Source organism: Streptomyces sp. CB02959 (genome assembly GCF_002803155.1).
Taxonomy (GTDB): Bacteria; Actinomycetota; Actinomycetes; order Streptomycetales; family Streptomycetaceae; genus Streptomyces.
In genome coordinates this window covers 1-57,671 of the sequence record NZ_NNBP01000003.1, presented here as the reverse complement: position 1 = coordinate 57,671, position 57,671 = coordinate 1, and the positions used below count along the sequence as shown (strand labels likewise).

Sequence of the window (57,671 nt, the reverse complement as noted above, 5' to 3'; positions counted from 1 at the left end):
CCTCTTCCTCTCCGCGGGCTTCGCCACCGGCGGCCTGGCCGCCTCTCTGATAGCCCAGTGGGCCCCGCACCCCATGGTCCTGGCCTACGTCCCGCACCTGGTCCTGGTCGCGGCCGCCGCGCTGAGCGCCGTCCGCGCCCCCGAAACCGTCCCGCCCCGGCCCCCGGACACCACGGCCCCGGAACCCGCCGTCCCCGCCTACCGGACCCCGTTCCGCCGCCTCGTCGTCCCGGTGGCCCCCTGGGTGTTCGCCGCCCCCGCGATCGCCTTCGCCGTCCTCCCGGGCCTCGTCGACACCGGCCTGCACGGCTGGCAGACCGTCTACGCGGGGGTCATCACCGCCGTCACCCCCGGCGCCGGCCTCCTCGTCGCCCCGCTCGCCCGCCGGCTGAGCGCCCGCCACCGCCTCGCCACCGCCGCCACCGGCCTGCTCGTCACCGCCGTCGGCCTGCTGACCGGAGCCCTCGCGGTGGCCCATGCGCAGCCCGCGGTGGCCCTGCTCGCCGCCGCCCTGCTCGGCACCGGCTACGGACTGTGCGTCGCCTACGGCCTGACCGAGGTCGCCGCCCTGGCGCTCCCGCACCATCTGGCCCGCCTCACCGCACGCTTCTGGGCCGTCTGCTACCTGGGCTTCTGCACCCCGTACGCGGTCACCCTGCTCGGCTGCGCGTTCACCCCGCCGACGATCCTCGCCGGGATCGCCGTCGTGGCCCTGCTCACCCTCGCCGCCCTGCTGCGTCCCGGAGCCAGATCCTCCGTTTGACCCTCCCGAGGAACGGTCCACCGCCCCCCGACGGCGACCCTGCGGCGGAGCCGCCACCGCGCGTACGGGAGAATCGCCAGGACTCCTGGATCAACCTACGCGGAGGCAGCGTGTCCGGATTCGTAGAAAAGCCCGAGCCCGTGCAGGTCCCGGGGCTCACCCACCTGCACACCGGCAAGGTGCGGGACCTCTACCAGAACGCCGACGGCAACCTGGTCATGGTCGCCAGCGACCGCATGTCCGCCTACGACTGGGTGCTCCCCACCGAGATCCCCGACAAGGGCCGGGTCCTGACCCAGCTGTCCCTCTGGTGGTTCGACCAGCTCTCGGACCTGGTCCCGCACCACGTCCTGTCCACCGAGGTCCCCGAGGGCGCCCCCGCCGACTGGGCCGGCCGCACCCTGGTCTGCCACTCGCTCGCCATGGTCCCGGTCGAGTGCGTCGCCCGCGGCTACCTCGCCGGCTCCGGCCTCGTCGAGTACCGGGAGTCCCGCACGGTCTGCGGGGTGGCGCTCCCCGAGGGCCTGACCGACGGCTCCGAGCTCCCCGCGCCGATCTTCACCCCGGCCACCAAGGCCGCCGTCGGCGACCACGACGAGAACGTCTCCTACGAGGAGGTCGCCCGCCAGGTCGGCGCCGAAACCGCCGCCCAGCTCCGCCAGCTGACCCTCGCGGTCTACGGCCGGGCCCGCGACATCGCCCGCGAGCGCGGCCTGCTCCTCGCCGACACCAAGTTCGAGTTCGGCTTCCACGAGGAGCGGCTCACCCTGGCCGACGAGGTCCTCACCCCCGACTCCTCGCGCTTCTGGCCCGCCGACCAGTGGCAGCCGGGCCACCCCCAGCCGTCCTTCGACAAGCAGTTCGTCCGCGACTGGCTGACCTCGCCCGCCGCGGCCTGGGACCGCACCGGCGAGCAGCCCCCGCCGGCCCTCCCCCAGGAGATCGTCGACCGCACCCGCGCCAAGTACCTGGAGGCGTACGAGCGCCTCACCGGCCGCGCCTGGGCCTGACGCTCCGGCCCGGTGCCGACCACCGGCACCGGGCCACGAAGAAGGCCCCGGTCGTGATGACCGGGGCCTTCTCTCTCTGAGCGGACGACGAGGCTCGAACTCGCGACCTCAACCTTGGCAAGGTTGCGCTCTACCAACTGAGCTACGTCCGCATGCTCCGTGCCGGGCGTCCGTTTTGGTCGCCGCTGCGCGGTGCGAGCCCCACTATAGCCAACTTCCCGGCGCCCGATGCACGTCTGTGCCCACCGGCCCCGCCGTCGCGCCGCGGACCCGCGGCCGCCGCCCGCACCGGCTCCACCGCGCTCCGCCCGGCCGGCTCCCGCCCCACCGGTCCAACTCCTTCCCCGGACCCGGGCATTCGACCTCCCTCTGGCCCGACCCAGTCGACCGGACTCCTGAGCCCGCCCCGCCCACCGTCCGCGGGCCCCGCCCCTCGGGCCCCGGCGATGTGTCCACCGCCACACGCGCTCCCCGGCCCGCCCGTCCACCGACTCCGCGCTTTTCCCCGGCGAAAGCCCCGCAGTGCGAACGCGGACCGCCCCGGGCGCCGCGGGCAAGATCCCCGGATCCCGGTGGGTTTTCGACCGGGAAAACGACAAAGGCCCCGGTCGTGATGACCGGGGCCTTTTCTCTGAGCGGACGACGAGGCTCGAACTCGCGACCTCAACCTTGGCAAGGTTGCGCTCTACCAACTGAGCTACGTCCGCAGGCATCCACTCGGCTTTCACCCAGTGGCGCGACAGCTACTCTACCTGATCCTTTGGACCGGAAGAACTGTCAGAGCGGGTGACAGGGATTGCACACTGCGCCTCCCCCTTGGAAAGGGGGCGCTCTACTACTGAGCTACACCCGCGTGACTCCTCGGGATCCGGCCTTTCGGCCTCGCCCCTCGGCGTGCTCCAGACTCTAGCTGATCAGTAGGGGTGCTGTGCAAGTCGGTGGTGTGCCGGCCCGCGGACGCCGACAAGTCGGTTAGTGATTGGCCGCGTTGAAGGCTTCGTAGACCTTCTTGGGGATCCGGCCGCGCGGCGGGACGTCCATCTGGTGGGAGCGGGCCCAGGCGCGCACGGCCGCCGGGTCGGGGTTCACGGCGGTCCGGTGGAAGGTCTTGCCGGACTTGGCCCGCTTGCGGCCGGCCTCCACGAACGGGGCGAGGGCGCCGCGCAGTTTCTTCGCATTGGCGGGATTGAGGTCGATCTCGTACGACTTCCCGTCCAAACCGAAGATGACCGTCTCTGCGGCTTCTCCTCCGTCGATGTCATCGGAGAGCGTTACTACTACGCGCTGCGCCACGGATATCGGTCCTTTCGTGGAGCGACCCCTTGTTGACGTGGGGTGATGCTCCGGATCCGGCTGATTGGGATCAATGCTTTTTCATTTGTACAGCGATGGGCATTGCATTGTGAAGCCCATTTAATTTCGTCAGCGTGTCTTGCCGCAATGTGGCCCCCCGTTCTTTTCGGAGATTTTTCCTGGCGTGCACTCCCGTCGATACCGGTCCGTGGTCGGGCGCTCTGGATATCTATGCGCGTAGATTTTCGAACACGGTACTGTGAGGGCACCGCCTTACGCACCACACCACCGGGAGTGCCAGTGGCACGCGTCGTAGTCGACGTCATGCTCAAGCCGGAGATCCTCGACCCGCAGGGGCAGGCGGTGCAGCGCGCACTGCCACGCCTGGGCTTCGAGGGGATCGCCGACGTCCGTCAGGGCAAGCGTTTCGAACTTGAGGTGGAGGGTCCGGTCGACGACGCCGCCCTCGCCCGCATCCATGAGATGGCCGAGACCTTCCTCGCCAACACCGTCATCGAGGACTTCACCGTCCGGGTCGACGAAGCCGTGCGAGCCGAGTCATGACAGCTCGCGTCGGAGTCATCACCTTTCCCGGCACGCTCGACGACCGCGACACCCAGCGCGCGGTCCGGGCGGCCGGGGCCGAGGCGGTGCCGCTCTGGCACCGCGACAAGGACCTCCACCAGGTCGACGCCGTGGTCCTGCCCGGCGGCTTCTCCTACGGGGATTACCTGCGGGCCGGAGCGATCTCCCGGTTCTCGCCGGTGATGGAGACCGTGATCGAACAGGCTCGGGCCGGGATGCCGGTCCTGGGCATCTGCAACGGCTTCCAGGTGCTCACCGAGACCCACCTGCTGCCCGGCGCGATGCTGCGCAACAACCACCTGCATTTCATCTGCCGCGACCAGAAGCTGCGGGTGGAGAACGCCACCACCTCCTGGACCGCCGACTACGCGCAGGGCCAGGAGATCAGCATTCCGCTGAAGAACATCGACGGCCGCTATGTCGCCGACGAGCGGACGCTGGACATGCTGGAGGCCGAGGGCCGGGTGGCCTTCCGCTACGCCACCGGCGGCCCGGCCGCCGACGGATACGGAAACCCCAACGGTTCGCTGCGCGACATCGCCGGCATCACCAATGAGGCGGGCAATGTCGTCGGCCTGATGCCGCACCCCGAGCACGCCGTCGAGCCGCTGATCGGCACCGGCCGCACCGACGGCCTCGGGTTCTTCACCTCGATCCTGAAGAAGCTGGTCAACGCATGAGCCTCGACACCGTCAAGCACGCAGCCGAGACGCCGGAAGCCGACCAGCCCTGGGCCGAACTCGGCCTCAAGGAGGACGAGTACGCGCGGATCCGGGAGATCCTCGACCGGCGCCCGACCGGCGCCGAGCTCGCCATGTACTCGGTGATGTGGTCCGAGCACTGCTCCTACAAGAGCAGCAAGGTCCACCTGAAGCAGTTCGGCGAGAAGGCCCCCGAGAACGACGCGCTGCTCGTCGGCATCGGGGAGAACGCCGGCGTCGTGGACGTCGGCCAGGGCTACGCGGTCACCTTCAAGGTCGAGTCGCACAACCACCCCTCGTACATCGAGCCCTACCAGGGCGCGGCCACCGGCGTCGGCGGCATCGTCCGCGACATCCTCGCCATGGGTGCCCGCCCGGTCGCGGTGATGGACCCGCTGCGGTTCGGCGCCGCCGACCACCCCGACACCAAGCGGGTGCTGCCCGGCGTGGTCGCGGGCATCGGCGGCTACGGCAACTGCCTGGGCCTGCCCAACATCGGCGGTGAGGTCGTCTTCGACCCCTGCTACCAGGGCAACCCGCTGGTCAACGCGCTCTGCGTCGGCGTGATGAAGCACGAGGACATCCACCTCGCCAAGGCGTCCGGTGCCGGCAACAAGGTCATCCTGTACGGGGCCCGGACCGGCGGCGACGGCATCGGCGGCGTGTCCGTGCTGGCCTCGGAGACGTTCGACGACAGCAAGCCGGCCAAGCGGCCCGCCGTCCAGGTCGGCGACCCGTTCCAGGAGAAGCTGCTCATCGAGTGCACCCTGGAGATCTTCCGGGAGAAGCTGGTCGCCGGTATCCAGGACCTCGGTGGCGCCGGGCTGTCCTGCGCCACCAGCGAGCTGGCCAGCGCCGGTTCCGGCGGTATGCGGGTCGAGCTGGACACCGTTCCGCTGCGCGACTCCTCGCTCTCGCCCGAGGAGATCCTCATGAGCGAGTCGCAGGAGCGGATGTGCGCGATCGTCGAGCCGGACAAGGTCGACCGCTTCCTGGAGATCTGCGAGAAGTGGGACGTCATCGCCACCGTCATCGGTGAGGTGACGGACGGCTCCCGCCTGGAGATCTTCTGGCACGGCGAGCAGATCGTGGACGTCCCGCCGCGCTCGGTCGCCCACGAGGGCCCGACCTACCACCGGCCGTACGCCCGCCCGGACTGGCAGGACGCCCTCCAGGCCGACGACGCGGCCAAGCTGCCCCGCCCCGCGGACGCCGCGGAACTCCGCTCCCAGGTGCTCCGGTTGGTCGGCTCGCCCAACCAGGCGTCCAAGGCGTGGATCACCGACCAGTACGACCGCTTCGTCCAGGGCAACACCGTGCTGGCGCAGCCCGAGGACTCCGGCATGGTCCGGATCGACGAGGACACCAACCTCGGTGTCGCGGTCGCCACCGACGGCAACGGCCGGTACGCCAAGCTCGACCCGTACGCGGGCGCGCAGCTGGCGCTGGCCGAGGCGTACCGCAACGTCGCCGCCACCGGCGCCCGGCCGCTGGCCATCTCCGACTGCCTGAACTTCGGCTCGCCCGAGGACCCGGCGGTGATGTGGCAGTTCGCCGAGGCCACCCGTGGTCTCGCGGACGGCTGCCAGGTGCTGGGCACGCCGGTCACCGGCGGCAACGTCTCGCTGTACAACCAGACCGGTGACGTCGCGATCCACCCGACCCCGGTGGTCGCGGTGCTCGGCGTCATCGACGACGTCACCCGCCGCACCCCGGTCGGTTTCGCGGAGGAGGGGCAGCTGCTCTACCTCCTCGGCGACACCCGCGAGGAGCTGGGCGGTTCGGCCTGGTCGCAGGTGGTCCACGACCACCTCGGCGGGCTGCCGCCGCAGGTCGACCTGGAGCGGGAGCGGCTGCTGGCGGAGATCCTGATCTCCGCCTCGCGGGACGGCATGGTCGACGCCGCGCACGACCTCTCCGACGGCGGCCTGGTCCAGGCGCTGGTGGAGTCGTGCCTGCACGGTGGCAAGGGCGCCCGCCTGGTCGTCCCGGACGACCTCGACCCGTTCGTCTTCCTCTTCTCCGAGTCGGCGGGCCGGGCGGTCGTCGTGGTACCGCGCAGCGAGGAGCTCCGCTTCACCGACATGTGCGGTGCGCGGGGGCTGCCGGCCACCCGGATCGGCGTCGTGGACGGCGACGCGCTCGCGGTCCAGGGGCAGTTCGACATCCCGCTGGACGAGCTCCGGACGGCCCACGAGGCCACCATCCCGGGGCTGATCGCCTAGCGCCGCGCCGACGGGGCCGGTTGCGCGCCCCGTCGTCCTTCCGGCCGGAACGGCCCGCCAGGAGTGCCTGGCGGGCCGTTCCGTCGTTTCCGGGGCGCTCGCCGCGGCCTTCCACCGTTCGTTAACGGCTTGCTCGTAATTACGTAATTGCGTAATCTCGTGCCGTGGATCTGGAACAGCGGGTGGCCGAGCTGGAGCGCCGCCTGGCCGAGCTGGAACGGGCGGCCGGGGAGACCGGTGCCGCCCCCGCGGCGCCGTCGCCGATCCGCCCGTCCCGGCGGGACCCCGGTGACGCGCTGTGGGCCCTGAACGGGTTGAAGGACCAGCTCGCCGGTCTCGGCGCGGTCAACGGGGGAGTGCTCTTCACCGGCGCCGTACGGACCCCGGCCGGTCTGCGCTACGAGTGGCAGTACGGGCTGCCCACCGACACCGTCATGGACGGTGACTGGGCGGCGGCCGCCGAGTCCTTCGCGGCGCTCGGCCAGCCTGTACGGCTGCGGCTGCTGCGCGAGATCCTCGGCGGTCGCTGCACCGCCGCCGAACTCACCGAGCTCGACGGCATGGGCACCACCGGCCAGATCTACCACCACCTGCGGCAGTTGACCGCTGCCGGCTGGTTGCACACGGCCGTACGCGGCCGTTACGAAGTGCCGGTTGAGCGGGTCGTCCCGCTGCTGGTGATGCTGACTGCCGCCGGGCGCTGACGCCCGGTCGACCTAGGGGAGGTCCACTTGTCCGAGAACCGTTCGCTCTGGCCCGCAGCCATAGCCCTCGCCGCACTGGGTGCCGCGCTGTTCACCTTCGCGGTGCAGCTCCACGCGGCCGACGAGGAGACCTACGTCGACGGGCTCTCCTACTTCGCCGGCACGGCGTGGGGCCTGGCGCTGGCCGTGGGGGCGTTCGCATGGCAGGGCCGCCGCCTCAGCAGCAGCTGACGGCCGACGCCGCCGGGCCGGGAGCCGGGCGGCACCGCTGACAGCCGGCCCGGGAATCCCCGGGCCGGCTGTCAGCGGTGCGGCCTAGGCTGGCTCCATGTCTCCCGCCACCCGTGGACCGCGCCCCCGCCGGTACGACCCGGCCAAGACCCGAGCCGCCGTGACGTCCCAGTACGCCCAGGTCTGCCGGGTCGTGGGCGAGCTGACGCCGGAGCAGTTCGCGCTGCCGACCAGGCTCGGCGACTGGACGGTGCGGGAGCTGGCGGCGCACCTGGCCATGGGGGTCGGCAGTGTGGCGCGCGCCCTGCGGCTGCCGGCCCCGGCCGAGCCGGAGTTCACCCTGCTCGACTGGCCCGCCGCCACCGCGCGGTACGCCGCCAGCGTGGACGAGCGCGTCCACGAACTGGCCGCCGGGAACGACCCGGTGGAGCTGCTGGAGCGCACCGCCGAGGAGCTCGCCGAGGTGCTGCCGACCGAGCCGGACGACCGGGTCATCGCGTGCCTGCCCGGCGCGATGCTGCTCGGCGACCACCTGGTCACCCGCTGCCTCGAACTCATCGTGCACGGTGACGATCTGGCCGTCGCCCTCGGCCGGGAGATCCCCTTCGACCGGCACGCCCTGGCCACCACCGCCCGGCTGCTGGCCGACGGGCTGGCCGTCAAGGCGCCCGGCGGATCCGTCGAGGTCCGGGTGCCGCCGTTCGCCGTGGTGCAGTGCGTGGCGGGCCCCCGGCACACCCGCGGCACCCCGCCCAACGTCGTCGAGACCGACCCGCTGACCTGGATACGCCTGGCCACCGGCCGGCTGGACTGGGCCGAGGCGGTGGACGCGGCGGCGGTCAGCGCCAGCGGCGAACGGGCCGACCTCGGCGGCCTGCTGCCCGTCATGAGCTGAGCCGGGCGCGGGGCGGGACCGTGCGCCCGGCGCCCGCTCCGCACCCGCCGGACCGGCGTCCTTCGGTCACCGCTTCGGATAGGGCAGCAGCGTGCGGTCCACCCCCTCCCAGGCCGTCCGCAGCCGGGCCAGCAGCTCCGGCTCGTGCCCCGCCCGGTCGGCTTGCTCCCGGGGGTCGGCGGTGAGGTGGAAGAGCTGGTCGTGGCCGCTCTTGCCGCGGTAGTACTTCCAGTCGCCGCGGCGCAGCGCCCGTTCGCCGCGCACCCGCCAGAACAGGTCCCGTTCGGCCGGGCGCTCCCCGCGCAGCAGATAGCCGGCCAGGCTCGTCCCGTCCAGGGGATACGCGCGGTCCGGGCGGGCGCCCGCGATCTCCAGCAGGGTGGCCGTCCAGTCCGGGCTGAACACCGGCTCGTGGCTGACCTGCCCGGCGTCGATCCGCGCCGGCCAGCGCACGATCGTCGGCACCCGGATCCCGCCCTCCTGGAGCGACGTCTTGTTGCCGGAGAGCGGCCAGTTGTACGACCAGCGCTCCCCGCCGTTGTCGCTGCCGAAGAAGACGAGGGTGTCCTCCTCCTGGCCGGAGCGCCGGAGCGCGGCGAGCACCTCGCCCACCGACCGGTCCAGGTCCTCGACCATCTCGCGGTACTTCTCCAGCGAACCGCCGTCCTCGTGGAACAGCGCGCTCCGGTCACCCGCCTTGATCCGGCGGACGATCTCGGCGCTCTCCTCGGTGTCGCCGTCCGCGATCCACGGCCAGTGCGGCGTCGTGTAGTTGAGGTTCAGCAGCCAGGGCCGGTCCGCGTCCCGCCCGCCGGAGCGCTTCGCGGCCGCGGTGACGTGGTCCACCGCCCGCTCGGTGAGGATCCGGGTGTAGTAGCGCAGGTCCCGGTATTCGGCGTCGCCCTCGTAGAGGTCGTACTCCCCGGCGAGCCCCAGCTTGGAGTAGTACTCCAGTGCCCCGCCGAAGTTCCCGAAGAAGGTGTCCCAGCCGGACTTGGTGGGGCTGTGGTCCGGCAGGTAGCCGCAGTGCCACTTGCCGATCAGCGCCGTGGCGTAGCCGGCGCCCCGCAGCAGCGAGGCGAGCGTGGGGTGCCCGGGCTCCAGCCCCACGCTGCGGTCGGCGATCGGCTCGGCGAGCCCGCCCTCGGTCCGGCCCGGATAGCGGCCGGTGTAGAGCGAGAAGCGGGTGGGCGAGCAGGTCGCCGACCCGGAGTACCCCTGGGTGAAGCGGACGCCCTGACGGGCCAGCCGGTCCAGGTGCGGCGTCCTGATGCCGGACGCGCCGTACGAGGAGAGGTCGGCCCAGCCCAGGTCGTCGCCGAGGATGAACAGGATGTTGGGCCGCCGCGAGCGCCGTCCGGGCGCGGCCCGGAACGGCCGCTCCGCGGGCTGCGGCGGCGCGGCGGCAGCGGCGGCCGGCGCGCCCGCCAGGGCACCCAGGCCGCCCACGGCGGTCGCGGCACCGGCGCCGGCGAGCCCGCCGAAGGCGCGCCGGGAGAGGCCGGGCGGCCGGGGGGCGCCGGACTCGTGGTCGGGGGTCTCGTGGGCAGGGTCGACGGAAGGCATCGGTGCGGCGCTCCAGGGAAGTCGTGACGGCCGTGACGGCGCGCGTCGGCCCCCGGGGACGGCGGGAGACGGGCGGGCGGGCGAGACGTCGCGCATCTCACACCGGCCATGCAAGGGACATCGCGGACATATGTCGCCAAGTGCGGGGCGAAGCCCCGGCGAGGAACCGGGGAGAAACGCGAAAGTGCAGCTCAGAGGGGGCGGCGCGGCTTCAGGCGCGGCGCGCGGCCACCGTTGTCACCCGCGGCGACAGATCGCGCTGGCCACGCGACCGAGGTCGACGTGGCGGCGCCGCACGAGGCGCGGCGCGAGGCGGGGCACCCGGTGACACGCCAGGCGCGCCAAGGGTTGCGGGGTCTGCATGGGCCGAAATCCTGGCCGTGCGGCCGTGGGCACGTCAAGCATGCTTAACGCCCCGTTCATGCACTCCTCCAGCTCGGCGGGCATCCCCGGTTCGGATGAATCCGCGACCTGCCCTAGACTCTGGAACGTGCCACGTGGTGACGGACGACTCAACCACGACCTGCTCCCCGGTGAGAAGGGCCCCCAGGACGCTTGCGGCGTCTTCGGAGTCTGGGCCCCGGGAGAAGAGGTCGCCAAACTCACCTACTTCGGGCTGTACGCGCTGCAGCACCGTGGACAGGAGTCCGCGGGCATCGCGGTGAGCAACGGCTCCCAAATCCTCGTCTTCAAGGACATGGGCCTGGTTTCCCAGGTCTTCGACGAGACTTCCCTCAGTTCCCTCCAGGGCCATATCGCCGTGGGCCATGCCCGCTACTCCACCACCGGTGCCTCGGTGTGGGAGAACGCGCAGCCGACGTTCCGCGCCACCGCGCACGGATCGATCGCACTCGGCCACAACGGCAATCTGGTCAACACCGCCGAACTGGCCGAGATGGTCGCCGCGCTGCCCCGCGAGGGCGGCCGGGCCACCCAGGTCGCGGCGACCAACGACACCGACCTGGTGACCGCGCTGCTGGCCGGCCAGGTCGACGAGGACGGCAAACCGCTGACCGTCGAGGAGGCCGCGCCGCGCGTCCTTCCGAAGGTCAAGGGCGCCTTCTCGCTGTGCTTCATGGACGAGCACACCCTCTACGCAGCCCGTGACCCGCAGGGCATCCGCCCGCTGGTCCTCGGTCGCCTGGAGCGTGGCTGGGTGGTGGCCTCCGAGACCGCCGCCCTGGACATCTGCGGTGCCAGCTTCATCCGGGAGATCGAGCCCGGCGAGATGATCGCCGTCGACGAGAACGGCCTGCGCAGCTCGCGCTTCGCCGAGGCCCGCCCCAAGGGCTGCGTCTTCGAGTACGTCTACCTCGCCCGGCCGGACACCGACATCGCCGGCCGCAACGTCTACCTCTCCCGGGTGGAGATGGGCCGCAAGCTGGCCGCCGAGGCACCCGCCGACGCGGACCTGGTGATAGCGACCCCGGAGTCCGGTACCCCGGCCGCCGTCGGGTACGCCGAGGCCAGCGGGATCCCCTACGGCTCGGGCCTGGTCAAGAACTCCTACGTCGGCCGGACCTTCATCCAGCCCTCGCAGACCATCCGCCAGCTCGGTATCCGCCTCAAGCTCAACCCGCTCAAGGAAGTCATCCGCGGCAAGCGCCTGGTGGTCGTCGACGACTCGATCGTCCGCGGCAACACCCAGCGCGCCCTCGTCCGGATGCTGCGCGAGGCCGGCGCGGCCGAGGTCCACATCCGGATCTCGTCCCCGCCGATCAAGTGGCCGTGCTTCTTCGGCATCGACTTCGCCACCCGCGCGGAGCTGATCGCCAACGGGCTGAGCGTCGAGGAGATCGGCAAGTCGCTGGGCGCCGATTCACTGGCGTACATCTCCACCGACGGCATGATCGAGGCGACCACGATCGCCAAGCCGAACCTGTGCCGCGCCTGCTTCGACGGCGAGTACCCGATGGAGCTGCCGGACCCGGAGCTGCTCGGCAAGCACCTCCTGGAGTCCGAGACCAAGGCCCCGACCGCGTCCGACGTGGACGGTGTCCGGACGCTCACCGCCGGGGTCGGCGGCGCCGACGCACTGCGTCGCCCGTAGAGCTCGTACCCACCCAAACGAAAGTTCTCAGCCATGTCCGCTGAATCCACCGGTGCCAGCTACGCGAGTGCGGGTGTCGACATCGAAGCCGGCGACCGCGCCGTGGACCTCATGAAGAAGTGGGTGGCGAAGGCCACCCGCCCGGAGGTCGTGGGCGGGCTCGGCGGCTTCGCCGGCCTCTTCGACGCCTCCGCGCTCAAGCGCTACGAGCGTCCGCTGCTGGCCTCGGCGACCGACGGCGTCGGCACCAAGGTCGACATCGCCCGCAAGATGGGCGTCTACGACACCATCGGCCACGACCTGGTCGCCATGGTCGTCGACGACCTGGTCGTCTGCGGCGCCGAGCCGCTGTTCATGACCGACTACATCTGCGTGGGCAAGGTCTACCCGGAGCGGGTCGCGGCGATCGTCAAGGGCATCGCCGAGGGCTGCGTACTGGCCGGCTGCGCACTGGTGGGCGGCGAGACCGCCGAGCACCCGGGCCTGCTGGGTCCGGACGAGTTCGACGTCGCCGGCGCCGGTACCGGCGTGGTCGAGGCCGACCGGGTGCTGGGTGCGGATCGCATCCGTACGGGCGACGTGGTGATTTCGATGGCGTCCTCCGGACTTCACTCGAACGGGTACTCCCTGGTCCGCCACGTCCTCTTCGACCGCGCGGGCATGTCCCTGGACCAGGAGGTCCCGGAGCTCGGCCGCACGCTCGGTGAGGAGCTGCTGGAGCCCACCAAGATCTACTCGCTGGACTGCCTGGCCCTGACCCGCACCTGCGAGGTGCACGCCTTCTCGCACATCACCGGCGGCGGTCTGGCCAGCAACCTGGCCCGGGTGATCCCGGACGGCCTGCACGCCACCGTGGACCGCGCCACGTGGGCCCCGGGCGCCGTCTTCGACCTGGTCGGCACCGCCGGCTCGGTGGAGCGCCTGGAGCTGGAGAAGACCCTGAACATGGGCGTCGGCATGATCGCCGTCGTCCCCCAGGAGTCGGTGGACGTCGCCCTGGCGACCCTCGCCGACCGCGGCGTGGACGCCTGGGTCAGCGGCGAGATCGCCGAGCGCGGCGATCACGCCGAGGCTGTGACCCTCACTGGTGACTACGCGAGCTGACGACGCCGTCGCGCGGGGCCGCCGGCCCGGTGGTCCCGCGCGCAGCACAGAACCCGGTCCGGGGCATTCCCTGGACCGGGTCCGTAATGATGTTATGAGTCCCGCGAGCGCGCAGAGTGTCAGGCGCGACGACGCTGGTTCGAGGAATGGCCCTCTTCCCCGTCGTCCTCGGTGTTGTACCGTTCTGCGTACCGCGCGTACGGGTCGTCGTCCTCGTCCTCGCCCTCGAACGGCTCTCGATTCGGAGGCTGCTGGTCCGACTGCGATGCAAGCTCGTCGGCCAGTCGTGAGAGATCCGTCCCACCGCTGCTGTACTTCAGCTGGCGGGCGACCTTTGTCTGCTTGGCCTTGGCCCGGCCGCGCCCCATGGGTCGACCCCCTCAGTGACGGGGCTCGTTGGCCCCAGAGTCTTGACACGCGTTCATGATTCAGAGCGGGCTCTCGATAGAGAGACCGGCTCGTAGGGCTTTAACGGTACCTGCTTCCGCGGCCATACGGTACGTCGCCCGCATCACCCACCGCTCGGCACGACCGGCACGGCGCCCCGTCCACGCTGGTCAACTGCGATTTTAACCTGTCCTGTACGGCGACCCGCCGACGGGTGGTGAGGGATGTCTCCCCAACCGCCCGTGGCGGGCCGCACAAGGGTGTGTTTCCGGCCACCTGGGCCGGGCGCGGTCAGGGCCGGCGGGCCTCCGCCATCCGCGCCTCGGCGAGCCGGTCGGCGGCCGCCGCCGGCGGAATGCCATCGGCCTTCGCATGAGCGAATATCGCCAGCGTGGTGTCGAAGATCTTCGCGGCCTTGGCCTTGCACCGGTCGAAGTCGAAGCCGTGCAGCTCGTCGGCCACCTGGATGACGCCGCCGGCGTTCACGACGTAGTCCGGGGCGTAGAGGATGCCGCGGTCCGACAGGTCCTTCTCCACGCCCGGGTGGGCGAGCTGGTTGTTGGCCGCGCCGCACACCACCTTCGCGGTCAGCACCGGCACCGTCACCTCGTCCAGCGCGCCGCCCAGCGCACACGGCGCGTAGACGTCCAGGCCCGCGGTGCGGATCAGCGCGTCGGTGTCGGCGACGGCGGTCACCTGGGGGTGCCGGGCGAGGATCCCGTCCACCGACTCGGCGCGGACGTCGGTGATCACGACCTCGGCGCCGTCCTTGAGCAGGTGCTCGACCAGGTGGCGGCCCACCTTGCCGACGCCCGCGATGCCGACCTTGCGGTCACGCAGGGAGGGGTCGCCCCACAGGTGCTGGGCCGAGGCGCGCATGCCCTGGAAGACGCCGTAGGCGGTCAGGACCGAGGAGTCGCCGGCGCCGCCGTTCTCGGGCGAACGGCCGGTGGTCCACTTGTTCGTCCGGGCGACCACGTCCATGTCGGCGACGTAGGTGCCGACATCGCACGCGGTGACGTAGCGGCCCCCCAGGGACGCCACGAACCGGCCGTAGGCGAGCAGCAGTTCATCGGTCTTGATCAGTTCGGGGTCGCCGATGATCACCGCCTTGCCGCCGCCGTGGTCCAGCCCGGCCAGCGCGTTCTTGTACGACATGCCGCGCGAGAGGTTCAGGGCGTCCAGGACGGCCTCCTCCTCGGAGGCGTACGCGTGGAAGCGGGTGCCACCGAGGGCGGGGCCCAGGGCGGTGTTGTGGAGGGCGATCACGGCCTTGAGGCCGCTGGCCCGGTCCTGGCAGAGAACGACTTGCTCGTGGCCGCCCTGCTCCGTGCGGAACAGGGTCTGCAGCACGTCGCCGGTGGCGCCTGCCGAGGCAGGACGTACGTCGGTCACGGTGGTGACTCCCATAGTCGCGGAGGACGCCCTCCTGCGTGTGGGGAGGGCCGGTTGGGACGAGAGTAAGCCTGGAGGGCGGGTTGATCGGTCAGGTCGGGGGGATCACCCTCTCCCGGGGGACGGGCATGGGACGATCTGCCGTATCCGGGCCGGGCGGGGGTAGGCAACTCCGGGCGGTGGACTTTCCTTTGAAGGAGCGGGCGTGGCCTTGGCGTCGTCGGTGCGGGTCCCGTATGTGGCGTACCTGCGGGTCTACGAGCCGCTGGCAGCGTTCCCCGAGCCGGAGCGCTCCTACTGGGCGCGCTACGCCACCCGCGACGCCACCCCCACGGCCGAGGACGAGCAGCGCCGGGCGCTGGCCGACCTGCTGCCGACCCCGCCGGTGGCGGTGCCGGTCCACGAGAGCGGTGACGCGTTCGTGGCCGTCGTGGAGGACGTGACCTGCGTCTGCCCCTGGCGGACCCGGCTGCGCGGCTGGCAGGCGCTGGAGTCCCTGGAGGAGCTGCTGCCGGCGTCGGTGCTGGACGCCGCGCTGCCCCCGGTGGTGCGCCGGCAGGCCGCCACCGACTACGAGCGGTGGCGCGAGCGCAACCCGGACGCCCGCCCCTGGATCCGCGCGGCCACCTGGCACGTCCCGGTGCGCTGGTTCGTCCTCTTCGACGACGCCGAGCGCGAGTACGCGAAGGGTGACCCCGCGCCTGCGCTCCGTTACCGGACGACGATGGCACAGGCGCGCCGGAGGGTCGCACGCGGACTGCGTACGCTTCGGGATGCCCTGGAAGAGGGGCCGCTGATCGACGGCCTGGTAGATGTGGGGCGCTGGCTCGAAGAATTCCACCCGCGTTCGCTCGTGGAGCTGGACTACGGAGGGCTGGTGCACGCGGTGCCCGAGGGGCAGCTCGTCGAGGACCGTTCCGCCGCGGAAGTGGCGGAGGGGATGGCGGCGCTGCGCGAGGGGGACGGCGAGCGGGCCGACGCCGCGTACGAGAAGCTCGCGCAGCGGTGGCGCATGGTGCGCGAACGCCAGTTCTCCAGCTGAACGCCGGGGGTTCGGGGCGGGGTTGCCGGGTGCGGGGTTCCTACTGATCGGACGTACGGGACGTAGGTCCTGATCCGGGCTATTGCCTCAAGCGTGACCTAAAGCACTGACTTCGGGTCTTGCTCCCAAGGTGCACCCTCGTGCCAAAATAGGACAAGGAGCCTGACTTGGGCTCCTTCCGTCCAACTAAGGGCGGATAGATCGGTATTGCGCTCCTTGAGGGGTCTCATGGCGGCTGGTCACGTTGTGACTGATCGTCACGGGGGTGTGACTGTCCGCTATGGCACGGTCCATCGGCATCCGCCAAGGTTGAACACCTGAGAGGGCAATTCCATCGGTTTGGCCGACGTGGCTGGACAGATGGTGTAGTTGTAGTGCCGAGGACAAGCCGTTCGTCCTATAACCGACTCGGCCCGCGTCCGCCATTTCGGGCAACGTGGGTCAAGGTGCAGAATTTAGAGGAAAGAACCGTGATGGTTCGGTTCTCCCGAGGAGGCCGCTCATGACCGCTCGCACCCCTGACGCCGAGCCGCTGCTTACCCCCGCCGAGGTCGCCACGATGTTCCGCGTGGACCCGAAGACGGTGACCCGCTGGGCCAAGGCAGGCAAGCTCACGTCCATCCGTACGCTCGGAGGACACCGGCGTTACCGCGAGGCTGAGGTCCGCGCACTGCTCGCGGGCATTCCGCAGCAGCGCAGCGAGTCCTGAATAACCGCATAACCAGGCTGTTTTCGGGCCCCCCAACCCGGAAACGCCCGTTTTTGTGCCACAGCTCCACCTGCTTCACCACGCTCCAACAGGGCTCTACACGACGCGGTGCCTGCCCCAACAGGCCCCACACCCACTCCATCCGGGTACGTCATTGATCGCGCTGGACTCCGCCGGGTCCGGCGCGATCGCTTTTTTGTGTGCGGCCGCTCCCGGGCCGCTCGCGGGCGTCGGGTCGCCCTGGCGCCAGCCGGCTCCGGAAGGGGCGCCACGCCCTCTTCAGGGGCTCCGAGGGGGCCCGTCAGACCGGACCTGGCGGTCTTCTTTGGAGGTATTGGAGGGGTGGTGCAATTGCACATATTAAATTGACTCGTTGCGGGTGGGTGGCAAGTTCCCCATCTCGCGAAACTTGTTCGGTGACTCCCGTCACATCGTGGGGTTCTTGAACGGTGAACGGGGGCTGCGGTATAGCGCCTCTTCGTCGTTCTCCCCGCAACAGCCTTTCACCGTGCGGCCGCCGGCGCAGGCGTCCTTGGTCACCCGGAGCCGGGACTTTCGTCCTCCGTCGTCGGCTCGCAGGCGGCCCCGGAGGGGGCCGGGGCGGTCGAGGGCGCACCGGGCCCGGAACGGGCGCCGTACGGCTCCATGGCGAGCTGCCGCAGCTGATGGCAGACGGGGCAGTGCCGGGTCAGATGGCGGTAGCCGTAGCGCAGCGCCGCCGACAGGTGGGCGCGCAGCAGCGCCCTGGTCTCGTGCCGTACCGCGGTCGTCATCACACGCCACCTCCCGGCCCCACGCCTTCTCAGAGAGTGAGTACCGGCGGCAGGTGCCGCCGTCAAGACGGCCGCCCGCCCGGCCCGCGCCCACCGGGGCCTTCGGGCCACATCGCGCCGGGCCCGCCGCCCCGCGCGCCCGCGGCCCGTCCCCGACGAGACGACGGCCCGCACCGGTGAGACCTGGTGCGGGCCGGACAACGCAACGGCCCGCACCGGAGAACGGTGCGGGCCGTGAAATGCGGTCCTGACGGGATTTGAACCCGCGGCCTCCACCTTGACAGGGTGGCGAGCACTCCAAGCTGCTCCACAGGACCTTGCTTTTCGCTTTCCGCTTGCGGCGGGCTGCGAAGCAAGACTGTACAGCAGGTCAGGGGGTGCGGTCGAACTCGGTCCCGGCTGCCGCCCCCGCGCTCGGTCCCGGCCTACGGAGCCGCGGCGTCCACCGCCTTCATGATCCGCTTGTCGGAGACCGGGTACGCGGTGCCCAGGGCGTGCGCGAAGTAGCTCACCCGCAGCTCCTCGATCATCCAGCGGATCTCCCGGGCCGCGGCCGGTACCGGGCGCCCCTGGGGGAACTGCTCCAGCAGCCAGGCGTATTCGTCCTGCATCTCCTTGACCTTCGCCATCCGGCTGCGGTCCCGCTCGGCGTTGGTGGGCAGCTGCGTCAGGCGGCGGTCGGCGGCGACCAGGTAGCGCATCAGGTCCGGCAGCCGCTTGGCGCCGTGCGCGGTCACGAAGCCCGGCTTGATCAGCTCCGCCAGCTGCTCCTTGACGTCCGCCAGCGACGGCAGCAGGGAGGGGAACGCGGTCGCCTTCAGCCGGCGCTCGCACGCCTGCCAGGCGGCCAGCACCTCCTGCGCCTGCTGGATGGTCTTCAGCGTCGCGTCGACCAGATCGGCCCGCACCGCGTCGAAGAGCTTGCGGAACGCCTCCTCGTCCCACGCCGGGCCGCCCCGGGCCGCGATCAGCCGGTCCGCGGCGGCGGTCACGCAGTCCTCGAAGAGCGCCGCGATGGAGCCGTGCGGATTGCGGGAGAGCGCCAGCTTCTGCTGGTTGCTCAGCTTGTCCTGGGCGAACTTGGCGGGGTTGGCGGGGATGTTGAGCAGGATGAGGCGGCGGGTGCCGGCCCACATGGCGGCCAGCTGCTCGGCCTCGGTGTCGTACAGGCGCACCGCGACAGTGCTGCCCTCGTCGACCAGCGCCGGGTACGCCTTCACGGGCTGGCCGGCGCGGCGGGTCTCGAAGGTGCGCGGCAGCGTGCCGATCGTCCAGGACGTCAGCCCGGTGCGCTGCTCCGGGCCGGCCGGCGGGGTCTCGCCCCGGCCGCCCTTGCCGGGCCGCTCGGCGGCCTGCTCGAAGGCCCGGGAGATGGCCGCCCGGGTCTTGGGCTTCAGCTGGAGCCGCAGCGCCTCCAGGTCCTTGGCCTCGGCGAGCTTGCGGCGGCGTTCGTCGACCACCCGGAAGGTGATCTTCAGGTGGTCCGGGACCTTGGCGACGTCGAAGTCCGCGGCGTCCACCGGCACCCCCACCATCCGCTGGAGGCCGGCGGCCAGCGAGGCCGTCAGGGCGCCCTGGAGGGGGACGGTGGTGTCCAGGAAGCGGGTGGCGAAGTTCGGCGCCGGTACGTAGTTGCGGCGGATCGGCTTGGGCAGCGAGCGGATCAGCTCGGTCACCAGCTGCTCGCGCAGGCCCGGGATCTGCCAGTCGAAGCCCTCGGAGGAGACCTGGTTGAGGACCTGGAGCGGGATGTGGACGGTGACGCCGTCCGCGTCCGCGCCGGGCTCGAACTGGTAGGTGACCTTGAACTTCAGCTTCCCCTGCCGCCAGGAGTCCGGATAGTCGTCCTTGGTGACCGCCTCGGCCGACTCGTTGATGAGCATCGAGTGCTCGAAGTTGAGCAGGTCCGGCTCTTCCCGGTGCTTCTTCTTCCACCAGGAGTCGAAGTGCGCCCCGGAGACCACGTCCGCCGGGATCCGCTGGTCGTAGAAGTCGAAGAGGGTCTCGTCGTCGACGAGGATGTCGCGGCGCCGGGCGCGGTGCTCCAACTCCTCGACCTCGCCGAGGAGTTTGCGGTTGTCATGGAAGAACTGGTGGTGGGTGCGCCAGTCGCCCTCCACCAGGGCGTTCCGGATGAACAGGTCGCGGGAGACCTCGGCGTCGATCCGTCCGTAGTTGACCTTGCGCTGGGCGACGATCGGGACGCCGTAGAGCGTCACCCGCTCGTACGCCATCACCGCGGCCATCTTCTGTTCCCAGTGGGGCTCGCTGTACGTCCGCTTCACGAGGTGCTGGGCCAGCGGCTCGATCCACTCCGGCTCGACGCGGGCGTTCACCCGCGCCCACAGCCGGGAGGTCTCGACCAGCTCCGCGGACATCACCCAGCGCGGCGGCTTCTTGAAGAGGGCGGAGCCGGGGAACACCGCGAATTTCGCACTGCGGGCGCCCAGGTACTCGTTCTTGGCGTCCGTGTCCTTGAGTCCGATGTGCGAAAGCAAACCAGAAAGCAGGGAGGTGTGGATGTGCTCCGGAGCCGCGTCCGTCTCGTTGAGGTGGACGCCCATGCCCTTGGCGACCGTCCGCAGTTGCGAATAGATGTCCTGCCACTCACGTATCCGCAGATAGTTCAGGAACTCCGAGCGGCACATCCGGCGGAACGCGGACGAGGAGAGCGCCTTCTGCTGCTCGCGGACGTAACTCCAGAGGTTGAGGAACGCCAGGAAGTCCGACGTCTCGTCCTTGAAGCGGGCGTGCTGCTGGTCGGCCTGCTGCTGCTTGTCCGAGGGCCGCTCCCGCGGGTCCTGGATGGACAGCGCCGCCGCGATCACCATGACCTCGCGGACACAGCCGTTGCGGTCCGCCTCCAGCACCATGCGGGCCAGCCGCGGGTCCACCGGAAGCTGGGAGAGCTGGCGGCCCAGCGGGGTCAGCTGCTGCCCCGCCTGCCCCTGCCGGGCGGACTTCTGCGCGGTGTCCAGCGCCCCCAGCTCGCGCAGCAGGTCGACGCCGTCCTTGATGTTGCGGCGGTCCGGCGGGTCGATGAACGGGAACTTCTCGATGTCGCCGAGGCCGGCCGCGGTCATCTGGAGGATGACGGAGGCGAGGTTGGTCCGCAGGATCTCCGCGTCGGTGAACTCCGGGCGGGTCAGGAAGTCGTCCTCGGAGTACAGCCGGATGCAGATGCCGTCGCTGGTCCGGCCGCAGCGGCCCTTGCGCTGGTTGGCGCTGGCCTGCGACACCGGCTCGATGGGCAGCCGCTGCACCTTCGTGCGGAAGCTGTAGCGGGAGATCCGGGCCATGCCGGGGTCGATCACGTACTTGATGCCGGGGACCGTCAGCGAGGTCTCGGCGACGTTGGTGGCCAGCACGATCCGGCGGCCGGTGTGGCGCTGGAAGACCCGGTGCTGCTCGGCGTGCGAGAGCCGGGCGTACAGCGGCAGCACCTCCGTGGCGGGGAGGTTCTTCTTGTTGAGCGCGTCCGCGGTGTCCCGGATCTCGCGCTCGCCGGAGAGGAAGACCAGGACGTCGCCGGGGCCCTCGGCCTGGAGCTCGTCCACCGCGTCGCAGATCGCCGTGATCTGGTCGCGGTCGGCGTCCCTGAAATCAGATGCAGTCTGGCCGCCCTCCTCCAGCAGGGGGCGGTACCGCACCTCCACCGGATACGTGCGCCCGGAGACCTCGACGATCGGCGCGTCCCCGAAGTGCCGGGAGAACCGCTCGGGGTCGATGGTCGCGGAGGTGATGACCACCTTCAGATCCGGGCGCTTGGGCAGCAGCTGCGCCAGGTAGCCCAGGATGAAGTCGATGTTGAGGCTGCGCTCGTGCGCCTCGTCGATGATGATCGTGTCGTACTGGCGCAGCTCCCGGTCCGTCTGGATCTCGGCGAGCAGGATGCCGTCCGTCATCAGCTTGACGAGGGTGTCGTCGCCGACCTGGTCGGTGAAGCGGACCTTCCAGCCGACCGCCTCGCCCAGCGGGGTCTTCAGCTCCTCGGCCACCCGCTCGGCGACCGTACGGGCCGCGATCCGGCGCGGCTGGGTGTGCCCGATCAGCCCCTGGACGCCGCGCCCGAGCTCCAGGCAGATCTTGGGGATCTGGGTGGTCTTCCCGGAACCGGTCTCGCCCGCGACGATCACCACCTGGTGGTCGCGGACGGCCGCCAGGATCTCGTCCTTCTTCTGGCTGACCGGGAGCTCCGCCGGATAGCTCACGGCCGGCGTCGCGGCGCGCCGCTGCGCCACGCGGAGCTCGGCCTCGTCGACGCCGGCGGCGATCTCGGTGAGCACCGCGGCCCGGGCCTCGGGCTTGCGGATCCGGCGCGCGCCGTCGAGCCGGCGCCCCAGCCGCTGCTGGTCGCGCAGCATCAGCTCGGGAAGTCGCTTCAGCAGGGAGGGCAGCGTGGAGGCGGCACCGTCGGACAGGGCGGAGGCAGGCTGACTGGACATACGCTCCCCAGGATCTCACCTCGCGGAAAAGACTGGCGAACGATTTGCCGGCGGCGCCCGGACCGGTGCCCCCACCAGGGCGGATCGTCGCCGACCGGGCCCGGCGTACTCCGGCGGAACGCCCCGGGCCGGACCCGGCGCCGTGCCCCGGACCCCTCACGAGGGGAATCCCCGGGCCGATCGGGAGGGGATTCGCCGGGCGGTATGCCCGACATCGGTGCCTTAGCGTGTTTCCTATGCGTGATCATGAAGATGACGCCGTTCCCCATGGCGCACACGGCCGGCCCCGGACCTGGCCGGAGCACTGGGCGGCCTTCAAGAGATCGCCGTTCCTCCCGGCGGTCGTCCTGATGTTCATCCTCGCCGCGGCGGCCGGCCTCTTCGCCGGCTCGTACACCTACGCCATGGCCAACCCGGCCCCGCGCCACATCCCCACGGCCGTGGTCACCACCCCCGCCGCCCCGCAGTACAAGACCTTCGTCGCCGGTATGGAGCAGGCCCTCGACGCCTCCCTGCGGCTGACCGGTTACGCCACCTACGCCGACGCCCGGAACGCCGTCGACGAGCAGCGCGAGTTCGCGGTGCTGCGCGCCCGCGGCCGCGGGGTGGCACTGGACGTGTCCGGCGCCTCCGGCGCGTCGGTGGCCCAACTGCTGTCCGAGGCCGCCGCCAAGGTCGGCCCGGCCACCGGCGTGCAGGTCACCGTCCGCGACATCAAGCCGCTGCAGCACGGCGATCCGCGCGGCCTGGCGCTCTTCTACATCTCCCTGGCGGCCGTGATCATCGGCTTCGTCGGCGCCATCCAGCTCAGCGTGCACGCCCGCGCCCTCAACCCGGTCGAGCGGGTCGCCTTCACCGTGGCCTACGCCCTGCTCGGCGGCTTCGCCATCGCCGCGGTGGCGGACTGGTGGCTGGGCGCGCTCCGGCTGCCGTTCGCCGAGTCCTGGATGATCCTCGCGCTGACCATGTTCACGTCCGGCATGGTCTTCACGATGTTCAACACCCTGATGGGCCGCTGGGCGATGATCCCCACCTGGGGGCTGATGGTCCTCCTCGGCAACCCCTCGTCCGGCGGCGCGGTCTCCTGGCCGCTGCTCCCGTCCGTCCTCGGCCAGATCGGCCGCTGGCTGCCGCCCGGCGCCTCGGTCAACGCCCAGCACACCGCGGTCTACTTCAGCGGCCACCAGCATGCCTTCCCGTTCCTGGTGCTGGCCGGCTGGTCGGCGCTCTCCTGCGCGGTCTTCTGGGGCTGGCGGCACCGTCACCCGGGCGGCCGCGAACCGGCCCCCGCGCCCGCGCACGCCGCCGACGCCTGAACCCCCGGCGCCGACGCCGGAAGACCCGGTATCCGCGCGGGCCGCCGGCGGGGCGGAATTCCCGACGAGAAAATTTCCGAAGTCCCGACGAGAGGCCGGCCAAGGACATCCGGACAAAGAAGAAGGTCCCGGTTCGAAAACGAACCGGGACCTTCTCCCAATGGGTGTGGCTGGGGCCGGGGTCGAACCGGCGACCTTCCGCTTTTCAGGCGGACGCTCGTACCAACTGAGCTACCCAGCCGCAGCGGTCCTGACGGGATTTGAACCCGCGGCCTCCACCTTGACAGGGTGGCGAGCACTCCAAACTGCTCCACAGGACCTTGCATTGTGCGAGGTGGCTTGCACCAGTCTCGCACACGGTGGTGCGTGCCCCCAACGGGATTCGAACCCGTGCTACCGCCTTGAAAGGGCGGCGTCCTGGGCCACTAGACGATGAGGGCTGATGGCCCGCCTTGGCGCCGCTACCGGCTCCGTCGGGGACGTGAGAAGCATATGGGATGGGAGGACCGTTCGCCAAAACGGTTTACCCGGCCGTGCCGGAAGCCGTCGCCGACGGGCTCGCTGACGGGGTGCCGCCCGGTGCCGCGGGCTGGTTCTCGCGGGGCAGATGACGGCTGACCTCGGCCCGCGTCAGGCCCAGTCCGCCCAGGGTGATCTCGTCCCACGCCTGGAGTCGTCTGGTGGTGCGGTCCAGGTAGAGCACCGAAGCCTGCACGGGCGCGGGCTGCTTGTTCTGGACGGCGCGCAGCCCGCCGCCGCCCGTGGAGCCCTCGACCATCAGCCGGGTGCCCCGGGGGAGCGTGCTGATCTCGCGGTGGTGGAGGTGACCCGCCAGGGCCAGCGGGACCAGTCCGTCCGCCTCGGCCGCCGCGGCGGGGTTGTGGGCCAGCGCGATGTCGACCGGGGTGCCGGCCAGCCGCTGGGTGCGCAGCGCGCCGGCGAGCCGGGTGCCGGCGGCGCGCTCGGCCGCGTCGCCGGCCGCCGCCACCGTGCGGTCCGGGGTGAACTGCGGGTCGCCGACGCCCGCGATGCGTACCCCGGCCACCTGGGTGACCTGTCCGTCGTCGAGGACGGTGACGTGCCTGCGGCCGGTCAGGTAGCGCTGGGTGCCGCGCGAGTCGTGGTTGCCGCGGACCCAGACGTACGGCGCGCCCAGGGTGGAGACGGGGTCCAGGAAGTGGTTCTCGGCGGCCGAGCCGTGGTCCATGGTGTCGCCGGTGTCGATGATCACGTCGATCCGGTACTGCTTCACCAGCGAGGCGACGAGGTGCCAGCCGGCCGGGTTGAGGTGGATGTCGGAGACGTGCAGGACGCGGAGGGTGGTCGGGTCCGGCTGGTAGGCGGGCAGCGTCGAGGCGGTGTCGTAGAGCTTGCTGACGTTGGTGACCAGGCGCGCCAACTCCTTTTGGTAGACGTCGAATTCGCTGACGATGTTGCGGGCGGTGCCGACCACGGACGGGGCGGACGAGAGCAGTCCGGAGAACCGCGGCTCCAGGACGGACTGCGGGTTCCAGGTGGCGTAGGCGGCGGCCCCGGAGGCGGTGAGCAGGGTGAGGGCGAGTCCGCCGGCGGCCAGGGCGCGGCGCGGGCGGCGGTAGACGACCAGGCCCAGCGCGGTGGCGCCGCTGACCACCGCGGCGCAGGAGGCCGCCGCCAGGCCGGCGGCGCCGCGGAGCACGTCGTGGGTGACCTGCTTCTGGAGGCCGGCGAACCGCTCCGGGTGGTCGACCAGCTCGGCGGAGCGGGCCGGGTCCAGCCGGTCCACGTCGACGTCGAGGCGGACGGGGGCGGTGTGGCTGTCCAGTTCCAGGTCGCCCAGGGGCGGGACGGTGATCCGGGTGCCGCCGGCCAGGGAGGGGCGCAGCGCCATGCTGGTGTCCATCGGGCCGACCGGGGCTCGGACGCCGCCGAGGACCAGCAGCCCCAGCCAGGCGCCGAGCGCGCTGACGGCCAGCAGGCCGAGGGCCCGGGCGTACGGGTGCGCGGGCGGCGCGAGGGTGCCGCCCGGGGCCGTACGGCGGGTGGCGGGCCGGTCCCGCCCGGTACCGGACCGGTCGGGTGCGGCCGGGTGCCTCCGGCGGCCGGGGAGGCGGGGACCGGGGAGGCGGAGACGCGGGCGGCCTGGCGGGTCGGGGTGCGGTGTCCGGGAGCGCGCGGCGCGGGCCATTGGTCCCCTATGCCCGCTGTGCCGTCCGTCATGCGGGACGGCGCGGCTCCGCTCGCGGGACCCGCCGGCGGGGAGCGGTGGCGGACAATGGTGGCGTGCTGGAAATGACGCGCGAGGAGTTCGAGGAACTGGTCGCCGAGTCGCTGGACCGGATCCCGCCGGAACTGACCCGGCTGATGGACAACGTGGCGGTCTTCGTCGAGGACGAACCGCCGGCCGACGACCCGGAGCTGCTCGGCCTGTACGAGGGGACGCCGCTGACCGACCGCGGCGAGTGGTACGCGGGTGTCCTGCCGGACCGGATCACCGTCTACCGCGGGCCGACGCTGCGCATGTGCGACACGAAGGAAGACGTGGTCGCGGAGACGGAAGTGACGGTCGTTCACGAGATCGCGCATCACTTCGGGATCGACGACGCGCGGCTGCACGCGCTCGGCTACGGCTGAGGGGCGCGGCGGGCGGCGGGGGCGCGCGTGCCGGCCCTGGCGTGTCCTCGGGCGGGGGACGGGAGTTGGGCAGGGCGTCCGACGCCGTCCCCGCGCTCCGGATCCGGAGGTCCCGCCCGTGTGCCCGATGCCCCCTCGCCCGCAGTCCGCCGTCGATCCGCCCCCCACCAGGGCCGCCGCGTCCGGGCCGGCCGGGCGCCCGATGGCGCGGGTCACGGCCGCCGCGGTGACCGTCTCCGCGCTGGCCGCCTCACTGGCCGGCTGTATGAACGTCAGCGATCCCGGACAGCCCGTGCCGTCGGGCAGCGCCACCCGGCACGGCGACGGGAAGGGGAAGGCCCACCGCCCCGGCGGGCTGACCGCCGACGGGCGGGGCGACGGTCCGCGGCGGATGGGCCGCGGCGGCCCCGCGCAGCCGGCGGGCGGGGACGCCGGGACGGACCGGGAGGGCGATGCGGGGGCGTCGCCGAGCGCCGAGCCGTCGTCGGTGCCGTCGGCGCCCCCGCAGCCGGCCAAGCCGTCCGGCCCGGAGCCGGGGCCGGCCCACGGCGGGACCGCCGGCCCGGTCGGCCCGTCGGGGCCCGCGCAGCCCTCGCCGTCCCGGCCCGCCCATCCGTCGTCCCCGCCCAGCGCGCCGGCCTCCGGCTCGCCGAGCGCCCGGCCGAGCGGGCCGTCGGGCGGTTCCCCGTCGCCGGCCGGTGGCGCCCAGGCGTCCGGTCCGTCGCCCTTGAGCCCGAGGTTCTCCCCGAAGTCGTCGGCGGCGGCGTCCCTGTCGTCCTCGTCGTCCCCGGCGCACTCGTCCGCGCCGGGGGACGGGTCATCGGCGCTGTCCTCGCAGCTGTCGCCCCAGGCGGAGTGGGACGTCTGAGAGGTGTGGTCCCGGGCCGGGGTGGGCGGGGTGGATCGGGGCGCATTTGCCTTGTGGGGGGAAGGGTGCGTATGGTGGTAGATCGTTTGATCCCATTTGCCCGGCGCCCTGAAAAAAGCGCGCCGTGTGGCGCGTTCTCTCCCTTGCCGTGGCTGACCGCATAGAGGCGGTCTTTGTGAAATCACACGGAGTTGTGGGCGCGTGCCGAGACTCCGGAAGGTTTCGCATTTCGCATGTCCATTTCCATTGATCAGTCCGCCCTGCCCGCACGCGACGAGCAGTCCGAGCAGTCGGCTCCCGAGACGGTCGAGACCGTCGAGACCGTCGAGGCCGTAGAGGCGACCCCGGCGGTCGACGCCGGCACCGAGGCCGAGGTTGCCGAGCCCGCCGTGGCCGAGGACGCCGCCGACGGCGCCGAGGACGCCGACGAGCCGACCGTGACCTTCGCCGACCTCGGGCTCCCCGAGGGCGTCGTCCGCAAGCTCGCGCAGAACGGTGTCACCACCCCGTTCCCGATCCAGGCCGCGACCATCCCGGACGCGCTGGCCGGCAAGGACATCCTGGGCCGCGGCCGCACCGGCTCCGGCAAGACCCTCTCCTTCGGTCTGCCGACCCTGGCCCGCCTGGCCGAGGGCCGCACCGAGAAGAAGAAGCCGCGTGCGGTCATCCTCACCCCGACCCGTGAGCTCGCAATGCAGGTCGCGGACGCCCTCCAGCCGTACGGCGACGTGCTCGGCCTGAAGATGAAGGTCGTCTGCGGCGGTACGTCCATGGGCAACCAGATCTACGCCCTGGAGCGCGGCGTCGACATCCTCGTCGCCACCCCGGGCCGACTGCGCGACATCATCAACCGCGGCGCCTGCTCCCTGGCGGACGTCCAGGTCGCCGTCCTCGACGAGGCCGACCAGATGTCCGACCTGGGCTTCCTGCCCGAGGTCACCGAGCTGCTGGACCAGGTGCCCGACGGCGGCCAGCGGATGCTGTTCTCGGCCACGATGGAGAACGAGATCTCCACGCTGGTCAAGCGCTACCTGACCAACCCGGTCAGCCACGAGGTCGACAGCGCCCAGGGCAACGTCACGACCATGACCCACCACGTCCTCGTCGTGAAGCCGAAGGACAAGGCGCCGGTCACCGCCGCGATCGCCGCCCGCAAGGGCCGCACCATCATCTTCGTCCGCACCCAGCTGGGCGCCGAGCGGGTCGCCGAGCAGCTGATCGAGGCGGGCGTGACGGCGGACGCGCTGCACGGCGGCATGACGCAGGGCGCCCGTACCCGGGTGCTCGCGGACTTCAAGGACGGCTACCTCAACGCGCTGGTCGCCACCGACGTCGCCGCCCGCGGTATCCACGTCGACGGCATCGACCTGGTCCTGAACGTCGACCCGGCCGGTGACCACAAGGACTACCTGCACCGCTCGGGCCGTACCGCCCGCGCCGGCCAGTCCGGCACCGTCGTCTCGCTGTCGCTGCCGCACCAGCGCCGGCAGATCTTCCGCCTGATGGAGGACGCGGGCGTGGACGCCTCGCGCCACATCGTCGGCGGCGCCGGTGCCTTCGACGAGGACCTGGCCCGGATCACCGGTGCGCGTTCGCTCACCGAGGTCCAGGCCGAGTCGGCGAACAACACCGCCAAGCAGGCGGAGCGCGAGGTCAGCGTCCTCGCCAAGGAACTGGAGCGGCTGCAGCGCCGCGCCACCGAGCTGCGCGAGGACGCCGACCGGCTGACCGCGCGGGCCGCCCGCGAGCGTGGCGAGGACCCGGCGGAGGCGCTGGCGGCGAACGCCCAGGCGACCGCGGAGGCGGCGGCCGAGGCGGCCCAGACCGCCGAGGCCGTGGTGCCGGCGCAGGCCGGGCCGAGCGACCGCCGTTCTTTCGAGCGTCGTGACGACCGCCGTGACGACCGGCGCGGTGAGCGTCGTGACGAGCGCGGGAACTTCGAGCGGCGGGACCGTCGCGAGGAGCGCGGTGGCCGTTCTTTCGAGCGCCGCGACGACCGTCGTGACGACCGTGGCGGCCGTTCCTTCGAGCGTCGTGACGAGCGCCGTGACGACCGCGGCGGCTTCGGCCGGGACCGTCGTGACGACCGTGGCGGCTTCGGCCGGGACCGGGACCGGGACCGTCGTGACGACCGTAGCGGCCGTACCTTCGAGCGTCGTGACGAGCGCCGCGACGACCGCGGCGGCTTCGGCCGGGACCGGGACCGGGACCGTCGTGACGACCGTGGCGGCCGTACCTTCGAGCGTCGTGACGACCGTGGCGGCTTCGGCCGGGACCGCGGTGACCGCCCGGCCCGTCCGTTCAACCGTGACGACCGTGGCGGGCGCCCCTCCGGTGGCTACCGTTCCGGCGGCGGCGACCGCCCGTTCAACCGTGACGACCGCTCCGCCGGCCGTCCGGCCTCCGGCTTCCGTGCCTCCGGCGACCGTCCCTACGGCCGGCGGGACGACCACCGCGGCTCCGGCAGCGCGTCCGGCTCCGGCAGCGCGTCCGGCTTCGGCCGCCGCGACGACAAGCCGCGCTGGAAGCGCAACGGCTGAGTCGATGACGGCCGACGGCGTGGCTGATACTCGCCGATAGGCCGCCCGACCTGCACAGGGCCCGTACCGCACTCAAGTGCCGTACGGGCCCTGTGCGTTGGGGCGTCGCGGGCGGGGCGGCGGGGTGCGCGCCGGTGCGTTGCGGGGCGGGTGCGCGCTCGGGGGCGTGGTGGCCGTGGGCGCCTCGCAGGGGCGCGGCGCACGGCCGTGGCCGGGGAATCGTGGCCGGTGGAGCACGGCTGCGGCACGCCGTAGATCGGCCAGATCCCTAATGCCTTCGGGGTGCGGCGCGTCCTCGGGCTATGCTGCTCGGTGCGGGCCATTAGCTCAATTGGCAGAGCAGTGGACTTTTAATCCATTGGTTCAGGGTTCGAGCCCCTGATGGCCCACCGTCAGCAGTGCCGGCGGTTCCCCCGCCGAACTGCACATGAGCGTCCCGTCCGGGCTTACCGGGCGGGACGCTCTGTCGTTCTTGCCCCTGTTTCCGCCCTCGTGCGGGCGCGAAGCGGGCCGGGTGGTGCGGTTCGCCGGTCGCGGGACGCGCCCTGCCGCCGGCCTTTTGGTGGAGCGGGCGGAGACCGCACGGACCCACTAGTGGTGGACCGCCGGGCAGTGGCCGGTCTTCTCGCCGATGGTGTTGATGTCGGCGTTGGACCGGGGGTCTCCGGCGTAGTTGATCTGGTCGGTGCAGCGCACTCCGGGCTTCTTCGGGGGGTTGGCGGGGGCGCCGGCCTTCTCGGGCGTGGGGCAGTGGCCGGTCTTCTCGCCGATGGTGTTGATGTCGGCGTTGGACCGGGGGTCCCCGGCGTAGTTGATCTGGTCCGTGCAACGCAGCCCGGACTTCTTGTGGTTGGCCGACGGCGCCTTGTCGGCGGAGCCTTGGGTGGTCTTGTCGGCGGAGCCCTGGGTGGTCTTGGCGGCGGCGGTGGCGGACTGCTGGGTGCCCGCCGAGGTGGAGGAGGGCGCGGCGCTGGTGCCGCCGCCCTGGCAGGCGGTGAGCCCGAACGCGGCGACGGTGATCACGACGGCGGCGGCGGCCTTGCGGGCGTGGTGGAGTGCGGTGCGGTGCGACATGGTGGTCCCCCGTTTTCTCGGAGTGGTGTGCCGGGTGCGTGAGAACAAGACTGTCGGCCGCTGCTGATGCTCCCTCGCCGTACGGCTAACGCCCCGCTAACGCCCGCTGCGGAGCGTCGAGCCGTCGGGGGAGGGCGGCCCGTGACGGGCGGTGCGGGCCGGGGCGGCGGCCGCTGATTCATGCGCGGTGCGTATGGGGTGGGCGGGGCGGCTATTTGTTCGGGCCGGATGCCGTACCTAGCGTCATCGGTGAATGACGGGGGAATGGCGTGGACCCTGTCCATCGGCCCGAGGGGGGAATCTTGACGACCGAGTGCGTGCATTCCGCTGAGTGTGCAAGTGGCGGGGGAGGGCGGTGCGTACGGCCCGCCATTGAAGGGACCGTGCGCGGGGACGGGGCGGGCCGCCGGTGGCGGGCATTCGCCGGGCTGGGCCTCATCAGTTTCCTCGGCTGTATCGACCTCACCATCGTCAATACCGCGGCGCCGGCCATTCAGCGGGATATGGGGGCCACGGTCACCGAACTCCAGCTGATCGTCAATGTCTTCATCGTCGCGCTGTCGATGTTCATGGTGACCATGGGGCGGCTCGCCGACCGGCACGGCCGGCGGCGGGTGCTGTACCTCGGGACCGCGGTCTTCGGCGCCGCCTCGCTGGCGGCCGGGTGCGCGCCGGACGTAGGGACGCTGGTCGTCTGCCGCTTCGTCCAGGGGGCCGCCTGCGCCGTGCTCTACACCAGCACCGGCGCCCTGGTCTCGGACACCTTCCCGCCGGCGCACCGCGGCAGGGCCATCGGGGCGCTCTACGGCGTCAACGGGCTCGGGCTGGCGCTCGGGCCGGTGCTGGGCGGACTGGTCGTCGGCGGGCTGAACTGGCGCTGGGTGTTCTGGCTGAACGTGCCGTTGACCGTTGTCGGGCTGGCGGTGTGCTTATCCGCGGTACGGGAATCGCGGGGCCCGGCCGCGGACGCCGGAAAGCCGGACTGGCCGGGGCTGGTATTGATCAGCCTCGCGCTGCCCGCGCTCGTTCTCGCTCTCACATTGGGGGATTCCTGGGGGTGGACGTCCGGTCGCATTGTGGGGCTGCTGGTCGCGGGAACGGTCGGTGTCGGGGTGTTCTGCGTAGTGGAGCGGAAGGTGGCGGCGCCCCTCGTCGATTTCCGGCTGTTCGGGAACCGCATTTTCCTCGGCGCGCTCACCGCCGATTTCTCCCTGGCGTTCTTCTACTGCCTGGCGTTCTTCCTGATGCCGCTGTACCTGGTGTCCGTGCGGCACTACGGGGCCACCGTGAGCGGACTGATGCTGCTGCCGTGCACGGCGGTGATGGCGGTGCTGTCGCCCGTGGTGGGGCGGCTGGCGGACCGGTTCCCGCCGCGGCTGCTGCTGTGCGGGGGCTTCGCGGCGTTCGCCCTGTCGGCGGCGTTGCAGGCGCAGTTCACCCGGGACCGCCCGGTCGCCTTCGTGGTGGCGGCGTTCGCGCTGATGGGGATCGGCTGGGCGTTCGTCCTGGGACCGGCCACCGTGGCCGCGCTGTCGGCCGTACCGGAGCGGCTGGCCGGGACGGCGGTCGGCGCGTCGTGGACCTTCCACAACCTGGGCGGGGCGATCGGGTTGGCGGTGGGGATGGCGGTCCACCGCCGGGCGGCGCGGGAGGCGCTGGACGCGGCGCTCGCCGCACGCGGTCTGCCGGGCGGGGAGTGGGTGCCGCGGGCGGTGGCCGATCCCGTGGCCGGGGCCGGGCTGCTGCGCGCGCACGCCGGGCTGGACGGGCGCGCCGCCGAGGCGCTGTCCGGGGAACTGTTCCTGCGGGGCAACCAGGCGGCGATGTGGCTGCTGTGCGGGGTGGCCGGGGCCGCGTTCCTGATGATCCGGGTGGGGATGCGGGTGCCGCGCGGGACGTCGGGTGGGCGGGGTGCTTAAGGAGGAGGGCGGGGCGCGGTGGACGCGTGAGGCGGTGGGGGCGGGTGCTCACCGGTCCCGGTGGGGCCGGCGCGGGGCCGCCTAGGATGCCGATCATGGCGACACCGGGCATCGAGCTGCATCACCTCCGCTGCTTCCTGGCCCTCGCCGAGGAACGTCACTTCACCCGGGCGGCCGACCGCCTCGGCCTCTCCCAGCCCACGGTCAGCCGCACCATCCGCCGCCTGGAGGAACTGCTCGGCTACCGCCTCCTGGAGCGCACCACCCGGCAGGTCACGCTCACCCCGGACGGCGAGCGGCTGTACGGCGAACTCCGGGGGCTGCTGCCCCGTTTGGAGGCGGCCCTCCTGCCGACGCCGGATGTGCCCCTCTTCCGCATCGGCTTCGCCTGGGGATTTCCGGCCACCTGGCCGCAGGCCGCCATCGAGCGGTTCGAGGCGGAGACCGGGGTCGGGGCGCGGGTCTTCCGGCGGGACGCGGCACTGGCGGGGGTGGACGGCGGCGAGGTCGATGTCGCGATCCTGCGCGGGAACACCGCCGTGCCGGGCCTGACGGCCGTGACGCTGCTGCACGAGCGGCGGGTCGCCGCCGTGTCGGTGCGGTCCCCGCTCGCCGCGCGGGACGAGGTCGGTTGGCGGGAACTGGCCCGTATGCCGTTGGTGCTGAACGAGGTCGGAGGGACGACGGACGAGTCGGACTGGCCGGCCGGGGAGCGGCCGGAAATCGCCGCCCGGTGCGGGAACTTCGACGAGTGGCTGGAGGCGGTGGCCGGGAACCGGGGCGTCGGGGTCGTACCGGAGTCCATCGGCCGGCAACGGGTGCACCCGTTCGTCTCCTTCGTGGCGATCCCCGACGCGCCCCTGATGCCGCTGCAGCTCGTCTTTCCGCGGCACCACGGGCATCCGCTGACCCGGCGCTTCCTCGCCCACGCGCGGGCCACCGTCCACCAGTGCGAGGGAGAGGGGCGGGGGGCGGTGCCGGAGCCCGGTGGGGGGAACCCGTAGGGGTCGGGGTGGCCCCAGCCTGCTCCTACCCCGTTCGGCGCAGGAGGAGTCGCCGAGCGGCGCCGTGGCGGCAAGCCTTGAACCGGCAGGGCTCGGGCACGGCGTGCGGTCACGGCGTACCGGGCCGGCACCGGTGCGTACCGGGCCGGCACGGGCATCGGGCAGGCACGGGCATCGGGCAGGCACGGGCATCGGGCAGGCACGGACATCGGGCAGGCACGGACACGTACCCGGTGGACGGGCCGACCCGGTGCCGGTGGACAGGCCGCCTCGGTGGCAGGCCGCCCCGGTGGGCATCCGCGGGCGCGTGGCACGCCGGCCACGTGCGGTGCGCCGGCCGGTGGCGCACGGCGGCCGGATGCGGCACGACGGACGCGACGGGGCCGGTGCGCCGGCGAGGACGGCCCGGCGGCCGGTGCCGGAACGGGCAGTGCGGGCGGAGCACGGCGGTGCCGGGACCCGTGCCGGGTGCCACCCGGACGGGCGGAGTGGGAAGAGGCCGGTGCGGATGGGTCGAGGCGGTGGGAACCGCACGCGCGAGGAGGAACGGCGGGCGCGCCGCGCCGCGATGCCCTCGCTCGGTCGCCGACTGGCGCGCTGGCTCCCCGGCGTCCTGATCGTCGTCGGGGCGGTCTTCGACCTCGTCACGCCGCCCCAGTACACCGCGGCGCCGTTCCTCTCCGCCGCCCCTCTGGTCGCGGCCCCGCTGTACTCCCTACGGGCCACCGCCGGTACGGCCGTGGCCGCCTCCGTCACCGAGATCCTGCTCGCCACGTATCACGGGGTCGAGGACTACTACCAGTCCGCCACCGAGTCGATCACGGTCATCGTGGTGTCCCTGCTGGCGCTCGGCATCAACCGGGTCGTCCGGCGCAGCGACGCCCGACTCGCCTCCGTACGGGACGTCTCGGAGGCCGCCCAACGGGCCGTGCTGCCGGCGCCGCCCCCCACCCTGGCCGGCCTCGCGGTCGCCGCGCGCTACGTGGGCGCCCGGGCCGGCGCCCGCATCGGCGGCGACCTGCACGCCATCCAGGACACCCCGCACGGCGTGCGGATGATCGTCGGCGATGTACGGGGCAAGGGGCTGGAGGCCGTGGAGGCCGCGGTCGTGGTGATCGGTGCCTTTCGGGAGGCGGCGGAGCAGGAGGCCACCCTGGAGGCGGTGGCGGGCCGGCTCGAACGGGCGATCAAACGGGAGGGCGGGCGCCGCGCGGGCCTCGACCAGCACGAGGGCTTCACCACGGCCGTCCTGGCGGAGATCCCCGCCGGGAACCAGTCCGTGCTCCGCCTCCTGAACCGGGGCCACCCGCCCCCGCTGCTGCTCACCCCGGACGGCGGCCTACGGGAGCTGGCCCCGTCCGTTGCCGCGCTGCCGCTGGGCCTGAGCGACGTGGCGGGCTGGCCGGACCGCGCGGACGAGACGTTCTTCCCGGCCGGGGCGCTGCTGCTGCTGTTCACCGACGGGGTGACCGAGGCCCGCGACCGGGCCGGGCGGTTCTACGACGCGGGCGCCCGGTTGCGCGGCAGCCGGTTCAGCGGGCCCGACGACCTGCTGGACGTGGTGGTCGAGGACGTCGCCCGGCACACCGGTGGGGGACCCGCGGACGACATGGCCCTGATGGCGGTCCAGCGGCCCTTCGAGGCGTAGCGCGGGGCCGGGCTTCAGGGAGGAGGTGCGGGCGGCCTTGAAGGGGACCGGCGGCCCGCAGTCCGCCGGCCCGCGGCCCGTAGGGACGGCAACCCGGTACGCGCCGCCCCGGTCGCTCCCCGGACCGGCCGGGGCGCGACCGGCGCCCGCTACGGCAGCGGCGGCCGCAGCCAGTGCAGGCTCTGGCCGTGCGGGCCCGTCAGGGCGACCGGGCGCTCGTCCACGGCGAGGGTCAGCAGCATCGAGTCCGCCGGCCCGAGGGACCGGTGCTCCGGCGCGGTGATCCACGGCAGCACGCTGTGGTGCTCCTGGGAGATCCAGTGCCCCCCGCCGTCCCGCTCGGCCAGCAGCGACCGGACGAGCCGGGCGAACTCCTCGCGCCGGGCCGGCGGAAGGTAGGTCAGCACCGCGCTGTGGAAGACGGCGAGCGTCGCCTCGGGCGGCGCCTGGGCGGCCAGCGCCGGCAGCTCGTCGATCAGGTCGCCGCGCACCAGAGTGGGGCGGGGCGACGTCCGCACCGCCTCGACGGCCGCCGAGAGCCGCGCCGCCCGGGCCTCGTCACCGGGCCACACGAGGGCGCGCAGCCAGCGGAGGTCGTCCGGCTCCCCGGCCGGGTCGAGCGGATTCAGGTCGATGCCGCCGCGCCAGACGATCCGGGGCAGCTCGCCGGGCAGCGCCGCCGAGCCGTCCTCGCCCCCGGGCGCGACGCCGGTGGTGCGGCAGGTGAAGGTGACCGGGCCGTCCGGGGCACCGCCCTCGACGGGCGCCGGGTGGCTTCCGGGGCCCCCTTGGTGCCCCTCCTGGACGTACCGGTAGCGGTACCGGTCCGGGTGCAGGCACAGCCCCGCCGACGTCCCGACCTCCAGGAGGGCCAGCGGCTGCGGCAGACGGGCCAGCAGCGGCAGCAACGCGGCGCAGCGGGCCGGTTCGTTGGTCTGGGTGGAGCGTCGCATGATCACCGCGCGGACCTCGTCCCAGTGCCGGATCGTCCACTCGCGCCACCGCCCGTACGCCGCCTCGCCGCTCGGCCCCAACTCCGCGTGCGGACCGTCGAGATAGCGGACCGCGGCGAGCAGCAGGTTCGGCTGCTGCTTGGTGCCGGCCGGCAGCGAACCCGCCAGCAGCTCGCAGAACTCGTCGTCCTGGCTGATCCGGGCGGACAGCTCCTCGTGCGCGTCGGACTGTCCCCGCGCCTGTTGCCAGGAGAACTCCCGGTACCGATCCGCCACTTCCCGTGGGGTGTTGACGGTGTTCCCGGCGTTTCCGGTGTTCGCGACGTTGACGACCATGAGGCGACGTTATCCTCCTCACGCTCCGTAATCGCGGGGCGTCCCTCCGCATAACGACTGACGCACAATCACCGCGAGATCGTTTGGCGGGGCGGTGCCAACTCGCCCTGTTTGCGGCCGGGCTGGGGGTAAAAGTCCATGCCAGGGCTTCCTTGGGGGGCTTGTGGAACCCCCGTGGATTCGTGGGAACGCTTGGATTTCCCGCGTCGTCTCTATTACTGTCCGATAACGGAGCGCGGTCGTCCCAGCCGTCGCCAATGGCGGCACCGTGCGCCGACGCCGAATCTCGTACGCGCTGTTCCCGCACGTCCAGAACGACCTTTGAGCCACCCTCCCGAGCCGGCTTTCCGCGCGGCGCGATCCGTGTCCTCGAACCGTGTCCTCGACCCGAGTCGAGCCGCCCGGATCGACCGGTTCCGAGGGGCCTGTCGGATCCGCCTGGAATTGCCGGGAATTGAGTCGAGGGAACCGGGGAACCACCCTCTTGGGGTGAATCGGGCGCCTCTTGCCAGGGGGCGCTCGTAGGAGACCTTCCTGCTCCGAACCCGTCAGCTAACCCGGTAGGCGAGAAGGAAGGAAAGGAGTGCGCCCCCGTGGCGTCCAACAGGCCCGCCCCTCATACTCCGTCCGCGTACGGCCTCGGCGGCCCCGCCGACTTCGGTGGCCCGGTCGGCTTCGGCGGCCCCACCGGGCTCGGTGGTCCCACCGGCCTCATTGTTCCCACCGCTTCCGGTGATCCCGCCGGTGTCGGCGCTCCCGTCGGCCCGGCCCATGTCCAGCCGTCCTACGGGGAGTCGCCCGATCAGCGGCCGCCCCAGGGCGCGTTCTCCCATGACCTGCTGGTCCCGGACCCGCTGCCCCAAGGGGCGCCGTCCCCGGGCGCGCCGGTGGCGGGCCCGCTGCCCGGTGGCGAGCCGTCGCCCGGCCCGGCAGGCGAGGACGCCGACGACGAGGGCTCCCCGGTGGACGAGTGGGGCGACGGCGACGCGTCGGCCCGCCCGGTCCGCGGCAAGCACCGGGTGGCCAAGCAGCGCGGCGGCGGCCTGGCGCGCGGCGGAACGGTGCTGGGCGTCGGCGTGATCGCGGCGGTCGGCGCGAGCGGGGTGGCCGCCGCCGAGGACCGGCCGCCGGTGCCGATATCGATGCCCGACCCCGGCGGGCAGGCCGATGACGCCGCGTCCCGCCCCGACACCACCCCCCTGACGGCCGACGGCGGTGCCACGCACGCCCCGGCGGCCGCCGTCGCGGACGCCACCGCGGCGGTCGCCGCCCCCTCCCGCGCCTCCGCGCCCCTCGCCCAGGCCGGTGCCGCCCCTGGGGACGGCGCGCAGGGCGCGGCCGAGGCGCTGCGCAACCGCATCCTCCAGCAGGCCGACGGCCGTCCGGGCGCTCCGGAGCAGACCGCCGTCCCCCGGACGGCCCACGACACGGCCGCCCGGCAGGAGGCCGTGGAGCGGGCCGCGACGCGCGACGAGGAGCCGGCGCAGCCGGCAGCGGAGGCGGAGACGGCGGCGGAGGCGGAGACGGCTGCGGAGCCGGCGCGGCCTTCGGTCGAACCGGCGGCCGAGCCTCCGGCAGGGGCGGCGGCCGAGCCCGGTACGGCGCCGGAAGCCCGTCCGGCGCCGCAGGCCGACCGGCCCGCCGACGCGGCGCGGCCCTTCGTCGCCCCGGTCTCCTCGTACACCCTCACCGCCGGCTTCGGTCAGGCCGGCGACCGCTGGGCCGCGGACCACACCGGACAGGACTTCACGGCCCCGACCGGCACGCTGGTCAAGGCGGTTCACGACGGGACCATCACCCAGGCGGGCTGGGCCGGCGGCTACGGCTACCGCATCGTCCTCACCCTCGACGACGGCACGGAGCTCTGGTTCTGCCACCTGTCCTCGATGGTCAAGACGACGGGCCGGGTCCACACCGGCGACGTCATCGGCCGCGTCGGCGCCACCGGGAACGCCACCGCCCCGCACCTCCACCTGGAGGTCCGCCCGGACGGCGGCGCCCCGGCGGATCCGCTGCCCTGGCTGCACGCCCACGGGATCACCGTCTGACGGAACCGGCCGGCTGCCCGCGCCCCGTGGGCAGCCGACGGGGCGCGCCGCCGGCCCGGCCGCGGGGAACAACTCCCCGCGCGCAGACGTTGTCACCCGACATGACCGTGACACACGCCCAGAGCTCCGCCCCCACTCCCAAGCCGCTCGGTTCGCTGTCCGTCTCCCCGCTCTGCCTCGGAGGCAACGTCTTCGGCTGGACCGCCGACGAGGCCGAGTCCTTCGCCGTGCTCGACGCCTACGTGGCCGGCGGCGGAAACTTCATCGACACCGCCGACGTCTACTCGGCCTGGGTGCCCGGCAACAAGGGCGGTGAGTCCGAGACCGTCATCGGCAACTGGCTGGCGGCCCGCGGCAACCGCGACGAGGTCGTGATCGCCACCAAGGTCGGCGCCCACCCCGACCACAAGGGCCTGTCCGCCGCCACCGTCAAGACCGCCGTCGACCTCTCCCTGAGCCGTCTCCGCACGGACTACATCGACCTCTACTACACCCACTACGACGACGAATCGGTCGAGGTGGGTGAGTTCCTGACCGCCCTCGACGACCTCGTCCGGGCGGGCAAGGTCCGCGAGATCGCCGCGTCCAACATCTCCGCGCAGCGCCTGCAGGAGTCGCTGGACTTCTCCGCCCGCGAGGGCGTGGCCCGCTACGTGGCCCTCCAGCCGCACTACAACCTGGTCTCCCGCGACACCTACGAGGGCGAACTCGCCGACGTGGCCGCCCGCAACGGCATCGCCGCGGTCCCGTACTACGCCCTCGCCTCCGGCTTCCTGACCGGCAAGTACCGCCCGGGCGGCAGCGTCGACAGCGCCCGCTCCGGGAAGGCCGCCGAGTACCTGGAGACCGACCGCGGCCGCCGCGTCCTTCAGGCCCTCGACACCGTCGCCGCGGCCCACGACGCCGAATTGCCCACCGTCGCCCTCGCCTGGCTCGCCGCCCAGCCCACCGTGGCGGCCCCCATCGCCAGCGCCCGCACTCTGGCCCAGCTCCCGTCCCTGCTGGCCGTCGCCGACCTCGCCCTCACCGACGTCGAACTGGCGCTCCTCACTCAGGCATCGGCCTGACACGGCACGGTGTGCGGGGCCCCTACGGTCCCCGCACACCGCAACGGCGTCAGGACGCCCCCCGGTGACCGGCCCGCGGGTCCGGCCTCATCCGCGCCGGTCCGCCACCGCCCACGAGGCCAGCGCGACGCCGCCCGCCACCGCGAACACCGCGGGCCACGCCCCGATCTTCTTGGCCAGCGGGTGCGACCCGGCGAACGCCGCCACATAGGCACCGCCCAGCGCCGCAGCCGCCTTCGTACCGGCCTTCTGCTGCCAGCCGCGAGCGGCCACCGCTCCGGCGGCCGCCAGCGCCACCCCGCCCAGCGGCCGCTTCTTGGTCCACCGGGCCACGCCGTAACCGCCCACCAGCCCCGTGGCGGCCACCACACTCGTCGGAATCCCAGCCATCGCAGAACCCTCCCTTTCACGGACAACTCCCAGGAGCCTACGCGCGGCCCGGGCGCCGTGCGGGAGCACGGTCCACCCGGGGCGCGGGTCATCCTGCCGGAGGCCGGGGGCGGCCGATCAGCGCCCGTCACAGTCGCGCGAACGGGCCCCGTGCGGCAGCTCCGAGGCGCGGCGGGGCGCCGCGGCGGCGGGACCCGGCGCCCCCTCCGGCGGGTTCGGGGTGCCCGCTCCGCACGCCCACGCCTGGAGCAGCGCCGGACCCGCCCACGGCCGGTACTGCCACAGCCGCTCCAGGAGTTCGCGCTCCCGGGCGGCGAAGTCCGGGGACGGGCCCGCCAGGTGGGCGCGGCGGCGGTGGAAGGAGAGGGCGGTGGCCAGGGTGGTGTAGGCGGTGACGGTGCGGGCGGCGGCCGGGCCGTGGGTGCGGCGGGCGATGTCCCGGGCCAGGGCGCGGGTCCTGAGCGAGGAGAGCGCGGTCGGCTCGGGCGCGGCGAACCAGCCGGCCGCGGCGTACGGGGCGAGGTACACCCGGACCGACAGCAGCTCCTGCCGGCGGGCCCACAGCGCCAGCCAGGTCAGGGTCAGCAGGACCGGCACCATGCACACGCCGTAGACGGTGAGGAAACCGGCGTCGCCGAGGCTGGAGGCGGCGTTCCACACGCCGTGCAGCAGGATCGCGGCGGCCAGGCCGAGGAGGACGAGCGCGGCGCGGGCGGTGCGGCGGCGCGGGTAGCGGGTGGCGGTTATCCCGAGCGCCAGGCCGGTGAGGATCGTGAAGAGCGGATGCGCGAACGGGGAGACCACGATCCGTACGAAGAAGGTGCCGGCGGTGACGGAGCTCAGACCGGTGTGCCCCATGGACTGGTCCTCGCCGAAGGCGCTGCCCAGATAGAGGATGTTCTCGGTGAAGGCGAAGCCGGTGGCGGTGATGCCGGCGATCACGATGCCGTCCGTGATGCCGTCGAAGTCGCGGCGGCGGAAGCGGTAGAGGAGCACGATGGCGGCGGCCTTCATCACCTCCTCGACGACCGGGGCGACGACCGTCGAACCCCATGCCGCGGCCTCGGTCGGTGACGCGGAGGCGATGTTGTTCGCCAGCCAGTCGGTCGCGAAGCCGTTGGCCAGGACCGCGACCAAGGTGGCGGCGCACGCCCCCCAGGCGAAGGCGAACGCCAGATTCCGCCAGGGCTCGGGCTCGATCCGGTCCAGCCAGCAGAACGCCGCGATCAGCAGCGGCACCGGGAACACGGCCAGCCCGAGGCCGACCAGCAGACCCTCGGTGCCCGTCTGCCGCCGGACGATGCCGAGGATGAGGACGCCGGAGAGCGCGAGCAGCGCGGCCAGCGCGACGGCCCGGACGGTCTTGCTGCGCCAGGGCGCGCTCCGGCGCCGGGGCGCGTCGTGGGCCTCGGTGGGTGTGTACGGCGGCGGGCCGGCTGAGTGCTCGGGGAGCGGCGGCGGTGACGGGTACACCCATCGACCCTAGCGAGCGTGCGGCGGTGCGGGCAGGTGGGTGGGGAGTGCCGGGGGAGGGGGCGGGCCGGCCCGCCGCCCCCGGAGGGCCGCGGCCCTCAGCCCCGGCGGCGGAACAGCAGGTCGTGCACGGTGTGCCCCTTGTCCAGGCCCTGTCCCTCGAACCTGGTCAGCGGCCGGAAGTCCGGCCGGGGCGCGTACCCGGAGTGCAGGTTCTCCAGCGTCGGCTCGGCGGAGAGGACCTCCAGCATCTGCTCGGCGTACGGCTCCCAGTCGGTCGCGCAGTGCACCAGGGCGCCCGGCGCGAGCCGGGTGGTCGCCAGCGCCACGAACTCCGGCTGGATCAGCCGGCGCTTGTGGTGGCGCTTCTTGGGCCAGGGGTCCGGGAAGTACACGCGCAGACCGGCGAGCGACCCCGGGGCGAGCATTTCGCGCAGCAGGATGATCGCGTCGCCGTTGGCCACCCGGATGTTGGACAGGCCGTTCCGCTCCGCGAGACCGAGCAGATGGCCCTGGCCGGGGGTGTGCACATCGCAGCCGAGGATGCCGGTGCCCGGGTCGGCGGCGGCCATCTGCGCGGTGGCCTCGCCCATCCCGAAGCCGATCTCCAGGACGACCGGCAACCCGCCGAAGAACTCGTCGAGGTCGAGGCGGGAGAGCCCGTCGATGTCCAGGCCCCACGTGGGCCAGAGGCGGCGCAGCGCATCGGCCTGGGACGAGGTGACGCGGCTGCGGCGGGGCTGGAAGGACCGGATCCGCCGCTCGTGGTGCGAGCCCGCGGGGTCGGCCGCCGGCCCCGTCCCGTCGGGGAACATCGGCTTCCCGCGGCGGGGCACGGCGGCCGACACGGCGGTGGCGCCGAGGGGGCGCGGGGCGGGCGGGACGGCGGTCACCGAGGCGTCCGCGCCCGTGGCGTCGGCAGCGACGGTGGCGGATTCGGGGGTGGCGGGGTTCTCGGACACAGTGTGTCGATTCTACGGATGGCGCCGCCGCGGACCGGACCGTCGCCGACGGCCCGCACCGGCCGGCGCCCCGCCGGCCAACGGAGCCGCAGGTCAGCGACGTGACGGGGGAGGTCCGGCAGATCCGGCAGGTCCGCAGATCCGACCGGACCCTGCCCGGACCCTGCCCGGACCGCGCCGCCGGGCTCACCCGCCGGCGCCCCTCAGCTCAGCCCGCGAGGCGCTCGTCCCCCACCTCCCGGGTCGGGATCCCCAGGAGCCGGGTCACCCGCCGGGCCACCTCCCGGCCGATCGGCAGGGAGGCGGTGGCGGCCGGGGACGGGGCGTTGAGGACGTGGATCATGCCGGGGGACTCGGCGAAGAGGAAGTCGTCGACGAGGGTGCCGTCGGGGAGGACGGCCTGCGCCCGGACACCGGCCGGGGAGGGCAGCAGGTCCTCCTCCCGGGCGTCGGGCAGCAGCCGGCGGACCGCGTCCGTGAAGGCGCGGCGGGACAGCGAGCGCTGGAGTTCGCCCGCGCCGTAGCGCCAGTGGCGGCGGGCTATCCGCCAGGAGCCGGGGAAGGCGAGCGTCCCGGCGAGCTCGGCGGGACGCACGGTGCGCCAGTCGTAGCCCTCGCGGGCCAGCGCGGGGACGGCGTTCGGCCCGATGTGGACGGAGCCGTCGATGCCGCGGGTGAGGTGGACGCCGAGGAACGGGAAGGCCGGGTCGGGGACCGGGTAGACCAGGCCGCGGACCAGGGCGGCGCGCTCCGGGGCGAGCGTGTAGTACTCGCCGCGAAACGGGACGATCCGCATGCCCGGGGCGTCGCCCGCCAGCCGCGCGATCCGGTCGCAGTGCAGCCCGGCGCAGTTGACCAGGGCGCGGGCGCGGTAGACCGTGCCGCCGGCCGTGCGGACCGCGACCCGGCCCGGACGGCGGGAGATCGTGGTGACCTCCTCGCCGAGGACCACCCGGGCGCCGTCCTCCTGGGCGAGCCGGGCCAGCTGCCGGGCCACCGCGCCGAAGTCGCAGATCCCGGTCGAGCCCACGTGGATGGCGGCCAGCCCGCGCACCTCGGGCTCGTACTCGGCGATCTGGGCGGGACCCAGCTCCCGCACCGGCAGGCCGTGCTCGCGGCCGCGCTGGATGAGGCCGTGCAGCCGGGGCAGCTCGCTGCGGTCGGTGGCGACGATCAGCTTGCCGGTGACCTCGTGCGGGATGTCGTGTGCGGTACAGAACCCGACCATCTCCGCCGACCCCTGGAGGGCGAAACGGGCCTTCAGCGAGCCCGGCGGGTAGTAGATGCCGCTGTGGATCACACCGCTGTTGCGCCCGGTCTGGTGGCGGGCCGCACCGGGCTCCTTCTCCAGCACCACGACGCGTATGCCGGGCGCGGCGCGGGTGAGGGCCCGGGCCGTGGAGAGCCCCACGATCCCGGCACCGATCACCAGCACGTCGCAGTCGTACGCCGCCACTGCACCTCCCCAACCGCATGACCGCCGACCCGCTCGTCGCCGCGGGCCCGCGCGTCATCGCCGACGACGTAGTCCATCATGACGCGCGGCACCGACAATCCGCAGTGACCTGTCTGACCTGCGGCGACGATCCGCCGGCGAGGTGCCCTCGACGGCCGGTCCGCCGGCCCGTCACCGCCCGCCCCGCTGCTCCGCCCGTGCCACCCGCCCTACGCCGGGGCCGCCAGCAACGGCCGGGCCCGCTCGCGGAGTTCGACCACGCGCGGCTCGTCCCCGTACGGCTCCAGGCGGTGCAGGAGATCGCGGACGTACTCGGTGGTGCGGGCGGAGGAGATCCGGCCCGCGACCTCGACGGCACGGGTGCCGGCGGCGCAGGCCGCGTCCAGATTGCCGGACTCCAGTTCGGCGACGGCCGACACCACGAGGCGCAGCCCGTGCGACCGGACGAACTCCTCCGTGGGCCGGGACAGCGCCTGCTCGGTGAAGCGGCGCACCTGGCGGGGCAGCCGCAGGTCCCGGTAGCACTCGGCGGCGTCGGCGGCGAAGCGCTCGTACGAGTAGAAGTCCAGCCAGGACGGGTCCGGATCGCCGCTGCGGGACCGCTCCAGCCAGCCCTCGGACGCCTTCAGCGCCACCTCGCAGGCGCGCGCCTCCCCGGCCTTGGCCTGGGCCCGCGCCTCCACCAGGCGGAAGAAGCTCATGGTGCGGGCGGTGGCCAGTCCGCGGTTGCGCTCCAGGGCGGCCTGGGCCAGGTCGACGCCCTCGTCGGCGAACCCGCGGTAGGTCGCCTGGAGGGACATCGACGCGAGCACGTACCCGCCCAGGGGGACGTCGGCGGCGGCCCGGGCCAGCCGCAGCGCCTGGATGTAGTACCGCTGGGCGGCCTCCTGCTGGCCGGTGTCGAAGGCCATCCAGCCCGCCAGGCGGGTGAGTTCGGACGTCGCCCCGAAGAGCGCGCGCCCCACCTCGTCGCTGTACGAGGCGAGCAGCAGCGGTGCCGCGTCCACCCGGAGGCACTCCGGCACCATGGACGAGCGCCAGTCGCCGCCGCCGTACTTGGAGTCCCAGCGCCGGGCGTCCTCGGCCGCCTCGCGCAGCTTGGTGACGTCGCTGTGGCCGACGTGCTGCGGCGCCCCCGCGTCACCGGCGGCCGCGGCGTCCTTGTCCCGCGCCTCGGCTGCCTCCCGCGCCACCGAACTGTCCGCCGGCGATATCAGCCAGCGGGAGGCGGGAGTCGCGTACGCGCTGACGGCGAAGGATCCGGCCAGACTCTGCCAGATGCCGCCGCCCCCGCCCCGCCGGCCGGCGAGATCGAGACGGTACAACTCGGTCGCCGAACGCACCGCCGCACCCACGTCGCGAGGGAAGGCGAGCCCCACTTCGGGCGCCGGATCCGCGTCGGCCAGCCCGATCTCGTGCAGCGGTACCGGCCGCCCGAGCTTGCTGCCGATCGCCGACGCGATCAGATGGGGCGCGGCGCCTTGGGGCACCATGCCCTTGGAGACCCAACGGGCCACGGACGTCTTGTCGTAGCGAAGCGTCAGGCCGCGTTGCGCACCGAGGTCGTTGACCCGGCGTGCCAGTCCGGCATTGCTGATCCCCGCGAGGGCGAGAACGGTGCCGAGCTTTTCGTTCGGCCCGCGTGTATCCCTGGACATGCGCACCCCTCGACACAGCGACAGCCGCCCCGTACCCCGGGGCATGCGTCCACCCAGAGTAGTTCGCCGGATCCCTACCGTTAAGGGTCGGTGTCCTGGATGGCGAGATTCGTGTTCAAACGGGGGTGCGGGAATTGGCATGTGCTCCGGGTACGTGTGCCCATGCGCCCGTGCGTGCGCGCTGGCTCCTCAACGGCCCCCACGCTTCGATGAGTTCTGCGTGGGTCGGCCCGCTGCACTGGATCCAGTGGGCTGGGGGACACCGCCACCTCATTCCCCGCGGGTGGCGGTCCGGTCCGGGAGGCGCAGCCCGCTTCCCGGACCGTCGCGGGGACCGGGCGACGTTCGGCCACCGCGCCGCAACGGCACCGCGTACGGGGCGACGTCCAGGCGTCAACTCGATTGCACGGTACGGACTTTGGCCGAAAAGCGACGGGTGATGCTTTCACGCCGTCGGCTGTCCCGGGGGCCACACGGGGGGTCACCCGGGGCCGTCGCCGCGCACCCCGTCCACCACCAAGGGCACCGCGCCGCCCCCGCGCCGCCTCCCCACGGTGGGCCGCCGCACCCGCCGCCCACCGATATCCGGGGCCTCCTCCAGCACCTCCCGCAGGCCACCGCCATGGCAGCATGGACCGCACGACAGCTGGGGAATCCGCTGTACGGGGCGGTCGCCGGCCACCCCGGCGGACGGGGATCGGGTGGAGGCGGCGATGCGCTGGCTGGTGGGGTGGAGCAGTGCCGCGACCGCCAACAGGGAGTGCCGGACGCTGCTGCCCGTGGGCGCCCAACTCCTGTGGGGCGACCCCGACCCCCTCTGGGCGGTGGGCGACTGGCGGCCCCATGAGGTGCGCGTCGTCGAGGCCGACCCGGAGACCCGGCTCGCCGTCTTCGGGGTCTGCGGTGCCACCGACGACCAACTCAAGGTGGGCCTGTTCGCCGCCCGCGGCGGCGCCCTGCGCCACCTCACCGCCTGGCCGGGCAGCTACACCGCCGTCGTCCAGGTGGGACGCCGGATCACCGTCACCGGAGACCTGGCCGGCGCCCGTCCCGTCTTCCACACCAAGTGGGCCGGCGGCACCGCGTACGCCACCGCCGCCCTGCCGCTCGCCGACCTCGTCGAGGCCGGCCTCGACGTCGGCCACCTGGCCGCGCTGCTGGCCTGTCCGGACGCCCCCGAGGCGCTGGGCGCCGGCACCCCGTACGACGGCGTCCGCCGGATCCCGCCCGGCCACGCCCTGGTGCTGCGCACCGGCAGCAGCGAGATCGCCTCCTACGAGCCGCCCACGTCCCTGGCCGTCGCCGCCCCCCAACTCGCCCCGGAACAAGCCGTGGACGGCGTCCGCGAGGCCCTGGTGGAGGCCGTCCGGGCCCGGCTGGCGGCCCCCCGCTTCGCCCCCGACCCGGACCGGCTCGACCGGCTCGACCCCGGCCCGGTGCCCGGCATGGGCCCCGCGGAGCGGCGCGCGGCGCGCGGCGGCCCGGCCCCCGGCATCGGCGCCGACCTCTCCGGAGGCAGCGCGTCCGGAACGCTCGCCCTCCTGGCCGCCGGCCTCCCCGGGCAGCCCGGACGGATCAACGGCCACGGCGAGCGCCTGCTGGCCGTCACCTTCAACGACCTCGCCACCCATGGCGGCCAGGCCCAGCACGAGGCGGAACTGGAGCGCGCCCGCGGGATCGCCGAGAACCCCCGGCTGCACCACGTCGTCGTCGCGGCCGGCGACGAGGCCCTCCCGTACACCGACCTGGACGCCCTCCCGCTCACGGACGAGCCCGGACCCGCGCTGACCGTCGCCGGCCGAAACCGCAGGCGGCTGCTGTCCGGCGGCGCCGACCACTTCGTCGGCAACGGCGCCCGCCAGGTCCTCGACGCCCACCCGGCCCGACTCGCCGACCTCCTCATGGACCGCCGCCGGCGCCACCTGCTGCGCCCGGTCACCGCGCTGGCCAGGGCCGACGGCCCGTCCGCACACTCCGTCCTGGTCCCGTTCACCGTCTACCGCGCCGCCCGGAAGCTCGCCCGCACCCCCTACGCCACCGGGATCGCCGAGGCCGCGCGCCGCCTGATGGAGCGGCAGTTCGCCGACGAGCCGGTGGCCGGCGGTGCGGTGGACGCCTCACTGGCCGCGCTCGCCTGGTGCCGCCCGGGGCCCGCGGCACGTTGGCTCACGGGTGAGGCGCTGGCCGAAGTATCGGTTCGCCTCGGGGACGCGGCGTTGCGCTCGCCCGCCGCCGGCCGCCCCGGCGAACGGCGGGCCCGCGCCGCCCTGGCCCGCCAGGCCGCCGACCACCGGGTCTTCGAGCAGGCCGCCGAGGTCCGCAACCAGCGGCTGCACGCCCCCTTCCTCGACAACCAGGTGGTGCTCGCCTGCCGCGCCCTGCCGGACACCCTCCGGGTGCAGCCCGGCGCCCGGGCGGCCGTCCTGCGCTCGGTCCTGGCCGGCGCGGGCGTACGGGACCTGCCGCCCGGCTGGGGCGCCGCCGCGCAGCACACCCACACCGCCGCGGTCCGCGCCGGCCTGCGCGCCGCGGTCGGCCGGCTGCTCCACCTCTTCGACGCGCCGCTGCTCGCCGACGCCGGCCTGATCGAGGCGCGGGTGGTCCGCACGGCGCTCCGCGCGGCGGCCGAGGGCGCCCCGCTGCCCCTGGACGGCCTGGCCGAACTGGTCTCCACGGAGCTGTGGTTGCGCCGTCTGCTGGCCCGCCGCGGCTCGTGCTGGACGGGCGCGGAGGCCCCGCGGCAACGGGCGCTCGCCGGGGGCGTGGTGCCCCGCGCACGGCTCTCCTGAGGCGTCGGGGGCCGAGCGTCGCCGGGCCCGACGGCGGACGGTCCCGCCGCCGCTTCCCCGCCGCGGGGCGGCCGTTCGGCGCACGGCCGCCGCCCGGTGCGCCCGGCAGAACGGCGCGACCCACGGCGCACCGGAACCCCCGCACGCCGGAGGAACGTGGCGCACGCGGGCGTCCATGCGGACATCCCACCGAGGCGGCCCCACGCAGCGGGAAAGCGCGTCCGGCGAAGCCAGTTCCCGAGAAAGCCACCACCCGAAGAACCCGGGCCGGAAGAACCCGGGCCGGAAGAACCCGGGCCGGAAGAACCCGGGCCCTGAAGAACCCACTGCCTGACGGAGCCCCAGCGTTCCCTACCGACACCGCCGCGGCTTCATCGCCGCCGCGCTTCCGGCCCGCCGCCCACCATCACTCCAGCGGCGAGCCGCCCCCGCCCCGAGCCGCCCCCGCGCCCCGCTCACCGGCAACTGATCTGCGACCGCGCCCAGTCCCCCAGCGCCACCAGGTCGCCCGCGCTCTCCGGCTCGACCACCAGGCGCAGCGTCTTCCGGCCCGCCAACGGGACGTGCACCGGCACCGCGGGCCCCCCACCGTGCACGACCGCCGACCGCCACAGCCGGACCCCGTCCGCGTACACGGAGAAGCGCAGCGCGCCCAGCCCCAGGCTGAGGTCGTCCACGCCGGCCACCGCGTCGTAGGCCGTGCACTGCCGGTTGAGGTCGATGACCACCGAGGACGAGGCGTGCACGCTCACCCCATGGGGGTAGGCCGTCCCGCCGATGCTCGGCTGCTTCCGCTTCCACATCCAGCTGCTGTCGAAGGTGCGGACCTCCGGCTTGGTGCCGTCACCCGCGAAGTCGTACTCCAGCGCGTCGACCTCGTACGGCGTCGGCGGCGGGGACGGCGGGGTGGGGGTGGGCGGCGGGGTCGGCGTCGGCGTCGGCGTCGGGGTGGGCGTGGGCGTCGGCTCCGGCGGCGTCGGGGTGGGCGTGGGTGTGGGCGTGGGTGTGGGAGGTGGCGTCGGGGTCGGCGTCGGTGTGGGCTCGGGTGGTGTGGGGGTGGGCGCCGACGGGGGAGCCGGGGTCGGCTTCGCCCCCGGTGCGCTCACCGGCGGCCGCGGGGTGTGCGACGGCGGCGGGGCGGGCACGGCCGGCGCCGGACGCTGCGGTTGCGCCCGCGGCTGCGGTGCCGGCGACCCGGTCAGCGCGAACGCCAGCGCCGCGCCCGCGGCGACCACCAGCCCGGCCGCGATGCCGACCTTCACCGGAGCGGCCAGCCCCTCGCCCACGGCCGCCCCGCCGGAGCCGCCCGCCGCGCCGGAACCGGACCCCGCGGCGGCCGCGGCCACCCCGGCACCCGCCGCCGCCCCGGCCCCGGCGACCCCGGCCACCGCGGCGGCACCCTTGACGGCGTACCCGGCCGCGAACCAGCCGATGACCGCGACCGGCAGCACCGCCCCGATCCGCTGGTTGACGTCCGCGACCTCCAGCGCCGCCCCGCGGCACCGGGCGCACTCGTCCAGGTGCTTGCGCAGCCCCCGCTCGGCCCGCATCCGCAGCCCGCCCCGGGCGTACGCGCCGAGCCGGTCGGCGTAGCGCGCGCAGTCGCCGCCCGCGGTCAGCGACTGGCTCACATGCGCCTGCAGATACGCCTGCTTGAGCCCTTCCCGGGCGCGGTGCGCCAGGACGGCGGTGGCGTTGGCGGTCAGCCCGAGCAGCGGCGCGACCTCGCTCGGCGACTCGTCCTCGACGGTGGTGTGCCACAGCACCGTCTGATAGCGCTCCGGCAGGCTGCGGAACGCCTGCACCGCCATGGTCTGCTCGGCCTCGTGCATCGCCCGCACGTCCGCGCCCAGGTCCCGGGTGTCGTGGTCCAGGGACGAGCCGGCCGCCGACACCGAGAACACCGCGAAGTCCTCGACCAGCTGCTCCCGCCGGGCGGTCTTCGCCCAGGCCGCGGCGACCCGCCGGACGGTCGTCAGCAGATAGGCGCGCACCGCCGAATCCGGCCCCGCGCCGCCGCGCACCGCCTGCAGGGTGCGCGCGAACACCTCACCGGTCAGGTCCTCGGCGGTGTGGATGTCCCGGCAGCAGCTACGGGCGTACCGGCGCACCGCCTCGGCGTGCCGGCGGTACAGCTCCTCGTAGGCACTGTCGTCGCCGGCCCGCATCGCGGCCACCAACTCGGCGTCGGACGGCGGCAGATGCGCCTCCTGTCCCGCGCCCGCCGGCTCCTCCTCGGCGCCGGACGGCTGCTCCCGCCGCCGGGAGTGCCGACGCTGCGCCGGCACGCTGGGCCCGGTGCCCGCCAGGCCGCCGGCCGGCGGCGTCGCCCCCAGCGGCCCGGTCTGCTCCGGCACCTGCTCCGACGGGCGTCCCGCGCTTTCGCCGCGCCGCTCGTCCCGCCCGTCAACACCCATCGCCGAGGCTCCCGAACCCGCCGTCACACCGCAACACCGCGCAAGCGTGCCACACCCGTGGCCCAGGCTTCAGGGCTCCGGTGGGCAACCACTCATCCGGGGCGACCGCACTGGCGTTCACCCGTATGGGCTCTTGCCCGCCCACCGGGGTGCCCACGCCGCGCGACCGCCGCCGAACCGCCGGCAGGCCCCGCACCCGGGGCCCCCGGTGGCCGGCGCCGACTCCGCCGGAGCGCCCGGTGCACGCACCGGCACCAAAGCAACCGATGCACGCACCGGCACCAAGGCAACCGGCGCCGTACTCCTTGCCGCACGGCCCCCGGCCGCGGAGCCGGCGGCCGTCCCTCACGTGGTGGGACGCGACCGCAGCCCTTCCAGCAGGATCTCCAGCAGCCGTGCCGAGGCCGCCTGCTGCTGTCCCGGATCGGGCAGCGCCGGCGCACCCGTGGCGATCACCAGCAGGACGTCGGAGACGGTGACGTCGGCCCGCAGCGCACCCGCCGCCCGGGCCCGCTCCACCAGCCGCCCGACGACCTCCAGCAGCGCCTGTCCGCCCGGCGTCTCCTCGGTCTCGGCGCCCGGACTCGGCCCGTCCGCCTCGCTCGGCGCCACCCGCTGCAGCGGCACCCGTGCCTCGGTGCCGCCCTCCGGCACCCGCGGCTCGGCCGTGCCGTCCGGCACCGGCTCCTCGCTCGGGCCCACCCGCAGGATGCTCGGCGGCAGCAGCCGCCCGGCCCCCGAGGCGACCGACGTCCGCAGGAACCGCGCCAGCGCCGACCACGGGTCCTCCTCCTGCCCCAGTGCGGCCCGTGCCTGCTCGGTCAGCCGGGAGGTCTCCTCCTCGGCTATCCGCCGGACCAGTACGTCCTTGCTCGGGAAGCGGCGGTAGACCGTCCCGACACCGACCCGGGCGCGCCGCGCCACGTCCTCCATCGGCGCGCCGTACCCCAGCTCGCCGAAGACCTCGCGGGCCGCCCGCAGTACGTGTTCCAGATTGCGCTGGGCGTCCACCCGCAGGGGTGTGCTCCGCCCGTTGGCGCTGGTCATCGCGCCCGTTCCGTTGCCGGCGGCGCCGTTGACACCGTCGGAAGCAGCGGTCATCGCGACCGCCGTCGGCCATTGAGAGCCCTGAATGTGCATAAGTGATCCCCCGGTAATGACGTCTCCCCCCGGAGACTCCCCGCCCTGACGGCCGGGGTGACCCGACGAGAGGGTGCACCCCAACGAGATACGAACATAGTTGAGCCCGCGTCAAGATTGAAGGGGGCCCTACGCACACCGTGTCCCCCGATCGGCCCAATGGACCCGATCCGCCCCGCTCGCCCCTCCTCTCACCCCGCGCCAATCTCCGCCTGACCAGCGTACTTCGCGCCGCTCGACCGGAATGTCCCACTCCGCACGGCCGCCCGCGCCGGACATACTTTTCGACCGGCCTGTGGACAAAGACGTTCCGGCGGTGCGTCATGGAACAGTGCTGTGCTTTCCGGGGGCACAGCACCCGAAGGTGGCCGCGCCGCCGGCCCGGCCACCCGCTCGGTGGCGCCCCGGCCTGGTCGACACCGCGAGGAGAACCTCTGTGAAGACTGTGTCTTCGGACGACGTGGCGCGCATTCTCGTGGTCGGTGGCGGCTACGTGGGCATGTACACCGCGCTGCGACTACAGCGGACGCTCAAGCAGGAACTACGGCAGGGCAAGGTCGAGATCGTCGTCGTCGACCCCGAGCCGTACATGACGTACCAGCCGTTCCTGCCGGAGGCCGCCGCCGGCTCCATCTCGCCGCGCCACGTCGTCGTCCCGCTGCGCCGCGCCCTGCCGCACTGCACGGTCGTCATCGGCGAGGTCACCGCCATCGACCACGACGAGCGCAAGGCGACCGTCGCCACCCTGGCCGCCGAGGAGGCCGGCGACGCCGACGTCATCGTGGCCTACGACGAACTGGTCCTCGCGCCCGGATCGGTCTCGCGCACCCTCCCCATCCCCGGACTGGCCGACATCGGCATCGGCTTCAAGACCGTCGAAGAGGCCATCGGACTGCGCAACCACGTCCTCGAACAGCTCGACATCGCCTCCTCCACCCGCGACCCCGAGGTCCGCGACGCCGCGCTGACCTTCGTCTTCGTCGGTGGCGGCTACGCGGGCGTGGAAGCCCTGGCCGAACTGGAGGACATGGCCCGCTACGCCGTCCGCTACTACCACAACGTCCGGCCCGAGGACATGAAGTGGATCCTGGTCGAGGCGACCGGCCGGATCCTGCCCGAGGTCGGGCCCGACATGGGCCGCTACACCGTCCGCGAGCTGCGCGCCCGCAACATCGACGTCCGGCTGGAGACCCGCCTGGAGTCCTGCGAGAAGCGCGTGGTCCGGCTCAGCGACGGCTCCTGCCTCCCCTCCAGGACGCTGGTGTGGACCGCCGGCGTCAAATCGCACCCCATCGTGGCCGCGAGCAGACTGCCGCTGACCGACCGCGGCCGCCTCAAGTGCACCGCCGCGCTCCGGGTGGACGGCGTCGAGCACGTCTGGGCGGCCGGGGACGCCGCGGCCGTCCCGGACCTGACCGCCCCGCCGCCCGCCACGCCCGACGCGCCGCGCACCGAATGCGCCCCCAACGCCCAGCACGCCGTCCGCCAGGCCAAGGTGCTCGCCGAGAACATCACCGCGACCCTGCGCGGCGGCGAGGTCCGCAACTACGCGCACAAATACGTCGGTTCGGTGGCCTCGCTCGGCCTGCACAAGGGCGTCGCGCACGTCTACGGCCGCAAGCTCAAGGGCTACCCGGCGTGGTTCATGCACCGCGTCTACCACCTCAGCCGGGTGCCCACCTTCAACCGCAAGGCCAGGATCCTCGCCGAATGGATCCTCGCCGGTCTCTTCAAACGCGAGATCGTCTCCCTCGGCTCGCTGGAGAACCCGCGCGCCGAATTCGAACTCGCCGCGGGCACCGGCCGGCACAACGAAACCAGTTGACCGGCCGCTCGACCAGGGACGTTGGCCACCCGCCCGACCGGTGCCGACCGGCCGCCCCGGCGCCGGGAACTACGCCCCGACGCCCGGCATCTGACGGATGACCGTCCGGTCGGCCACACTGGACGTGTGACCATGGGTGGGCTCGTATCTGCGAAGAGTGACAATCACGAGGATTCAGGACGTTTGCTGCATTCCACCAGAGGGAGCCGACCGTGCCCCCCGCCATGCCACGGGGCGTTCCCGCACGCCGATGGCCCGACCCCGCGCGCCGACGCGAAGTAAGAGGTACCCCTCCGTGATCTTCACGCGCTGGAGCGCCAAATTCCCGGGCACACAGCGGCGCACCGCCGCCCGGTCCGACCGCCCCACCCCGCCGGCCGCCCCACCCTCGGGACCCACGGCGCACTCCGCCGCGCCCGCACCCACCGGCGACACGCCGGCCGGCCAGCCCGGCACCGTACCCGCCGCCCGCGCCGAGGGCCCCTCCGGCGACGACGCACCGCCGCCCGCCGCGCCGCCCACCGTCGACGCGCTCTCCGTCCACGACATCCTCGGCACCATCCCCGCCCTGGTCGCCGTCGTCTACGGCCCCGAGCACCGCATCGCCTACGTCAACAGCGCGTACGCCGGCGTCTTCGGCCCCCGCCCGGCCGGCCGCACCGCCCGCGAGGCCCTCCCCGAACTCGCCGAACTCGGCCTGCTGCCCCTGATGGACCAGGTCCTCCGCAGCGGCAGACCACGCACCGTCAAGTCCCGCAAGGTCCCCGCCGGCGCCGGCGGCGACCGCACCCGCGACGGCTACTACACCTTCACCTGCACCCCCATCGAGGTCGCCGCCAGCGGCCCGGCGCCCGACCCGGAGGTCGCCTGCGTCGCCCCGCACAAGGGCGTCCTGGTCTTCGGCGCCGAGGTCACCGACCAGATCGAGTCCGCCGAACGACTGCGGGCCAGCGAGGCCCGCCAGCGCGAGGCCGCGGTCACCCTCCAGCGCTCGCTCCTCCCCCAGGAGCTGGAGCAGCCCGACGACCTGCGCGTCGCCGCCACCTACCAGCCCGGCGGCACGGACGCCGCGGTCGGCGGCGACTGGTACGACGTGATCACCCTCGGCGCCGGCCGCACGGCCCTGGTCATCGGCGACGTCATGGGCCGCGGGGTGCGGGCCGCCGCCGTCATGGGCCAGCTGCGCACCGCGGTCCGCGCCTACGCCCGCCTCGACCTCCCGCCCCACGAGGTCCTCCAGCTCCTGGACGGCCTGGCCGCCGAGATCGACGCCAGCCAGATCGCCACCTGCGTCTACGCCGTCCACGACCCCAACGAGGGCCGCCTGGTCTACGCCTCGGCCGGCCACCTCCCGATGCTCGTCCGCGACGCCGACGGCACCGTCCGCCGCGCCGCCGAACCCACCGGCCCGCCCCTGGGCACCGGCGGCTGGCTGCACACCTCCGGCTCCGTCCCGCTCAGCTCCGGCAGCAGCGCCGTCCTCTATACAGACGGCCTCGTCGAGCGCCGCGACAAGGACATCGACGAAGGCGTCGCCGCCCTGGAGCGCGCCTTCGCCGGCGCCACCGGCACCCCCGACATCGTCTGCGACCGGCTGCTGCGCTCCCTGGGCATCACCGCCACCCACGACGACGACGTCGCCATCCTCGTCATCCAGAACCCGGTCCGTACGGGGCACGACGCCGAGCTGTTCCACAACGCCGCTCTCGAACTCCACGGCGGCACCGAGGCGGCACCCCGCGCCCGCGCGTTCGCCTCCGGCGTCCTCGCCTCCTGGCGCTTCTCCCCGGAACTCCACGACCTCGGCGTCCTGGCCGCCAGCGAACTCGTCGCCAACTCCCTCCAACACGGCACCCCGCCCATGCGGCTACGACTGCGCCGCACCGACCGCCGCCTGATCATCGAGGTCACCGACGGCGACGACCACCTGCCCCGCCGCCGACGGGCCGAGCCCGTCGACGAGACCGGCCGCGGCATCTCGATCATCGCCACCATCGCCTCCTCCTGGGGCTCCCGCCGCACCCCGGGCGGCGGCAAGGCGGTCTGGTGCGAATTCGCCCTGCCCCGCGGCTAGCCGCGCCCCCGGCCCCCGACGACGACGGCGCCCGCCGGGGGCGACACCTCGCCCCCGGCGGGCGCCGCCCCCGGACTTCACCTCAGACTGCCGCGGCCACCGGCTCGGCCTCCACCCGCTGGGCGGGCACGGCCGCCCGGTGCGGCTGGTCCTGCGCCGGGCTGAGCATCCGCCCCAACCGCAGCGCCAGCACCGTGATCCCGACCGCGCACGCCACCAGCATCGCGATGTACGCGACGTACATCCCGTGGCCGATCATCAGCGCCCCGACGGCCGGCCCGATCGCCAGCGCCAACTGCTTGACCAGAGCGAACGCGGAGTTGTACTGACCGATCAGCGAGGCCGGCGCCAGATCCGCCACCAGCGGCGCCACCGTCGGCGCCAGCAGCGACTCCCCGACACCGAACAGCGCATAGGTGGAGATCAGCAGCACCGTGGCCACCACCTGGTCACCGTGCACCAGCCCGGACAGCCCGGCGGCTATCCACGCCACCGTCCACACCACGCCCACCAGCGCCATCACCCGGCTCCGCCGCCGCCGCTCGACCAGCTTGAGCACCACGAACTGCGCCGCCACGATCGCCGCCGTGTTGGCCGCCAGGGCGATACCCAGCGTCGCCGGCTGGATCCGGGTGACCTCCGTGGCATACGCCGCCAGCCCCGACTCGAACTGCCCGTAGCAGGCGAAGAACAGCACGAAGCCCAGCACACACAGCCACACCATCCGCCGGTCACCGAACAGCCGCCGCCAAGCACCCTTGGCCCGCTCCTCGGTCGGCACCGCGTCCTCCACCTTCGGCGCCCGCGGCAGCCGTACGGTCGCGATCGCCGCGCCCAGCACCAGGAACATCACGGCCTCGATGGCGAACAGCCGCACGAAGCTCGACGCATGCGCCTCGTCCACCAGCTGGCCGCCGACCAGGCCGCCTATGCCCAGCCCCAGGTTGTTGAGGAAGAACTGCGTGGCGAACGCCCGCGACCGGGTCACCGTCGTCGAGCACCACACGATCATCGTGGCGAGCGCCGGCTGGATCACCGCTATACCGGCCCCCAGCGCCACCGCCGACGCGATGACCATCGGCTCGGTCGACGACAGGCCGATCCCCAGCGAACCGACGGCGGCCGAGACCGTACCGACGACGGCCACCGGCAGCGGCCCCCGCCGATCGATGGCCCGCCCGGTCAGCGGCAGCACGACCAGCGCGGAGATCGCCAGCATCGCCAGCACCACACCCGCCGTACTGGCACCGAGCTGCCGTACGTTCGCCACGTAGATGTACAGATACGGCACGGTGAAGCCGCTGCCGAACGCGCTCAGCGCGTTCCCCAGCTGGATCCGGCGCAGCGCGGCGCCCATCGCGGTGGTCACACTCACCTACCTAGGTCAGGTCATAAAGACGGATACGAATCAGGAACCCCCCGAGCCGAGTCGAGGCAGCGTCCACGACGCCCAAGACGTCCAAGAGCGGACAGTCACAACCTCAAGACTTCGACCCTAAAGTTCGAAGCTAAAGACTACACGATGAAGAACTTCAACGCCAATGACTTTCGTGTCATACTGCGCCGCATGCCAGATCCCTCAGATGCGGCCGCCGGAGCCACCGAGCCGAGCCTGGAGGAACAGATCGCGGCCTACCAGCGCGAGTTCCAGGACCTCGACCCTCAGGTGGAGAAGGTCGTCTCCGCACTTCAGCGCCTCAACCGGCGAATGAACGTCGCCTACGGGCGACAGACCGCCACCCTCGGCATGAGCAACGCCGAATGGGAGGTCCTCAAGGCCCTCGTCGTCTCGGGCGCGCCCTACCGCATGGGCCCCGGCGAACTCGCCAAGCGCCTCGGCCTCACGCCGGCCGCCATGACCCACCGCATCGACCGCATGGCGAACGAGGGCCTGGTGACCCGCGAGCGCGACGAGACCAACCGCGTCCGCGTCATCGTCGAACTGACCCACGAGGGCCGCGAGAAGTGGCTGGAGGCGATGCGCCAGGCATCCGTCTTCGAGGAGGACCTCCTCCAGGACCTCTCCGGCGACGAACGCCGCATCCTCGGCGACGCGTTGACCCGCCTGCTGCGCCGTGTCGAGGACGCCCAGCCGGACGCCGAAGGCCGCCTGAGCGACCTCGACTGACCGGGTTTGACACGCCCATCCCCGATCCGTAGTGTTCTCCGAGTTGCCAACGAGCCGGAACGGTTCTGCGGCGACCATCCCGCCGCTTCGCGGCA

At 73.2% G+C, this 57,671-nt stretch carries 43 protein-coding genes, 8 tRNA genes and 1 riboswitch (1 of these 52 running past the window's edge); of the genes, 26 read left to right on the top strand and 25 right to left on the bottom strand.

The features are described from left to right. A protein-coding gene (locus CG747_RS05995; RefSeq protein WP_100600580.1) for an MFS transporter crosses the window boundary here: on the top strand, positions 1 to 763 show its 3' portion. Its footprint begins 473 nt before the window's first position; only the last 763 of its 1,236 coding nucleotides appear in the window; its start codon lies beyond the left edge, outside the window; the stop codon is at positions 761 to 763. 110 nt (positions 764 to 873) lie between these two features. Next, positions 874 to 1,773 (top strand): phosphoribosylaminoimidazolesuccinocarboxamide synthase, encoded by a 900-nt coding sequence (locus CG747_RS05990; RefSeq protein ID WP_100600579.1) that lies wholly within the window; start codon positions 874 to 876, stop codon positions 1,771 to 1,773. A 79-nt stretch (positions 1,774 to 1,852) separates the two neighbouring features. Here CG747_RS05990 and CG747_RS05985 read toward each other — a convergent pair. The 4 genes from CG747_RS05985 to CG747_RS05970 all read right to left on the bottom strand — a co-directional run bounded on the left by CG747_RS05985 (position 1,853) and on the right by CG747_RS05970 (position 3,066). Then, positions 1,853 to 1,925 (bottom strand) — tRNA-Gly (locus CG747_RS05985). Between the two features lie 482 nt (positions 1,926 to 2,407). Further along, positions 2,408 to 2,480 (bottom strand) — tRNA-Gly (locus CG747_RS05980). A 74-nt stretch (positions 2,481 to 2,554) separates the two neighbouring features. Next, positions 2,555 to 2,626 (bottom strand) — tRNA-Gly (locus CG747_RS05975). A 119-nt stretch (positions 2,627 to 2,745) separates the two neighbouring features. Then, positions 2,746 to 3,066 carry an Lsr2 family protein gene (locus tag CG747_RS05970; protein ID WP_100600578.1) on the bottom strand — a complete coding sequence of 107 codons (321 nt, stop codon included), beginning with the start codon at positions 3,064 to 3,066 and terminating at the stop codon, positions 2,746 to 2,748. A gap of 300 nt (positions 3,067 to 3,366) precedes the next feature. Between CG747_RS05970 and purS the strand changes: the two genes are divergently transcribed. The 6 genes from purS (at position 3,367) to CG747_RS05940 (ending at position 8,407) form a co-directional block, all read left to right on the top strand. Then, positions 3,367 to 3,630 carry a phosphoribosylformylglycinamidine synthase subunit PurS gene (purS, locus tag CG747_RS05965; RefSeq protein WP_016573038.1) on the top strand — a complete coding sequence of 88 codons (264 nt, stop codon included), beginning with the start codon at positions 3,367 to 3,369 and terminating at the stop codon, positions 3,628 to 3,630. Continuing rightward, entirely contained in the window at positions 3,627 to 4,331 is a 705-nt protein-coding gene (gene purQ / locus CG747_RS05960) for a phosphoribosylformylglycinamidine synthase subunit PurQ (RefSeq protein WP_100600577.1), read from the top strand. The genes purS and purQ overlap by 4 nt, the downstream gene beginning before the upstream one ends. Next, positions 4,328 to 6,577, top strand: a complete 2,250-nt coding sequence (gene purL / locus CG747_RS05955; RefSeq protein WP_100600576.1) for a phosphoribosylformylglycinamidine synthase subunit PurL — start codon at positions 4,328 to 4,330, stop codon at positions 6,575 to 6,577. The genes purQ and purL overlap by 4 nt, the downstream gene beginning before the upstream one ends. 164 nt (positions 6,578 to 6,741) lie before the next feature. Next, on the top strand, positions 6,742 to 7,281 hold the full coding sequence (locus tag CG747_RS05950; protein WP_180985408.1) for a helix-turn-helix transcriptional regulator: 540 nt from the start codon (positions 6,742 to 6,744) through the stop codon (positions 7,279 to 7,281). Positions 7,282 to 7,308: 27 nt separating this feature from the next. Further along, complete coding sequence (locus tag CG747_RS05945) at positions 7,309 to 7,512, top strand: hypothetical protein (protein ID WP_100600574.1); 204 nt, start codon at positions 7,309 to 7,311, stop codon at positions 7,510 to 7,512. Between the two features lie 97 nt (positions 7,513 to 7,609). Then, complete coding sequence (locus tag CG747_RS05940) at positions 7,610 to 8,407, top strand: maleylpyruvate isomerase family mycothiol-dependent enzyme (RefSeq protein WP_100600573.1); 798 nt, start codon at positions 7,610 to 7,612, stop codon at positions 8,405 to 8,407. A gap of 66 nt (positions 8,408 to 8,473) precedes the next feature. Here CG747_RS05940 and CG747_RS05935 read toward each other — a convergent pair whose 3' ends face one another. Both CG747_RS05935 and CG747_RS50925 read right to left on the bottom strand, forming a co-directional pair. Next, the gene (locus tag CG747_RS05935; RefSeq protein WP_100600572.1) at positions 8,474 to 9,973 is read right to left on the bottom strand and encodes a sulfatase; all 1,500 of its coding nucleotides are present in this window, start codon (positions 9,971 to 9,973) and stop codon (positions 8,474 to 8,476) included. 237 nt (positions 9,974 to 10,210) lie between these two features. Continuing rightward, the gene (locus CG747_RS50925; RefSeq protein ID WP_362302748.1) at positions 10,211 to 10,336 is read right to left on the bottom strand and encodes a putative leader peptide; all 126 of its coding nucleotides are present in this window, start codon (positions 10,334 to 10,336) and stop codon (positions 10,211 to 10,213) included. 127 nt (positions 10,337 to 10,463) lie between these two features. Here CG747_RS50925 and purF point away from each other — a divergent pair, with 127 nt between their 5' ends. Together purF and purM are read left to right on the top strand one after the other, a co-directional pair. Further along, entirely contained in the window at positions 10,464 to 12,023 is a 1,560-nt protein-coding gene (gene purF / locus CG747_RS05925; RefSeq protein ID WP_100600570.1) for an amidophosphoribosyltransferase, read from the top strand. Between the two features lie 33 nt (positions 12,024 to 12,056). After that, positions 12,057 to 13,127, top strand: a complete 1,071-nt coding sequence (gene purM, locus CG747_RS05920) for a phosphoribosylformylglycinamidine cyclo-ligase (RefSeq protein WP_100600569.1) — start codon at positions 12,057 to 12,059, stop codon at positions 13,125 to 13,127. 119 nt (positions 13,128 to 13,246) lie between these two features. On the opposite strand, the gene CG747_RS05915 is transcribed toward purM, so the two are convergent. Next, positions 13,247 to 13,495 (bottom strand): DUF3073 domain-containing protein, encoded by a 249-nt coding sequence (locus CG747_RS05915; RefSeq protein ID WP_100600568.1) that lies wholly within the window; start codon positions 13,493 to 13,495, stop codon positions 13,247 to 13,249. Positions 13,496 to 13,805: 310 nt separating this feature from the next. Continuing rightward, complete coding sequence (locus CG747_RS05910; RefSeq protein WP_100600567.1) at positions 13,806 to 14,924, bottom strand: Glu/Leu/Phe/Val dehydrogenase dimerization domain-containing protein; 1,119 nt, start codon at positions 14,922 to 14,924, stop codon at positions 13,806 to 13,808. A 190-nt stretch (positions 14,925 to 15,114) separates the two neighbouring features. Here CG747_RS05910 and CG747_RS05905 point away from each other — a divergent pair, with 190 nt between their 5' ends. After that, the gene (locus tag CG747_RS05905) at positions 15,115 to 15,951 is read left to right on the top strand and encodes a hypothetical protein (RefSeq protein WP_100600566.1); all 837 of its coding nucleotides are present in this window, start codon (positions 15,115 to 15,117) and stop codon (positions 15,949 to 15,951) included. A 502-nt stretch (positions 15,952 to 16,453) separates the two neighbouring features. After that, positions 16,454 to 16,660, top strand: a complete 207-nt coding sequence (gene bldC / locus CG747_RS05900; RefSeq protein WP_003980577.1) for a developmental transcriptional regulator BldC — start codon at positions 16,454 to 16,456, stop codon at positions 16,658 to 16,660. Positions 16,661 to 17,196: 536 nt separating this feature from the next. Here the strand turns inward: bldC and CG747_RS05895 are convergent. The 3 genes from CG747_RS05895 to hrpA form a co-directional block, all read right to left on the bottom strand. Further along, positions 17,197 to 17,433 (bottom strand): DUF6274 family protein, encoded by a 237-nt coding sequence (locus CG747_RS05895; RefSeq protein ID WP_100600565.1) that lies wholly within the window; start codon positions 17,431 to 17,433, stop codon positions 17,197 to 17,199. Between the two features lie 242 nt (positions 17,434 to 17,675). Continuing rightward, positions 17,676 to 17,750 (bottom strand) — tRNA-Asp (locus CG747_RS05890). Between the two features lie 108 nt (positions 17,751 to 17,858). Further along, positions 17,859 to 21,878, bottom strand: coding sequence for an ATP-dependent RNA helicase HrpA (gene hrpA / locus CG747_RS05885; protein ID WP_100600564.1), 4,020 nt, complete (start codon positions 21,876 to 21,878; stop codon positions 17,859 to 17,861). Positions 21,879 to 22,114: 236 nt separating this feature from the next. On the opposite strand from hrpA, the gene CG747_RS05880 reads away from it, so the two are divergent. Further along, positions 22,115 to 23,194: a hypothetical protein gene (locus CG747_RS05880; RefSeq protein ID WP_100600563.1), complete on the top strand. Its 1,080-nt coding sequence runs from the start codon at positions 22,115 to 22,117 to the stop codon at positions 23,192 to 23,194. 167 nt (positions 23,195 to 23,361) lie between these two features. Here CG747_RS05880 and CG747_RS05875 read toward each other — a convergent pair. From CG747_RS05875 to CG747_RS05860, 4 genes are all read right to left on the bottom strand, one after another. Continuing rightward, positions 23,362 to 23,435, bottom strand: a tRNA-Phe gene (locus CG747_RS05875). Between the two features lie 4 nt (positions 23,436 to 23,439). Then, a tRNA-Asp gene (locus CG747_RS05870) sits at positions 23,440 to 23,514 on the bottom strand. A 47-nt stretch (positions 23,515 to 23,561) separates the two neighbouring features. Continuing rightward, positions 23,562 to 23,634: transfer RNA gene (locus CG747_RS05865), tRNA-Glu, on the bottom strand. Between the two features lie 83 nt (positions 23,635 to 23,717). Then, complete coding sequence (locus tag CG747_RS05860) at positions 23,718 to 25,361, bottom strand: metallophosphoesterase (RefSeq protein WP_100600562.1); 1,644 nt, start codon at positions 25,359 to 25,361, stop codon at positions 23,718 to 23,720. A 95-nt stretch (positions 25,362 to 25,456) separates the two neighbouring features. Here CG747_RS05860 and CG747_RS05855 point away from each other — a divergent pair, with 95 nt between their 5' ends. The 4 genes from CG747_RS05855 (at position 25,457) to CG747_RS05840 (ending at position 29,604) form a co-directional block, all read left to right on the top strand. Next, positions 25,457 to 25,807 carry a metallopeptidase family protein gene (locus CG747_RS05855; RefSeq protein ID WP_100600561.1) on the top strand — a complete coding sequence of 117 codons (351 nt, stop codon included), beginning with the start codon at positions 25,457 to 25,459 and terminating at the stop codon, positions 25,805 to 25,807. Between the two features lie 127 nt (positions 25,808 to 25,934). Continuing rightward, positions 25,935 to 26,675: a hypothetical protein gene (locus tag CG747_RS05850; RefSeq protein ID WP_180985407.1), complete on the top strand. Its 741-nt coding sequence runs from the start codon at positions 25,935 to 25,937 to the stop codon at positions 26,673 to 26,675. 233 nt (positions 26,676 to 26,908) lie between these two features. Further along, complete coding sequence (locus tag CG747_RS05845; protein ID WP_100600560.1) at positions 26,909 to 29,215, top strand: DEAD/DEAH box helicase; 2,307 nt, start codon at positions 26,909 to 26,911, stop codon at positions 29,213 to 29,215. Positions 29,216 to 29,531: 316 nt separating this feature from the next. Further along, positions 29,532 to 29,604, top strand: a tRNA-Lys gene (locus CG747_RS05840). A 202-nt stretch (positions 29,605 to 29,806) separates the two neighbouring features. Here CG747_RS05840 and CG747_RS05835 read toward each other — a convergent pair. Further along, positions 29,807 to 30,289: a hypothetical protein gene (locus CG747_RS05835; RefSeq protein WP_100600559.1), complete on the bottom strand. Its 483-nt coding sequence runs from the start codon at positions 30,287 to 30,289 to the stop codon at positions 29,807 to 29,809. 383 nt (positions 30,290 to 30,672) lie between these two features. Here CG747_RS05835 and CG747_RS05830 point away from each other — a divergent pair, with 383 nt between their 5' ends. From CG747_RS05830 to CG747_RS05820, 3 genes are all read left to right on the top strand, one after another. Continuing rightward, the gene (locus CG747_RS05830; RefSeq protein ID WP_257980246.1) at positions 30,673 to 32,208 is read left to right on the top strand and encodes an MFS transporter; all 1,536 of its coding nucleotides are present in this window, start codon (positions 30,673 to 30,675) and stop codon (positions 32,206 to 32,208) included. A gap of 95 nt (positions 32,209 to 32,303) precedes the next feature. Then, the gene (locus tag CG747_RS05825; RefSeq protein WP_180985406.1) at positions 32,304 to 33,212 is read left to right on the top strand and encodes a LysR family transcriptional regulator; all 909 of its coding nucleotides are present in this window, start codon (positions 32,304 to 32,306) and stop codon (positions 33,210 to 33,212) included. Positions 33,213 to 33,780: 568 nt separating this feature from the next. Beyond that, positions 33,781 to 34,860 carry a PP2C family protein-serine/threonine phosphatase gene (locus CG747_RS05820; protein WP_257980245.1) on the top strand — a complete coding sequence of 360 codons (1,080 nt, stop codon included), beginning with the start codon at positions 33,781 to 33,783 and terminating at the stop codon, positions 34,858 to 34,860. A 149-nt stretch (positions 34,861 to 35,009) separates the two neighbouring features. On the opposite strand, the gene CG747_RS05815 is transcribed toward CG747_RS05820, so the two are convergent. After that, the gene (locus CG747_RS05815; protein ID WP_100600556.1) at positions 35,010 to 36,149 is read right to left on the bottom strand and encodes a DUF2332 domain-containing protein; all 1,140 of its coding nucleotides are present in this window, start codon (positions 36,147 to 36,149) and stop codon (positions 35,010 to 35,012) included. A 435-nt stretch (positions 36,150 to 36,584) separates the two neighbouring features. Further along, a riboswitch (cyclic di-AMP (ydaO/yuaA leader) is annotated at positions 36,585 to 36,731 on the top strand. An 11-nt stretch (positions 36,732 to 36,742) separates the two neighbouring features. On the opposite strand from CG747_RS05815, the gene CG747_RS05810 reads away from it, so the two are divergent. Further along, positions 36,743 to 38,197, top strand: a complete 1,455-nt coding sequence (locus CG747_RS05810; protein WP_100600555.1) for a peptidoglycan DD-metalloendopeptidase family protein — start codon at positions 36,743 to 36,745, stop codon at positions 38,195 to 38,197. 101 nt (positions 38,198 to 38,298) lie between these two features. Continuing rightward, positions 38,299 to 39,264 carry an aldo/keto reductase gene (locus CG747_RS05805; RefSeq protein WP_100600554.1) on the top strand — a complete coding sequence of 322 codons (966 nt, stop codon included), beginning with the start codon at positions 38,299 to 38,301 and terminating at the stop codon, positions 39,262 to 39,264. Between the two features lie 87 nt (positions 39,265 to 39,351). Here CG747_RS05805 and CG747_RS05800 read toward each other — a convergent pair whose 3' ends face one another. From CG747_RS05800 to CG747_RS05780, 5 genes are all read right to left on the bottom strand, one after another. After that, entirely contained in the window at positions 39,352 to 39,654 is a 303-nt protein-coding gene (locus CG747_RS05800; protein ID WP_100600553.1) for a hypothetical protein, read from the bottom strand. A gap of 117 nt (positions 39,655 to 39,771) precedes the next feature. After that, entirely contained in the window at positions 39,772 to 41,127 is a 1,356-nt protein-coding gene (locus tag CG747_RS05795; RefSeq protein WP_257980244.1) for a PrsW family intramembrane metalloprotease, read from the bottom strand. Positions 41,128 to 41,225: 98 nt separating this feature from the next. Further along, a complete protein-coding gene (gene trmB, locus CG747_RS05790; RefSeq protein WP_100600552.1) occupies positions 41,226 to 42,089 on the bottom strand; it encodes a tRNA (guanosine(46)-N7)-methyltransferase TrmB in 864 nt (287 codons plus the stop codon). A 208-nt stretch (positions 42,090 to 42,297) separates the two neighbouring features. Beyond that, positions 42,298 to 43,545, bottom strand: a complete 1,248-nt coding sequence (gene lhgO / locus CG747_RS05785) for an L-2-hydroxyglutarate oxidase (protein WP_100600551.1) — start codon at positions 43,543 to 43,545, stop codon at positions 42,298 to 42,300. A gap of 209 nt (positions 43,546 to 43,754) precedes the next feature. Then, positions 43,755 to 45,203 carry an MFS transporter gene (locus tag CG747_RS05780; RefSeq protein ID WP_100600550.1) on the bottom strand — a complete coding sequence of 483 codons (1,449 nt, stop codon included), beginning with the start codon at positions 45,201 to 45,203 and terminating at the stop codon, positions 43,755 to 43,757. Positions 45,204 to 45,916: 713 nt separating this feature from the next. Here CG747_RS05780 and CG747_RS05775 point away from each other — a divergent pair. After that, positions 45,917 to 47,992, top strand: a complete 2,076-nt coding sequence (locus CG747_RS05775) for an asparagine synthase-related protein (RefSeq protein ID WP_100600549.1) — start codon at positions 45,917 to 45,919, stop codon at positions 47,990 to 47,992. 455 nt (positions 47,993 to 48,447) lie between these two features. Here the strand turns inward: CG747_RS05775 and CG747_RS05770 are convergent, their stop codons facing one another. Beyond that, on the bottom strand, positions 48,448 to 50,409 hold the full coding sequence (locus tag CG747_RS05770; RefSeq protein WP_100600548.1) for a sigma-70 family RNA polymerase sigma factor: 1,962 nt from the start codon (positions 50,407 to 50,409) through the stop codon (positions 48,448 to 48,450). 345 nt (positions 50,410 to 50,754) lie between these two features. Further along, positions 50,755 to 51,510 carry a TetR/AcrR family transcriptional regulator gene (locus CG747_RS05765; protein WP_100600547.1) on the bottom strand — a complete coding sequence of 252 codons (756 nt, stop codon included), beginning with the start codon at positions 51,508 to 51,510 and terminating at the stop codon, positions 50,755 to 50,757. A gap of 475 nt (positions 51,511 to 51,985) precedes the next feature. Between CG747_RS05765 and CG747_RS05760 the strand changes: the two genes are divergently transcribed. Next, the gene (locus CG747_RS05760; RefSeq protein ID WP_100600546.1) at positions 51,986 to 53,374 is read left to right on the top strand and encodes an NAD(P)/FAD-dependent oxidoreductase; all 1,389 of its coding nucleotides are present in this window, start codon (positions 51,986 to 51,988) and stop codon (positions 53,372 to 53,374) included. Positions 53,375 to 53,669: 295 nt separating this feature from the next. Continuing rightward, a complete protein-coding gene (locus CG747_RS05755) occupies positions 53,670 to 55,448 on the top strand; it encodes a SpoIIE family protein phosphatase (protein WP_100600545.1) in 1,779 nt (592 codons plus the stop codon). A gap of 82 nt (positions 55,449 to 55,530) precedes the next feature. On the opposite strand, the gene CG747_RS05750 is transcribed toward CG747_RS05755, so the two are convergent. Beyond that, positions 55,531 to 56,817: an MFS transporter gene (locus tag CG747_RS05750; RefSeq protein WP_100600544.1), complete on the bottom strand. Its 1,287-nt coding sequence runs from the start codon at positions 56,815 to 56,817 to the stop codon at positions 55,531 to 55,533. Positions 56,818 to 57,015: 198 nt separating this feature from the next. Between CG747_RS05750 and CG747_RS05745 the strand changes: the two genes are divergently transcribed. Continuing rightward, positions 57,016 to 57,576, top strand: a complete 561-nt coding sequence (locus tag CG747_RS05745; protein WP_100600902.1) for a MarR family winged helix-turn-helix transcriptional regulator — start codon at positions 57,016 to 57,018, stop codon at positions 57,574 to 57,576. Positions 57,577 to 57,671: the final 95 nt, after the last annotated feature.

Bases quoted from the DNA above. Each gene is read 5' to 3' on its own strand.
- purQ (WP_100600577.1), top strand. From the start codon at position 3,627: ATGACAGCTCGCGTCGGAGTCATCACCTTTCCCGGCACGCTCGACGAC.
- purL (WP_100600576.1), top strand. From the start codon at position 4,328: ATGAGCCTCGACACCGTCAAGCACGCAGCCGAGACGCCGGAAGCCGAC.
- CG747_RS05940 (WP_100600573.1), top strand. From the start codon at position 7,610: ATGTCTCCCGCCACCCGTGGACCGCGCCCCCGCCGGTACGACCCGGCC.
- CG747_RS05935 (WP_100600572.1), bottom strand. From the start codon at position 9,973: ATGCCTTCCGTCGACCCTGCCCACGAGACCCCCGACCACGAGTCCGGC.
- CG747_RS50925 (WP_362302748.1), bottom strand. From the start codon at position 10,336: ATGCAGACCCCGCAACCCTTGGCGCGCCTGGCGTGTCACCGGGTGCCC.
- purM (WP_100600569.1), top strand. From the start codon at position 12,057: ATGTCCGCTGAATCCACCGGTGCCAGCTACGCGAGTGCGGGTGTCGAC.
- CG747_RS05915 (WP_100600568.1), bottom strand. From the start codon at position 13,495: ATGGGGCGCGGCCGGGCCAAGGCCAAGCAGACAAAGGTCGCCCGCCAG.
- CG747_RS05910 (WP_100600567.1), bottom strand. From the start codon at position 14,924: ATGGGAGTCACCACCGTGACCGACGTACGTCCTGCCTCGGCAGGCGCC.
- bldC (WP_003980577.1), top strand. From the start codon at position 16,454: ATGACCGCTCGCACCCCTGACGCCGAGCCGCTGCTTACCCCCGCCGAG.
- CG747_RS05895 (WP_100600565.1), bottom strand. From the start codon at position 17,433: ATGACGACCGCGGTACGGCACGAGACCAGGGCGCTGCTGCGCGCCCAC.
- hrpA (WP_100600564.1), bottom strand. From the start codon at position 21,878: ATGTCCAGTCAGCCTGCCTCCGCCCTGTCCGACGGTGCCGCCTCCACG.
- CG747_RS05880 (WP_100600563.1), top strand. From the start codon at position 22,115: ATGCGTGATCATGAAGATGACGCCGTTCCCCATGGCGCACACGGCCGG.
- CG747_RS05860 (WP_100600562.1), bottom strand. From the start codon at position 25,361: ATGGCCCGCGCCGCGCGCTCCCGGACACCGCACCCCGACCCGCCAGGC.
- CG747_RS05850 (WP_180985407.1), top strand. From the start codon at position 25,935: ATGCCCCCTCGCCCGCAGTCCGCCGTCGATCCGCCCCCCACCAGGGCC.
- CG747_RS05845 (WP_100600560.1), top strand. From the start codon at position 26,909: ATGTCCATTTCCATTGATCAGTCCGCCCTGCCCGCACGCGACGAGCAG.
- CG747_RS05835 (WP_100600559.1), bottom strand. From the start codon at position 30,289: ATGTCGCACCGCACCGCACTCCACCACGCCCGCAAGGCCGCCGCCGCC.
- CG747_RS05825 (WP_180985406.1), top strand. From the start codon at position 32,304: ATGGCGACACCGGGCATCGAGCTGCATCACCTCCGCTGCTTCCTGGCC.
- CG747_RS05820 (WP_257980245.1), top strand. From the start codon at position 33,781: ATGCCCTCGCTCGGTCGCCGACTGGCGCGCTGGCTCCCCGGCGTCCTG.
- CG747_RS05815 (WP_100600556.1), bottom strand. From the start codon at position 36,149: ATGGTCGTCAACGTCGCGAACACCGGAAACGCCGGGAACACCGTCAAC.
- CG747_RS05805 (WP_100600554.1), top strand. From the start codon at position 38,299: ATGACCGTGACACACGCCCAGAGCTCCGCCCCCACTCCCAAGCCGCTC.
- CG747_RS05800 (WP_100600553.1), bottom strand. From the start codon at position 39,654: ATGGCTGGGATTCCGACGAGTGTGGTGGCCGCCACGGGGCTGGTGGGC.
- CG747_RS05780 (WP_100600550.1), bottom strand. From the start codon at position 45,203: ATGTCCAGGGATACACGCGGGCCGAACGAAAAGCTCGGCACCGTTCTC.
- CG747_RS05775 (WP_100600549.1), top strand. From the start codon at position 45,917: ATGCGCTGGCTGGTGGGGTGGAGCAGTGCCGCGACCGCCAACAGGGAG.
- CG747_RS05770 (WP_100600548.1), bottom strand. From the start codon at position 50,409: ATGGGTGTTGACGGGCGGGACGAGCGGCGCGGCGAAAGCGCGGGACGC.
- CG747_RS05765 (WP_100600547.1), bottom strand. From the start codon at position 51,510: ATGACCGCTGCTTCCGACGGTGTCAACGGCGCCGCCGGCAACGGAACG.
- CG747_RS05745 (WP_100600902.1), top strand. From the start codon at position 57,016: ATGCCAGATCCCTCAGATGCGGCCGCCGGAGCCACCGAGCCGAGCCTG.